The organism is Sphingomonas sp. EU05-FHT14C10 (assembly GCF_058790595.1).
Map to the genome: position 1 here is coordinate 53,707 of NZ_JBYTEN010000011.1, position 55,833 is coordinate 109,539.

The 55,833-nt window shown below is 63.1% G+C and carries 58 protein-coding genes (1 of these 58 only partly in view); 27 read left to right on the top strand and 31 right to left on the bottom strand.

Annotation, left to right across the window (positions count from 1 at the left end):
* Positions 1-24: 24 nt before the first annotated feature.
* The 3 genes from gnd to AC3WT0_RS12265 all read right to left on the bottom strand — a co-directional run bounded on the left by gnd (position 25) and on the right by AC3WT0_RS12265 (position 2,047).
* Positions 25-1,005, bottom strand: coding sequence for a phosphogluconate dehydrogenase (NAD(+)-dependent, decarboxylating) (gene gnd / locus AC3WT0_RS12255; RefSeq protein ID WP_126001415.1), 981 nt, complete (start codon positions 1,003-1,005; stop codon positions 25-27).
* Positions 1,006-1,081: 76 nt separating this feature from the next.
* Positions 1,082-1,570: a DM13 domain-containing protein gene (locus tag AC3WT0_RS12260; protein WP_126001416.1), complete on the bottom strand. Its 489-nt coding sequence runs from the start codon at positions 1,568-1,570 to the stop codon at positions 1,082-1,084.
* 3 nt (positions 1,571-1,573) lie between these two features.
* Positions 1,574-2,047 carry a peroxiredoxin family protein gene (locus tag AC3WT0_RS12265; RefSeq protein ID WP_126001417.1) on the bottom strand — a complete coding sequence of 158 codons (474 nt, stop codon included), beginning with the start codon at positions 2,045-2,047 and terminating at the stop codon, positions 1,574-1,576.
* Positions 2,048-2,366: 319 nt separating this feature from the next.
* On the opposite strand from AC3WT0_RS12265, the gene AC3WT0_RS12270 reads away from it, so the two are divergent.
* The 18 genes from AC3WT0_RS12270 to AC3WT0_RS12355 all read left to right on the top strand — a co-directional run bounded on the left by AC3WT0_RS12270 (position 2,367) and on the right by AC3WT0_RS12355 (position 19,114).
* On the top strand, positions 2,367-3,311 hold the full coding sequence (locus tag AC3WT0_RS12270; protein WP_126001418.1) for a VPGUxxT family thioredoxin-like (seleno)protein, type 2: 945 nt from the start codon (positions 2,367-2,369) through the stop codon (positions 3,309-3,311).
* Positions 3,312-3,700: 389 nt separating this feature from the next.
* Entirely contained in the window at positions 3,701-4,306 is a 606-nt protein-coding gene (locus AC3WT0_RS12275; RefSeq protein ID WP_126001419.1) for a sulfite oxidase-like oxidoreductase, read from the top strand.
* A complete protein-coding gene (locus AC3WT0_RS12280; RefSeq protein WP_126001420.1) occupies positions 4,299-5,045 on the top strand; it encodes a ferredoxin reductase in 747 nt (248 codons plus the stop codon). Before AC3WT0_RS12275 ends, AC3WT0_RS12280 begins: the two co-directional genes overlap by 8 nt.
* A 72-nt stretch (positions 5,046-5,117) precedes the next feature.
* Positions 5,118-6,137 (top strand): NADP-dependent oxidoreductase, encoded by a 1,020-nt coding sequence (locus tag AC3WT0_RS12285; protein ID WP_126001421.1) that lies wholly within the window; start codon positions 5,118-5,120, stop codon positions 6,135-6,137.
* 79 nt (positions 6,138-6,216) lie between these two features.
* On the top strand, positions 6,217-7,482 hold the full coding sequence (locus tag AC3WT0_RS12290; RefSeq protein ID WP_126001422.1) for a thiolase family protein: 1,266 nt from the start codon (positions 6,217-6,219) through the stop codon (positions 7,480-7,482).
* A gap of 14 nt (positions 7,483-7,496) precedes the next feature.
* Positions 7,497-8,567: an NADP-dependent oxidoreductase gene (locus AC3WT0_RS12295; protein ID WP_126001423.1), complete on the top strand. Its 1,071-nt coding sequence runs from the start codon at positions 7,497-7,499 to the stop codon at positions 8,565-8,567.
* Positions 8,568-8,741: 174 nt separating this feature from the next.
* Complete coding sequence (locus AC3WT0_RS12300) at positions 8,742-10,346, top strand: sensor histidine kinase (protein ID WP_164521753.1); 1,605 nt, start codon at positions 8,742-8,744, stop codon at positions 10,344-10,346.
* 19 nt (positions 10,347-10,365) lie between these two features.
* Complete coding sequence (locus AC3WT0_RS12305; RefSeq protein ID WP_277600213.1) at positions 10,366-10,722, top strand: response regulator; 357 nt, start codon at positions 10,366-10,368, stop codon at positions 10,720-10,722.
* Positions 10,723-10,840: 118 nt separating this feature from the next.
* Positions 10,841-12,574, top strand: a complete 1,734-nt coding sequence (locus tag AC3WT0_RS12310) for a cytochrome c biogenesis protein DipZ (protein WP_126001426.1) — start codon at positions 10,841-10,843, stop codon at positions 12,572-12,574.
* Positions 12,575-12,633: 59 nt separating this feature from the next.
* Positions 12,634-12,906: a glutaredoxin 3 gene (grxC, locus tag AC3WT0_RS12315; protein WP_126001427.1), complete on the top strand. Its 273-nt coding sequence runs from the start codon at positions 12,634-12,636 to the stop codon at positions 12,904-12,906.
* 50 nt (positions 12,907-12,956) lie between these two features.
* Positions 12,957-13,238: a DUF427 domain-containing protein gene (locus AC3WT0_RS12320; protein ID WP_126001428.1), complete on the top strand. Its 282-nt coding sequence runs from the start codon at positions 12,957-12,959 to the stop codon at positions 13,236-13,238.
* A gap of 27 nt (positions 13,239-13,265) precedes the next feature.
* Positions 13,266-15,011 (top strand): arginine--tRNA ligase, encoded by a 1,746-nt coding sequence (gene argS / locus AC3WT0_RS12325; RefSeq protein ID WP_126001429.1) that lies wholly within the window; start codon positions 13,266-13,268, stop codon positions 15,009-15,011.
* Between the two features lie 90 nt (positions 15,012-15,101).
* Positions 15,102-15,857 carry an SDR family NAD(P)-dependent oxidoreductase gene (locus tag AC3WT0_RS12330; RefSeq protein WP_126001430.1) on the top strand — a complete coding sequence of 252 codons (756 nt, stop codon included), beginning with the start codon at positions 15,102-15,104 and terminating at the stop codon, positions 15,855-15,857.
* Between the two features lie 141 nt (positions 15,858-15,998).
* Complete coding sequence (locus tag AC3WT0_RS12335; protein WP_126001431.1) at positions 15,999-16,265, top strand: hypothetical protein; 267 nt, start codon at positions 15,999-16,001, stop codon at positions 16,263-16,265.
* A 189-nt stretch (positions 16,266-16,454) separates the two neighbouring features.
* Positions 16,455-16,955 carry a Dps family protein gene (locus AC3WT0_RS12340; RefSeq protein WP_126001432.1) on the top strand — a complete coding sequence of 167 codons (501 nt, stop codon included), beginning with the start codon at positions 16,455-16,457 and terminating at the stop codon, positions 16,953-16,955.
* Positions 16,956-17,096: 141 nt separating this feature from the next.
* Positions 17,097-17,957, top strand: a complete 861-nt coding sequence (locus AC3WT0_RS12345) for an alpha/beta fold hydrolase (protein ID WP_126001433.1) — start codon at positions 17,097-17,099, stop codon at positions 17,955-17,957.
* A gap of 6 nt (positions 17,958-17,963) precedes the next feature.
* Entirely contained in the window at positions 17,964-18,449 is a 486-nt protein-coding gene (locus tag AC3WT0_RS12350; protein ID WP_126001434.1) for a peptide-methionine (S)-S-oxide reductase, read from the top strand.
* Positions 18,450-18,457: 8 nt separating this feature from the next.
* Positions 18,458-19,114, top strand: coding sequence for a 2-dehydro-3-deoxy-6-phosphogalactonate aldolase (locus tag AC3WT0_RS12355; protein ID WP_126001435.1), 657 nt, complete (start codon positions 18,458-18,460; stop codon positions 19,112-19,114).
* Positions 19,115-19,748: 634 nt separating this feature from the next.
* Here AC3WT0_RS12355 and AC3WT0_RS12360 read toward each other — a convergent pair.
* Both AC3WT0_RS12360 and AC3WT0_RS12365 read right to left on the bottom strand, forming a co-directional pair.
* A complete protein-coding gene (locus tag AC3WT0_RS12360; RefSeq protein WP_206431146.1) occupies positions 19,749-20,474 on the bottom strand; it encodes a hypothetical protein in 726 nt (241 codons plus the stop codon).
* Positions 20,464-23,415: an SEC-C metal-binding domain-containing protein gene (locus tag AC3WT0_RS12365; protein ID WP_126001437.1), complete on the bottom strand. Its 2,952-nt coding sequence runs from the start codon at positions 23,413-23,415 to the stop codon at positions 20,464-20,466. The genes AC3WT0_RS12360 and AC3WT0_RS12365 overlap by 11 nt, the downstream gene beginning before the upstream one ends.
* 317 nt (positions 23,416-23,732) lie before the next feature.
* On the opposite strand from AC3WT0_RS12365, the gene AC3WT0_RS12370 reads away from it, so the two are divergent.
* The 3 genes from AC3WT0_RS12370 (at position 23,733) to AC3WT0_RS12380 (ending at position 27,562) form a co-directional block, all read left to right on the top strand.
* Entirely contained in the window at positions 23,733-23,924 is a 192-nt protein-coding gene (locus tag AC3WT0_RS12370; RefSeq protein WP_126001438.1) for a hypothetical protein, read from the top strand.
* 49 nt (positions 23,925-23,973) lie between these two features.
* Positions 23,974-26,844 carry an HsdM family class I SAM-dependent methyltransferase gene (locus tag AC3WT0_RS12375; RefSeq protein ID WP_126001439.1) on the top strand — a complete coding sequence of 957 codons (2,871 nt, stop codon included), beginning with the start codon at positions 23,974-23,976 and terminating at the stop codon, positions 26,842-26,844.
* Between the two features lie 88 nt (positions 26,845-26,932).
* On the top strand, positions 26,933-27,562 hold the full coding sequence (locus AC3WT0_RS12380) for a hypothetical protein (protein ID WP_206431147.1): 630 nt from the start codon (positions 26,933-26,935) through the stop codon (positions 27,560-27,562).
* Positions 27,563-27,596: 34 nt separating this feature from the next.
* On the opposite strand, the gene AC3WT0_RS12385 is transcribed toward AC3WT0_RS12380, so the two are convergent.
* The gene (locus AC3WT0_RS12385) at positions 27,597-28,217 is read right to left on the bottom strand and encodes a GIY-YIG nuclease family protein (RefSeq protein WP_126001440.1); all 621 of its coding nucleotides are present in this window, start codon (positions 28,215-28,217) and stop codon (positions 27,597-27,599) included.
* Between the two features lie 325 nt (positions 28,218-28,542).
* On the opposite strand from AC3WT0_RS12385, the gene AC3WT0_RS12390 reads away from it, so the two are divergent.
* Positions 28,543-29,592 carry a site-specific integrase gene (locus AC3WT0_RS12390; protein ID WP_492753739.1) on the top strand — a complete coding sequence of 350 codons (1,050 nt, stop codon included), beginning with the start codon at positions 28,543-28,545 and terminating at the stop codon, positions 29,590-29,592.
* Between the two features lie 9 nt (positions 29,593-29,601).
* Here the strand turns inward: AC3WT0_RS12390 and AC3WT0_RS12395 are convergent, their stop codons facing one another.
* Genes AC3WT0_RS12395 through AC3WT0_RS12405 form a run of 3 tightly spaced genes read right to left on the bottom strand, consistent with a single transcriptional unit; the run spans position 29,602 to position 31,111 of the window.
* Positions 29,602-30,060: a hypothetical protein gene (locus tag AC3WT0_RS12395; RefSeq protein WP_126001441.1), complete on the bottom strand. Its 459-nt coding sequence runs from the start codon at positions 30,058-30,060 to the stop codon at positions 29,602-29,604.
* A 1-nt stretch (position 30,061) separates the two neighbouring features.
* Complete coding sequence (locus AC3WT0_RS12400) at positions 30,062-30,919, bottom strand: hypothetical protein (RefSeq protein ID WP_126001442.1); 858 nt, start codon at positions 30,917-30,919, stop codon at positions 30,062-30,064.
* A gap of 9 nt (positions 30,920-30,928) precedes the next feature.
* The gene (locus AC3WT0_RS12405; protein ID WP_126001443.1) at positions 30,929-31,111 is read right to left on the bottom strand and encodes a hypothetical protein; all 183 of its coding nucleotides are present in this window, start codon (positions 31,109-31,111) and stop codon (positions 30,929-30,931) included.
* A gap of 231 nt (positions 31,112-31,342) precedes the next feature.
* Here AC3WT0_RS12405 and AC3WT0_RS12410 point away from each other — a divergent pair, with 231 nt between their 5' ends.
* Positions 31,343-31,555 (top strand): hypothetical protein, encoded by a 213-nt coding sequence (locus AC3WT0_RS12410; protein ID WP_492753740.1) that lies wholly within the window; start codon positions 31,343-31,345, stop codon positions 31,553-31,555.
* Between the two features lie 6 nt (positions 31,556-31,561).
* On the opposite strand, the gene AC3WT0_RS12415 is transcribed toward AC3WT0_RS12410, so the two are convergent.
* From AC3WT0_RS12415 to AC3WT0_RS12510, 20 genes are all read right to left on the bottom strand, one after another.
* On the bottom strand, positions 31,562-34,378 hold the full coding sequence (locus AC3WT0_RS12415) for a conjugal transfer protein TraG N-terminal domain-containing protein (RefSeq protein ID WP_492753741.1): 2,817 nt from the start codon (positions 34,376-34,378) through the stop codon (positions 31,562-31,564).
* 22 nt (positions 34,379-34,400) lie between these two features.
* Positions 34,401-35,801 carry a conjugal transfer protein TraH gene (locus tag AC3WT0_RS12420; RefSeq protein WP_126001492.1) on the bottom strand — a complete coding sequence of 467 codons (1,401 nt, stop codon included), beginning with the start codon at positions 35,799-35,801 and terminating at the stop codon, positions 34,401-34,403.
* Between the two features lie 65 nt (positions 35,802-35,866).
* Complete coding sequence (locus tag AC3WT0_RS12425; protein WP_492753742.1) at positions 35,867-36,670, bottom strand: conjugal transfer protein TraF; 804 nt, start codon at positions 36,668-36,670, stop codon at positions 35,867-35,869.
* Between the two features lie 230 nt (positions 36,671-36,900).
* Positions 36,901-37,233, bottom strand: a complete 333-nt coding sequence (locus AC3WT0_RS12430; RefSeq protein ID WP_126001447.1) for a hypothetical protein — start codon at positions 37,231-37,233, stop codon at positions 36,901-36,903.
* A gap of 40 nt (positions 37,234-37,273) precedes the next feature.
* Positions 37,274-39,073, bottom strand: coding sequence for a conjugal transfer protein TraN (locus AC3WT0_RS12435; RefSeq protein ID WP_419153334.1), 1,800 nt, complete (start codon positions 39,071-39,073; stop codon positions 37,274-37,276).
* A 71-nt stretch (positions 39,074-39,144) separates the two neighbouring features.
* Positions 39,145-39,885, bottom strand: a complete 741-nt coding sequence (gene trbC, locus AC3WT0_RS12440; RefSeq protein ID WP_126001449.1) for a type-F conjugative transfer system pilin assembly protein TrbC — start codon at positions 39,883-39,885, stop codon at positions 39,145-39,147.
* 10 nt (positions 39,886-39,895) lie between these two features.
* Positions 39,896-40,876 (bottom strand): conjugal transfer pilus assembly protein TraU, encoded by a 981-nt coding sequence (gene traU, locus AC3WT0_RS12445; protein WP_126001450.1) that lies wholly within the window; start codon positions 40,874-40,876, stop codon positions 39,896-39,898.
* Positions 40,877-40,914: 38 nt separating this feature from the next.
* Entirely contained in the window at positions 40,915-41,184 is a 270-nt protein-coding gene (locus tag AC3WT0_RS12450) for a hypothetical protein (protein WP_126001451.1), read from the bottom strand.
* Positions 41,184-41,771: a type-F conjugative transfer system protein TraW gene (gene traW, locus AC3WT0_RS12455; RefSeq protein WP_126001493.1), complete on the bottom strand. Its 588-nt coding sequence runs from the start codon at positions 41,769-41,771 to the stop codon at positions 41,184-41,186. The genes AC3WT0_RS12450 and traW overlap by 1 nt, the downstream gene beginning before the upstream one ends.
* Before the next feature lie 65 nt (positions 41,772-41,836).
* On the bottom strand, positions 41,837-42,373 hold the full coding sequence (locus tag AC3WT0_RS12460) for a S26 family signal peptidase (protein WP_126001452.1): 537 nt from the start codon (positions 42,371-42,373) through the stop codon (positions 41,837-41,839).
* Positions 42,354-43,019: a TrbI F-type domain-containing protein gene (locus AC3WT0_RS12465; RefSeq protein WP_126001453.1), complete on the bottom strand. Its 666-nt coding sequence runs from the start codon at positions 43,017-43,019 to the stop codon at positions 42,354-42,356. Before AC3WT0_RS12465 ends, AC3WT0_RS12460 begins: the two co-directional genes overlap by 20 nt.
* A complete protein-coding gene (locus AC3WT0_RS12470; protein WP_126001454.1) occupies positions 43,012-43,374 on the bottom strand; it encodes a hypothetical protein in 363 nt (120 codons plus the stop codon). The genes AC3WT0_RS12465 and AC3WT0_RS12470 overlap by 8 nt, the downstream gene beginning before the upstream one ends.
* Positions 43,375-43,378: 4 nt before the next feature.
* Complete coding sequence (gene traC / locus AC3WT0_RS12475) at positions 43,379-45,970, bottom strand: type IV secretion system protein TraC (RefSeq protein WP_492753743.1); 2,592 nt, start codon at positions 45,968-45,970, stop codon at positions 43,379-43,381.
* A gap of 1 nt (position 45,971) precedes the next feature.
* Positions 45,972-46,838, bottom strand: a complete 867-nt coding sequence (locus AC3WT0_RS12480; protein ID WP_126001456.1) for a TraV family lipoprotein — start codon at positions 46,836-46,838, stop codon at positions 45,972-45,974.
* 38 nt (positions 46,839-46,876) lie between these two features.
* Complete coding sequence (locus tag AC3WT0_RS12485) at positions 46,877-47,758, bottom strand: DsbC family protein (protein WP_126001457.1); 882 nt, start codon at positions 47,756-47,758, stop codon at positions 46,877-46,879.
* Complete coding sequence (locus AC3WT0_RS12490; protein WP_126001458.1) at positions 47,745-49,073, bottom strand: TraB/VirB10 family protein; 1,329 nt, start codon at positions 49,071-49,073, stop codon at positions 47,745-47,747. The genes AC3WT0_RS12485 and AC3WT0_RS12490 overlap by 14 nt, the downstream gene beginning before the upstream one ends.
* Before the next feature lies 1 nt (position 49,074).
* A complete protein-coding gene (locus AC3WT0_RS12495; protein ID WP_126001459.1) occupies positions 49,075-49,878 on the bottom strand; it encodes a type-F conjugative transfer system secretin TraK in 804 nt (267 codons plus the stop codon).
* Positions 49,878-50,444, bottom strand: coding sequence for a type IV conjugative transfer system protein TraE (locus tag AC3WT0_RS12500; RefSeq protein ID WP_126001460.1), 567 nt, complete (start codon positions 50,442-50,444; stop codon positions 49,878-49,880). The genes AC3WT0_RS12495 and AC3WT0_RS12500 overlap by 1 nt, the downstream gene beginning before the upstream one ends.
* Before the next feature lies 1 nt (position 50,445).
* Positions 50,446-50,736: a type IV conjugative transfer system protein TraL gene (traL, locus tag AC3WT0_RS12505; RefSeq protein WP_069207811.1), complete on the bottom strand. Its 291-nt coding sequence runs from the start codon at positions 50,734-50,736 to the stop codon at positions 50,446-50,448.
* Between the two features lie 58 nt (positions 50,737-50,794).
* A complete protein-coding gene (locus tag AC3WT0_RS12510) occupies positions 50,795-51,115 on the bottom strand; it encodes a TrbC/VirB2 family protein (RefSeq protein ID WP_126001461.1) in 321 nt (106 codons plus the stop codon).
* Between the two features lie 348 nt (positions 51,116-51,463).
* On the opposite strand from AC3WT0_RS12510, the gene AC3WT0_RS12515 reads away from it, so the two are divergent.
* Both AC3WT0_RS12515 and AC3WT0_RS12520 read left to right on the top strand, forming a co-directional pair.
* A complete protein-coding gene (locus AC3WT0_RS12515; RefSeq protein WP_492753745.1) occupies positions 51,464-51,979 on the top strand; it encodes a hypothetical protein in 516 nt (171 codons plus the stop codon).
* A gap of 68 nt (positions 51,980-52,047) precedes the next feature.
* Positions 52,048-52,575: an XRE family transcriptional regulator gene (locus tag AC3WT0_RS12520; RefSeq protein WP_126001463.1), complete on the top strand. Its 528-nt coding sequence runs from the start codon at positions 52,048-52,050 to the stop codon at positions 52,573-52,575.
* A 41-nt stretch (positions 52,576-52,616) separates the two neighbouring features.
* Here the strand turns inward: AC3WT0_RS12520 and AC3WT0_RS12525 are convergent, their stop codons facing one another.
* Complete coding sequence (locus AC3WT0_RS12525) at positions 52,617-53,576, bottom strand: lytic transglycosylase domain-containing protein (protein ID WP_126001464.1); 960 nt, start codon at positions 53,574-53,576, stop codon at positions 52,617-52,619.
* 109 nt (positions 53,577-53,685) lie between these two features.
* Between AC3WT0_RS12525 and AC3WT0_RS12530 the strand changes: the two genes are divergently transcribed.
* Positions 53,686-54,975 carry a DUF8535 domain-containing protein gene (locus tag AC3WT0_RS12530; RefSeq protein WP_126001465.1) on the top strand — a complete coding sequence of 430 codons (1,290 nt, stop codon included), beginning with the start codon at positions 53,686-53,688 and terminating at the stop codon, positions 54,973-54,975.
* A 12-nt stretch (positions 54,976-54,987) separates the two neighbouring features.
* Here the strand turns inward: AC3WT0_RS12530 and AC3WT0_RS12535 are convergent, their stop codons facing one another.
* Positions 54,988-55,257 carry a hypothetical protein gene (locus AC3WT0_RS12535; RefSeq protein WP_126001466.1) on the bottom strand — a complete coding sequence of 90 codons (270 nt, stop codon included), beginning with the start codon at positions 55,255-55,257 and terminating at the stop codon, positions 54,988-54,990.
* A gap of 283 nt (positions 55,258-55,540) precedes the next feature.
* Between AC3WT0_RS12535 and AC3WT0_RS12540 the strand changes: the two genes are divergently transcribed.
* Positions 55,541-55,833, top strand: the beginning of a protein-coding gene (locus AC3WT0_RS12540; RefSeq protein ID WP_126001467.1) for a hypothetical protein. Its footprint extends 748 nt past the window's final position; the window shows 293 of its 1,041 coding nt (coding positions 1-293); the start codon lies at positions 55,541-55,543; its stop codon lies beyond the right edge, outside the window.

Sequence of the window (55,833 nt, forward strand, 5' to 3'; positions counted from 1 at the left end):
CCTTGTCGCGGAAGGGAGGCGCGATCACTGCGGCATCTCGACATGTCCGCCGAAACCGAAGCGCATCGCCGAAAGCAGCTTGTCACCGAAGGTATGTTCGACACGGCTCCTGAAACGCGCATACAGCGCGGCCGAGAGGACGTTGACCGGGACCGCCTCTTCCATCGCCGCCTCGATCGTCCATCGGCCCTCGCCTGAGTCCGAGACATGGCCCGAGAACTGCTCGAGCATCTGGTCCCGCGCGAACGCCGCGGCCGACAGGTCGAGCAACCAAGATGAGATCACGCTGCCGCGACGCCACACCTCGGCAACATCGGTGAGGTTGATGTCGAAGCGCTCGTGCTCAGGCAGTTTTGCCGACGACCGGCCCTTGAGTATGTCGAAGCCTTCGGCATAGGCTTGCATGAGCCCATACTCGATTCCGTTATGGACCATCTTGACGAAATGGCCTGCCCCAGCAGCCCCGGCGTGGATGTAGCCCTTCTCCGCGCGCGGGTCGTGACCGTCGCGGCGGTCGACGGTGCGCGGTATCGTCCCCAGCCCCGGCGCAAGAGCGGCGAAGATGGGATCGAGATGATCGATCACCGGCTTCTCGCCGCCGATCATCATGCAATAGCCGCGATCGAGGCCCCACACGCCGCCCGACGTCCCGACATCGACGAAGTGGATGCCGCGCTCTGCAAGGCCCTTGGCGCGATGGATATCGTCCTTGTAGAAGCCGTTGCCGCCATCGATGATGATATCGCCCGGCGCAGCCAGGTCGGCGATCGCGGCGATCATTGCCTCGGTCGGCTTGCCGGCCGGCAGCATCACCCAGTAGATCGCCGGCTTGTCGAGCTTGCTGCGCATGTCGGCCAGCCCTGAGGCACCAATTGCTCCTTCTCGCACGAGATCGGCAACGGGCTCGGGCGAGCGGTTATAGACTACGGTGTCATGGCCGTGCCGGATCAGCCGCCGGGCTATGTTTGCACCCATGCGGCCGAGCCCGATGATGCCGATCTTCATATTCTTCTCCGCCTTGCAACATACGGTGTCGACGGCGGCCACATCGGACTTGCGGTATCGGGGCGCCCTTCAGGTTTCATGATGCTCGGGCAGGGCGCCGATACTCGGCCGCGCTGATGAAGCGGTCGAACGCTTCGCACCAGATCACCACCGTGTTGAAGGCGGCGACGTCGACGTCGGCCGGGACGGTTATGAGGAAACCATCGAAGGTCTTCACATCGCCGATGCGGCGTGACTTGTTCTTGACTGCGATGAACGCGTCTTTCGTGTCTACGAAGCGCGGGGTGAGATAGAGCTTGTAATCCGGACCGGGGGAGAGGCGGCCGATGTGCGCTATCCGTTCGCGCGACACCTTCACATCTCCCTCGCCCCAGTGAACGAAATCGCTGCCCTCAAGACGGCGCTCAAATCGCCCGGTGTAGAGCGCTTCCGCTTCGGTCGACGCGATCGCCGCCGCATCCGGCGGAGGCGGCGCCGTCAGGATCGGCAAAGCGTAGATGCCGGCGGCAAACCCTAGTGACAGTGTCGCGACATGGGTCGTGGCAAGGATGAGCCAACGGCGCATCGATCAAGCCCGGTCCAGATGCGCCACCAGCTTGTCCGCGTCGAGTTGGAAGTCCGAGTATACGACCGCGCCCTCGGCATCGATTACGCTAAACCAGGGCGTGCCGCGCGTCCGGTAATCCTCCATGAACGTGGGGAGACGCGCGCCATGCGGAATAGGGTCGTGGCCAAATGCGACCGGCAGCTCGTACTTCGACTGGTTTTCCCGTAGTTTCTCGAAGGTGTTTTCGTGCTCTCCCTCGAAAACCGTCTGAATCACCGCAAAGCCGACGCCCTTCGGCGCCAGGCCGGCATGAAGCCGCTGTAACGTAGGGAAGCCGTGCAGGTGGCAGCCGCGGCACCAGTGCTGAAACGCAAAGAGGATCTTCGGTCCTTGCCCCAGTTGAGAGAGTGTGACTGGGGTGTCCAGCTTCGTGCCGTCTCCCCCGATCCATTGGCTAACCCGGAGTTCAGGCGCTGATTGCTCGGGAGCGGCCACTGCGTCTCTCCTCCTCAGAGATGCCGTTCGACATCCAAATCAATGTCTGCAGACCACAGCGCCCAGCCAGTTGGATGGCCCTGGTGCTTACGATCTGCCGTGTCCGCGAGATCATGACCGCACCTTCCACAGGCTTCGATGTCGATCCGGGCGTCGACACTATGAAGTTCGCGCCATCTGTTTTCCAATAGCCGTAGGCTATAGTTTCGATAGCCAAGCTGTAAGCTCAGAGGCTTGGAGCGCTTCCTGCGAGCCAAGATATTCGATGTCGCAGATATCGATCAGGTGAATTGCCGCCTCGCTTCACTAAATAGATGGCATGACAAAGACACGAGTTTCATATCGCGAGCATCGTGAGCTCGGCGATGTCGCATGGCTGCGCGACTATGATCATGCCACGTCGCTCGCGGCCGCTCAGGGCAAGCCTGTGTTGCTGCTGTTTCAGGAAGTTCCGGGGTGCGCGACCTGCGTGAACTTCGGGCAGGACGTTCTGACGCATCCTCTGATGGTGGAGCTGATCGCCGAGCGGTTTGTGCCGGTGGCGGTCTTCAACAATCATCCCGGCGCTGATGCCAGGATAATGCGCCTCTATGGCGAGCGATCCTGGAACCACCCGGTCACGCGCTTCCTTCGCCCAGATGGAACGGAGCTTTTGCCCCGTCTGGCGGATCGGTACGATCCGCTCGCCCTTCACGAGAGGCTCAGCGCAGCTCTGGAAGCGCTCGGCGGCGACGTGCCGGCCTATTTCCAACTGCTGGGGCGTGACCTGCTCATCGAAAATGGCCTGAGCGAGAGGGGCATCTATACGACGCCGTGCTTTTGGTCGGGGGAAACGAGTTTCGCTCAGCATCCCGCCGTGATCACGACCGATGCGGGTTGGGTGGACGGCGAAGAAGCGGTGCAGGTGCAATTCGACCCGCGCGCCATCACCCGCGACGACTTGGACGCCTATGCCCGTGCAGAGGGCTTCGCACCGGTGGCGCGTGGTAGCTTTCGTCTAGACCGCGAGCCGCAATTCTACCTGCGCAAGAACGCCGTCCGCCATCTGCCGCTGTCGGCGGCGCAGCGAACTCGACTCAACCTGGCCGTGCCGTATCGCAACCCGATCCCTGACTATCTCAGCCCGCAGCAGTCCGCTTGGCTTGCCCATCCGCTTTTGCAGCGCGTGAGCGACGGAGAGACCTACCGCCAAGACATTCGCGATAGCTGGCCGGTGCTCAAGGCGAAGCTCGATTCCGCTTCCGAAGCCATTGACGCGAGATAGCTCGACCGAACCTCGAATTCATATCGGGGTTTGACTGGATCGCGTCGCGGTCGATCGCGGTGCAGCCGCTCGCGTTTGCGGACCACTCCCCAGGCTTTGCGAGTGCGCGAGGTGCCTGGGTCTTGGCGATCACGCGGCATCCAATGCTCTCACGGCTATTGAAACTATAGTCACAGGCTATTGGGAAACGGCAATGCTCCGAAGTTATAGTCAACACGTCGTCGTCACGAATCATGACGAACGAAATCATGTCTATACTGGCAGAGCATCAGGCACCTAGGTTTCACAAAGTTTATCTTCGTTTCGATCCGCGTGCGTAAGACTTGTGACGCAGGAAAGTGAGCTGAAAACTAGGCCGGGGCTGTCGCGACGAACAAGGGGAGTCCGGCATGGTCACGAGAGGTTTTACCGGTCGCGGATCGGGTAGCGACCAGTCCGGCCGGATTCCGCCTGGCCAGCATCTCGTCGAGAATTTTCCGGTCCTGACCGCGGGACCGACGCCGGACCTCGATACCGCGAAATGGAATTTCACGGTCAAGATCGGGCCGAAGCCGGTCAAGGTCTGGAACTGGAGCCAGTTCAACGCTCTGCCTCAGACCAGGGTGAAGAAGGACATTCACTGCGTCACGTCCTGGTCCAAGCTGGATACGGCATGGGAAGGCGTACTCATCGAGGACATCCTCGCGGACGCAGGGCTCGAGCAACCAACCGATTTCGTCCTCGTACATTCGTACGACGGCTACTCGACCAACGTGCCACTGGCGGATCTGCTTTCCGACAAGGCGATGGTCGCGCTCAAATATGCCGGGCAACCGCTTCCGCGCGATCATGGCGGCCCAGCGCGCCTGCTCGTGCCGCACCTGTATTTCTGGAAGTCGGCCAAGTGGGTGAAAGCGCTGCAGTTCACAACGCGCGACGAAGCCGGCTTCTGGGAACTTCGCGGCTATCACATCTATGGCGATCCGTGGCGCGAGCAGCGGTACACCCATGACTGATGGCGCCGTGCAGGCAGCGCCGTGGCAGAAAGCCGTGATTGACCGGGTCGCCCAACAGACCCCGGCGATCAAAAGCTTCTTCTTCCGGCTGCGCACGCCTTTCACCCATGTGGCGGGTCAGCACGTCGACGTGCGCCTGACGGCGCCTGACGGCTACACGGCGATGCGCAGCTATTCGATTGCCTCGCCAACCAACGATACAGGGGTCCTCGAGCTCGCCATCGAACGCTTGTCCGACGGGGAAGTATCCCCCTTCTTCCACGACGTGGCGGCGGTCGGTGACGAGATCGAACTTCGCGGCCCACTCGGCGGGCACTTCCTCTGGCCGGGGCAGGCAGCCGAGCCGATCCTCCTGATCGGAGCAGGCTCTGGCCTCGTCCCGCTGATGGCGATGATCCGACAGCGCCGCGAGATGGCACAGACTGTTCCGACAGCCCTGCTCCTGTCGGCCCGCTCGGCTCGCGACGTCCTGTTCTCGGACGAGCTGCAGGCCATCGAATTGGATGATCCCGCCTTCGTGCTGACGCTGGCGATCACGCGTGAAGCTCCGAGGCGTGCGACAGATTTCGCGCGGCGGATCGATAGCGCAGTCGTCCGGGAGGTGATCGGTCGGCTTCCCCGCACGCCGGCGCACGTCTTCGTCTGCGGGTCGAACGGCTTCGTGAACATTGCGACCGATGGCGCACTGCGCGCCGGTCTGGACGCCGCGGCAATCAAGACCGAGCGCTACGGTGGATAACGGCGCAAGTCTCGCCGCGTCCTCTCGGGCAGGGACGCTAAACCTCGGCGATCAGCGGGGAGGGCTGATGCGATGACGGTCGTGGCGCGACAATTTCATCTCAAGGCGCGTCCGGAAGGGCTGCCCGCATCTGACAACTTCGAACTCGTCAAACGATCGCTCGCGTCTCCGCACACCGGGCAGGTTCTTGTCCGCAATCGTTGGCTCTCGGTCGACCCCTACATGCGCGGAAGGATGACCGGGCGCGAAAGCTACATGCCGCCGTTTGAGTTAGGCGAGCCCCTGGATGGGGCCGCGATCGGCGTCGTCATCGAAAGCGAAGACACCGACCTCAGGCCGGGCGATGTCGTCAGCCACTTCGCCGGGTGGCGTGACTATGCGGTCATCGACGCCACTTCTGCCACCAAGATCGATCCTGCGATCCCGGAGCAAGCCTATCTCGGGCCGCTCGGGTTCCCCGGCTTCGCGGCTTACATCGGCGTTCTGCGGATCGGAAAGCCGCAGTCGGGCGAAACCGTCTTCGTCTCCGCCGCAGCCGGCTCGGTCGGTTCGCTCGCCGTCCAGATCGCAAAGATCAAGGGATGCCGGGTCGTGGCCTCCGCCGGCTCAGAGGAAAAGCTTCGCTGGCTACGCGATGAGGCGGGCGTCGATGCCGCGATCAACTACAAGGAGGCGGAGGACATGGCGGCAGCGCTCGACGCGGCAGCACCAGAAGGCATCGACGTCTATTTCGACAATGTCGGCGGGACGCATCTAGAGGCAGCGCTGAACGCCGCGAACGACTTCGCCCGCTTCGCCCTTTGCGGAATGATCGACCAGTATAACAGCGAGCCGTCCGGCCCCCGCAACATCTATGCCGCGATCGAGAAGAGCATCCTGCTGCAGGGCTTCATCACGATCCACAACATGTCCGTGTGGGAAGACTTCCAGCGCGACGTCACGCGATGGATTTTGGAGGGCGAGGTCAAATGGCAGGATACCGTGCTTCACGGCCTCGAGAACACGCCGGCTGCCTTCCTCGACCTCTTCGCGGGGAAGAACAGCGGCAAGATGGTGATCGACCTGCGCGACGATCCACAGGGAGGATCGTGATGCGACGACCGCAACGCGCGACCGCGACAGCATCCCGCTGCCTCATTCCAGCGCAATTCCAGACTCTCGGGAGACCAGCATGAGCCGCTTCGCCGAACCCGTCTTCGTGGCCGCCGGCCTTCGGACTCCGTTTGGCCGCGGCGGCGGAGCGCTAGCGGCATACGACACGGTTTCGCTGTCCGTCCCGGTGGCGCAGGCGATGGCGAAGCAGGCGGAGCCGGACCTAGTCGTGTGGGGAACCGTGATCCCGAACCTGGGCTGGAGCAACATCGCCCGCGAGGTCTGGCTCGATGCCGGGCTCAATCCGAGCGTGCCGGCATTCTCCGTAGTTCTCGCGTGCTCGACCAGCATGACGGCGACCTTCGCAGCTGCGGGCATGCTCGGCGGCGGAACCGACCTGACGCTTGTTGGCGGCGGCGAGGTCATGAGCAGGCCGTCGCTGGCTGTGACCCCAGAGGCATCGAAGCGGCTCACTGATCTCTTCGCGAAGGATCCCGCCGCCGCGCTGGCTGCGCTGCAGGCCCTCACGCCGCGCGACTATGTCCTGCCGACCAAGGGGTGGGCAAACCGCATCACCGGCAGGACCATGGGCGATCACATGGAGGAGACGGCCAAGGCCTGGTCCATCCCGCGCGAAGCCCAGGACGATTGGGCGCTGAAAAGCCACCAGCGTTCGGTCGCCGGCTGGGACGCCGGTTTCTTCGATGACCTCGTTGTCTCGCTGCCCGAATTGACGCGCGACGCTAACCCTCGTTCAGACACGTCGGCCGAGCGACTTGCCGCCCTAAAGCCAGCCTTCGACCGGGAGAGCGGTTCCGGAACTCTGACGGCCGGCAACAGCTCGCCGATCACCGACGGCGCGGCCGGCTGCTGGGTCGCCAACGCGGCCGGAGTGGCAAAGCTACCGTCCAATACGCCATATGCCCGGCTGGTCGACTACGAGGTGTCAGCGGTCGACCTTCACGCCGAAGGTCTGCTGATGGCGCCGTCCTATGGCATTCCGCGCCTGCTGGCTCGGCATCGGCTGAGCTATTCCGACATCGCGCTCTGGGAAATCCACGAGGCGTTCGCGGCCCAGGTGCTGGCGAACGTCGCGGCCATTTCCGACAGGGACTGGGTCCGCGCGAAGGCGGGTGTCGACGAAGACATGGGCCAGTTCGACTGGGACCGCGTCAACCCGAATGGCGGTTCAGTGGCGATCGGGCATCCGTTCGGCGCCACCGGCGCCCGCGACCTCAGCCAGGCGGTGAAGGAGCTGTGGGCGCTGCCGGCGGGATCACGGGCGATCGTCAGCATCTGCGCCGACGGCGGACAGGGCACCGTCGCGCTCCTCGAGCGCGTCTGAAGGGGGCCAGCAATATGAAAGCCATCCGATTCCATGAATTCGGCGCTCCAGACGTGCTTCGATACGAAGACGCTCCGAAGCCGGGCATCAAACCGGGAGAAGTGCTCGTCCGCGTGCTCGCCGCGGGCATCAACCCCCCCGACTGGTATCTGCGGGAAGGGTACAAGGCCCTGCCGCCGGAATGGCGGCCGGAGGTCGCGTTCCCGGTCATTCCCGGGTCGGACGTGTCCGGTGTCGTCGTTGCCGTCGCCGACGATGTGCAGGGTTTCGCGCCCGGCGACGAAGCATTCGGCATGATCCGTTTCCCGAGCTACGGCGACAGCCTGGGATATGCCGAATATGTATCCGCGCCGGCATCAGACCTCGCCATCAAGCCGCGGGCGATCGATCACGTGCATGCCGCGGCCGTCCCGATGTCGGGCCTCACAGCTTGGCAATTCCTAATCGACCTGGGTCACGACGAGCCTAATCCGCTGCAGCCGGATCGTCATCAACCGGTTCCGCTTGCCGGCAAATGGGTTCTCGTCAATGGCGCGGCTGGCGGGGTGGGCCATCTCGCCGTCCAGCTGGCGAAGCAACAGGGCGCGCGCGTCATCGCCGTTGCATCCGGCCGGCACGAGAATTTCCTGGACGACCTCGGTGCCGACGATTTCATCGACTATACGAAGACTGCGGCAGAGGATGTCGTGCGCGACGTCGATCTTGTGGTCGACGCTGTCGGGGGTCCGACGGTAGACCGCTTCCTGCGCACGATCCGACGCGGCGGCGCGCTCTTTCCGATCTTCCCGCTGGGCTTCGCCAGTCAGGACGAGGCGGCTCGGCTCGGTGTAACCGTCTCGGCGACGCAGGTCAGATCGAACGGCGCGCAACTCGCAGAGCTCGGGCAGCTGCTTCAAAGCGGAGCTGTCCGCGTTGCCGTCGACAGCACCTATCCGCTGTCGCAGGCGGCGGCAGCGCACGAGCGCGCTGCGGACGGGCACATTCAAGGGAAGATCGTTCTCACCGTCGGTGGCGCAGATCCGCGCCCTCAAGATGCATCTGCCGTGTCGTCGACGACATGGCCGCCGCGCACCGTCGGACACTGATGTGCGGCCGCCTGACCCGCCTTTCGCTCGCGCCCGTCGGCAGCTCGGGGCTGTTTCGATGCGCAACCGCCCGAGCGGGCACGCGCAAGCTATCTCACTCGCGCCGCAGAGATCCGCCGGAGCCTGTCGCGATTATGAATCCCGACCATGCGATCCCTCTACGGGAGGCGATCAGTGGCTCTGAATGCTGACACGGCGGACGTAGGTGCGATCCATCGCGCCAAGGCGCTTGCGGACCTGATGGTTCTCGACACGCCAGATGAGCAAGCCTTCGACGACCTCGTTTTCATCGCGGCAAAGGCCTGCGATGTCCCGATCGCGCTGATCACCCTCCTCGACGTCGACCGACAATGGTTCAAGGCAAAGTACGGCCTGGACGTTCGGGAAACGGAGATCGAGCACTCCGTGTGCCGGATCGAGATCGATCGCGGAGACATTCTCGAAATTACGGATCTGACCGCCGATCATCGCACCAATTGCAACCCGCTCGTCACCGGCGCCCGGCACTTCCGCGCTTACGCCGGCGCACCGCTGGTTCTGCGTTCCGGTGCCATTGTCGGCCGGCTCTGCGTCATCGACACCGAGCCACGCCCGGAAGGGTTGAGCGAGTTGGAAAGGGCGATGCTGCGCGCGCTCGCTCGCCTCGCCAGCGAGAACCTCGAGCTTCGTCGGACCGCAAGGGTCAGCAATCGCCTGACGGAGTTGCAGGCCGCCTTGGTCGAGATCGGCGAGGCCATTCGGGGTAGCGTAGACGCCGGGCAGATGGCATCAGCTACCGCCGCTATCGTCGGTCGCGTGCTGACCGCAGATCGCGCCGGTCTGGGGTCGGTCGACGACGCAGTCGAAACGATCGACATCAAGACCGACTGGACTGCGCCCGGCATTCTCAGCATCGCCGGCCGTCATCGCCTCGACGAGTATGTGAGTTTGCGGGAGCCGCTCATTTATGGCGACCCGCTGGTGGTCGCTGACGCTCTCACCGACGAACGCGCATTCTCTAACCTTTCGATCGCAATGCGCATCGGGGTTCGCGCGCTCGTCGATATGCCGGTCAGGGAACATGGCCGGACGATCGCCTTGTTCTTCGTCCATTCGGCGCAGCCCAGGCCTTGGCTCGCAGAAGAGATCGCGTTTGTCCGTAGCGCGACCGACCGTCTCGAAGCCGGCGTTGCGCGACATCGATCGGATGAGCAGCAGCGCATCGTGAACGGTGAGATCGCGCACCGGCTGAAGAACATGCTGACCATGGTTCAGGCGATCGCGAGCCAGACACTGCGATCGGCCAGCGATCGTGAATCGGTCTATGCGTTCGAACGCCGCCTGATGGCGCTGAGCGCCGCGCATGATGCACTGCTTCAGAATAGCTGGGCGCAGGCCGACCTCAAATCGATCGCGACGACCGTGGTCGAGGCGATCGGGTTCATGGATCGCGTGAAGATGGACGGCCCACCAGTGGCGTTGGGCGCACGGGCGGCGCTCTCTTTCTCGCTGATCGTGCACGAGCTTCTGACAAACGCCTGCAAATACGGGTCTCTGACGGGCGACGTCGGCGAAGTCTCGCTGACCTGGGAGATCGAGACTGACGATGGCGACGATCGCCTCATGATCAAGTGGCGCGAGCGGGGAGGACCTCCAGTCACTCCACCGACGCGACGCGGCTTCGGCTCGAAGCTCATCAGCATCGGCTTGGCCGGCACCGGCGGAGTGGATCTCCGCTACGATCCGGGCGGATTCGCGGCCGACTTGCAAGCCCCCATGCGCCACCTGGCCAAGGGCTGACGGAGGAATGCGTATAATGATGAGGCCCGTGGTTCTCGTCGTGGAAGACGAGCCACTTGTTCGGCTTTTCGCATCGGACATGATCGAGGAGGCCGGCTTCGAGGTGCTGCAAGCGGCCGATGCCACGGACGCGATCGTCACTCTGGAAGATCGGCTCGATGTCCGAGTCGTCTTCACCGATGTAGACATGCCCGGCGGGATCGACGGCATCATGCTGGCGATCTGCATTCGCGAGCGCTGGCCCTCCATTCAGATCATCATCACGTCGGGGAGACCCTGGCCGGAAGGGACCGCCCTTCCCGAGGACATGGTCTTTTTCTCGAAGCCATATCGTCAGGACCGGGTGCTGGAGACAGTCCGGCGGATGGCGGCATGATACCTCGCGCCCGCACGCCGCGGATCAATGCCGGCGCAAGCTCCAGCCCCCAGCCGGGACGAGCCGCTGATGCCCGGAGACCCCGGCTACTCCTCTTCTCGCTGAAAGAGTGCTCGTGATGCTGCTGCTGATGCTCTCCTACCTCGCCGGCGTGCTGACGATCATCAGCCCATGCATCCTGCCGGTGCTGCCCTTCGTGTTCGCGCGAGCAGGTCAGCCGTTCATGCGCAGTGGCCTGCCGCTTCTGCTGGGTATGGCGGTAACCTTCGCCGGGGTAGCGACGCTGGCGGCGGTCGGCGGCGGCTGGGCCGTGCAGGCGAACAGCCTCGGGAGGGCTGTGGCGCTGCTGATACTGGGGCTGTTCGGCCTTCTGCTGCTTTTTCCCGCGCTCGCGGATCGGGCCACCAGACCGCTCGTCAAGCTGGGCGCCCGTCTCACGGAGGCGACCGGCCCGGAACGCTCCGGCGGCAGCTTCTGGGCATCCCTGCTGCTTGGGTTCGCCACCGGTCTTCTATGGGCGCCGTGCGCGGGACCGATCCTCGGATTGATCCTGACCGGAGCCGCCCTGCAGGGCGCCAATGTCGGCACGTCGCTGCTGCTGCTCGCCTACGCCGCCGGCGCGGCAACGTCGCTCGCGCTGGCGCTACTCGTCGGCGGGCGCGTGTTCGCCGCGATGAAGCGATCGATCCGTGTCGGAGACGGATTGCGTCGCTCGCTCGGCGCGCTGGTGCTCGTCGCCGTGGCCGCCATCGCGCTGGGGCTCGACACGGGCCTGCTGACCAGGCTCTCGCTCGCCGGCACGTCGACCGTCGAACAGAAACTCCTGGACAGGTTCCGGCTGGATGATCGCTCGACACAAACCAGCATTCTGGGAGACGGCCCGCTCGGCATCGAAGGGGAGTTGCCACCGCTCACCGGTGCAACGAGCTGGCTGAACTCTCCACCGCTCACGCGCGAGGCGTTGCGCGGCAAGGTCGTGCTGGTCGATTTCTGGACATACAGCTGCATCAATTGTCTGCGAACGCTGCCCTACGTCAAAGCCTGGGATCAGAAGTATCGGGCGGCCGGGCTCGTCGTGATCGGCGTTCACGCCCCCGAGTTCGCCTTCGAGAAAGATCCCGGCAACGTCGCGAAGGCGGTGCGTGACCTGAGCGTCACCTATCCCGTCGCGCTCGACAACAATCACGCGATCTGGCGCGCCTTCGACAACCGCTACTGGCCGGCCCACTATTTCATCGATGGCCGCGGCCGCATCCGATACCATCATTTCGGCGAAGGCAACTACGCCGAATCTGAAAAGGTTATCCAGCGGCTCCTTGCCGAGAATGGCCAAGCCGTCGGCGACATGCGGACCGTATCGGTACGCACTGCGGGAAGCTCTGCGGCAGCGAGCTGGAACGACGTACGCTCCCCCGAGACCTACCTGGGCTATGTGCGTGGCGAGCGTTTCACGTCACCGGGGGGCCTCGTGCGCGAAGCCGGGCATAACTATGTCGCGCCGCCTCGGCTGCCTCTGAATGCCTGGGCGCTGTCCGGACGCTGGATCGCAGGGTCGGAACATGCCTCGGCCCAATCCGCCGGCGCCCGCATCGTCTACCGCTTTCATGCCCGCGACCTCCACCTTGTGCTCGGCCCTTCCGCCACGGGCCAGCGGGTTCGGTTCCGCGTCACGATCGACGGCAAGCCACCCGCTGGCGATCACGGCACGGACATCGACGATGCTGGGAACGGCACGATCGACGGGCAGCGTCTCTACCAGCTCGTTCGGCAGCAGGGTGCCGTGCGGGAGCGCACCTTCTCGATCGAGTTCCTCGACGCCGGCGCTCAGGCTTTCGCCTTTACCTTCGGCTGAGACGAAATGCCCGAGCCATCGCAATCACCCTCAACAGCGAACGACCGGAGACAGTAGCCATGACGCCCGAAATTACTCTCTACACGACCAGCTGGTGTCCTTTTTGCCGCCGCGCGAGGGCGCTGCTCACGCAGAAGGGCGTGCAATGGACCGAACACGACATCGAGGAAGATCCTGCTCAGCGGCAGGCTATGGTCGAAGCGTCGGGACGGGCCACGGTTCCACAGATTTTCATCAACGGCACGCACATCGGAGGGTCTGACGACCTTCTGGAGCTCGATGCCAAAGGCGGCCTCGACAAGCTTCTCGCGGGTGAGGCGTCTGCCACCTGATGCGCCTGGTTAAGGCGCGCCCAGCCAGCGATGGAAAGAGGGAATAGGAAATGGTTTCGGCAGTTTGGAACGGCGCCACTATCGCCGTGAGCGAAAAGACCGTGATTGTCGACGGCAATCACTATTTTCCGCCGGAGACGGTCGATCGTAGCCGGCTCGAGGCGAGCGATCATTCGTCCGTCTGTCCGATCAAGGGCTCGGCACGCTACTTCCATGTTCGGGTGGCCGGCGAGCGAAATCCGAATGCGGCCTGGACCTACCCCGACCCGACCGCGGATGCCGAAGCGATCAGGAATCATTTCGCATTCTGGAAAGGGGTGGAGGTTGCGTAACAAGCTCCTCGCCGGGCGCGGCCGCTGATGCCGGCAGCGCTTCATGCTCGCGTCGCCGCTCACCTCGACCGGGCGCTCGATGCGCTGGAGGCGTCTGGCGACCTGCCGGCCGGTCTAGCACGGAGCGGCGTGACCGTGGAGACGCCGAATGACGCTGCGCACGGCGACCTGTCGACCAACGCTGCGATGGTTATGGGGAGACTTGCCGGAGTCCCGCCGCGGCAGCTCGCCGAGGCACTCGCTCACCAGTTGGCGGCGCTCGCCGAAGTGACAAGGGTCGACGTCGCCGGGCCGGGCTTCATCAATCTGCGCCTTTCCGACGGCGCGTGGCGGAATGAGCTGGCGACGATCGCACATGCGGGCGAGCGATATGGCAAATCGGACTCTGGTGCCGGCACGACGGTGAACGTCGAATATGTCTCGGCCAATCCGACCGGCCCAATGCACATGGGGCATTGCCGCGGAGCGGTCGTGGGGGACGCGCTGGCGAACCTGCTGGCGTTCACCGGGCACCGCGTGATCCGCGAATACTATGTCAACGACGCCGGGGGACAGGTGGACGTCCTCGCCAGATCCGCCCACCTCCGCTACCTCGAGGCGCTGGGCGACAGCGTCGGCGATATTCCGGAAGGCCTCTATCCGGGCGACTATCTCAAGCCCGTCGGCCAGGCCTTGGCGGCGGACTTCGGCGACCGTTACCGACATGCCCCGCAGGCCGCGTGGCTTCCGATCTTCCGCTCGCGCGCCGTCGCAGCGATGATGGAAACGATCCGCGCGGACCTCGCGCTGCTGGGCGTTCGTCATGACCGCTTCGCATCGGAAGCCGAACTTCTCGAAGCGGGCAGGCCCGCCGCCGCCGAGGCGTGGCTGCGCGAGCGCGATCTCATCTATGATGGTGTGCTTGACCGTCCGAAGGGATCGGAACCGGAGGACTGGCAACCGATCGAGCTGCCGCTGTTCCGCTCAACTCTCTTTGGCGATGATCAGGACCGGCCGATCCGCAAGGCAGATGGAAGCTGGACCTATTTCGGCGTCGACCTGGCCTACCATTTCGAGAAGGCACGCGACGCCGATCAGATGATCGACGTCTGGGGCGCGGATCACGCCGGCACGGTGAGGCGCATCGTCGCGGCTACCGATGCCCTCACCGAAGGGCGCAAGCGTTTCGACGTCAAGCTGGTGCAGATCGTTCGCCTGCTTCGCGCGGGCGAGCCGGTGAAGATGTCGAAGCGCGCCGGCAACTTCGTGACGCTCTCCGATGTGGTTCGGGAAGTCGGCAAGGACGTCGTCCGCTTCACCATGCTGACCCGCAAAGCCGAAGCACCGATGGACTTCGACTTCGCGAAGGTTGTCGAGGCGTCCAGGGACAACCCGGTCTTCTACGTGCATTATGCCCATGCGCGTATCTACTCGCTGTCCAATCGCGCGGCCGAAGCCGGCATCGAGCAGGGGGGCACACCCGACCTGACCCGACTGGACGACCGCGACCTCGCTCTCGTGAAACATGCGGCACAATTTCCGCGCATAGTGGAGGCGTCTGCAGCAGCGCGCGAACCGCATCGGATCGCCTTCTTCCTTTTTCAACTTGCGGGCGCATTCCACGCCATGTGGAACGCCGGCATCGATGATCCGCAGCGCCGCTTCATCCTGGAAGACGACGCCCCGCTCAGTCACGCCCGGCTCTCGCTGGCGAACGCCGTTGGACAGGTCATCCGCAACGGCATGGCGCTGATGGGTGTCGAACCGATGCAGCAGATGCCTCGAGCGCCGTAAGCTCTCGAGCCGCGCCCATACTACCCACCTGTCGGCGCCCCTGCTTTCGATCGGCGCGCGGACATCCAAGCCTCAACAGGAGAAGCTCAAATGTCGAAGGTTCTACAAGGCAAGGTCGCGCTGATCACCGGCGGCTCTCGGGGTCTCGGGGCCGTGCTGGCCGAGACGCTCGCCGAACAGGGCGCTGATATCGCGATCACCTATGCCGCCTCGGCCGCCAAGGCGGAAGCCGTGGTCGAGAAGGTGAGAGCCAAAGGAGTGCGCGCGATCGCCATTCAGTGCGATCAGGCAGATAGCTCCGCTGCGCAGCCGATGGTCGAGCAGGTGGTCTCGGAGCTCGGCAAGCTCGACATCCTCATCAACAACGCAGCGATCGCGGTTCAGGGCAAGCTGGTCGACGATCCCACGCTTGATGGGCCGGCCTTCGACAAGCAATGGATCGTCAACGTGCTCGGGACCGTTGCGGTGACGCGGGCGGCAGCGCAGAAGATTTCGGACGGCGGCCGGATCGTCTTCATCGGGTCCGGACTAGGTACGCGCGCGATCGTGCCGGGGGTTGCCGATTACGCAGGCACGAAGGCAGCGATCGCCGGATACGCCCGCGGCGTGCAGCGCGACCTTGGGCCGCGCAATATCACCGTGAACGTGGTGCAGCCTGGCATCATGCCGACCGATATGGCGGCAGGTGCTGCGGAAAACTTCCCTGAAGCCGTCCTGGACCTGCATCCGATACGTCGCATCGCGACCATCGAGGAAGTCGCGTCCGCGGTGAGCTATCTCGTTGGTCCTACCGCCAACTACACCGCCGGGGCCGTCATCGACGTTTCCGGCGGTGTCCTGGTCTAAGGCGCGCTCGTGATTGTTGTCGCATCCTCGCCGGGTCGCCGCATCGCGGCGCCCCGGGCAGCAGGCAGGCGGGTCGGCTGGCGCGCCGCGCAAAGGTGCCTGCCGACCACGTCCCGTCCTGATAGCGCACCGGCTGCCTGAATGGAGAACGCCGACTTCGAAGCAGCGCTCGAAGGTCTGCCGCGCGGCTATAGTGAAGGGACCTTCGACGGCCGCCGTTACGGCGTGACGGTGCAGCGGTCTGACGATGGCCGGCGGAACAGCCTGTTTGCGAGAGATCTCGCCGGCACCGATATCGTAAGTTTCAATTTGTACCGAGTGGCGAACGGCAAGACGTTGCTCAGGCCTTGCGAGATGTCCTCGGAGAAAGTGGTGAGCTTTGTGCTTGGGTTCACGCCCGAGAAATAAACTCCATCTCGCGCGCGGTGTAAGACTTGCGACTTAAGTGCAGCTCTCGCCTTCGTCGCCGAAGGCTATCGAAACTATAGCCGCTGGTTATTGGACATCGATCTGAGGCAAACTCATTCTGTCGGCCTCAGCGGCCGAAGGGGAATCGATGCCGGCTCCTGTGAAAGCCACCATTCAGGGAGCTTCTCGATGATTAACGCCAGTCCTGCGCCAGTTGCAACTCCCACTGACCTCGACGAGTCCGCAACGATGACCGTAGCCGATGCGCTCAAGATCATCCTCGCGAACAGCTACGCGGTCTATCTGAAGACCAAGAATTTTCACTGGCACGTCTCTGGTCCCTATTTCAGGGACTATCATCTCCTACTCGACGAACAGGCGGCCGAGATTCTCGCCGTCACTGATGCGATCGCCGAGCGTGCCAGGAAGACGGGCAATCGTACGCTCACATCGATCGGTGACATCGCACGCCACCAGACCATCAAGGACAACGATGCCGAGTTCGTGACGCCGCAGGACATGCTGGCCGAGCTGAGGGCCGATAATCTGCACATGGTGGAGGCGTTCCGGCGCGCGAAGGAGGTGGCGGACGACGCGAAGGATAACGCCACCTCTGGCCTCATCGACACATGGACCGATGAAGCGGAACGGCGCGCATGGTTCCTCTTCGAAGCCAGCCGGCCCAGCTGACCACCGCAATCTAGACATCGCTGCTCGGGCAAACCGATCGCGCCTTCCAGACAATAGCAAGCCGCCGGGGCGCCGAACGCCATGACGCTAGCCGAAGGCCGATCCGCGCGGCTTGTCGATCTGATATTGTGAGGGATCAATATGAACGCTGGCCAATTGCGCACGCAATTCGTGCAACATGAGGGCGGTGCCGTGGCGTTCGACGACACGGGAGGCGCAGGTCCGATCGTTCTCGGCATTCCCGGGATGGGCGATCTGCGATCAGAGTATCGGCACCTGAAGCCGATCCTGCAGCAGGCGGGGATGCGGGTCGTTACGATGGACGTCCGCGGCTTTGGCGAAACGTCGTCTCAATGGGATGACTATTCAGCCCGCGCCGTCGGCCGTGACGCGGTGGCCATCATCCGACACCTAGATGCTGGGCCGGCATTCATCTTGGGCAACTCTTTTGCCGCAGGGGCCGCGCTATGGGCGGCGAAGGAAGCGCCAAACCTGGTCAACGGAGTCGTCTTGCTGGGGCCGATCGTACGCGATCTTCCACTCTCCACGGTACAGAAGCTCGCTCTTACGATCGGCTTCGCCGGACCATGGCGCATATGGTTCTGGACGACTTACTGGGCTAGCCTTTTTACGAAGCTACGAGCGCCCGACCATACCGAAGTCAAGCGGGCAATCGCCCGCAACCTGAAAGAGCCGGGTCGAATGGACGCGCTCCTCAAGATGCTCTCGCTGTCAAAAGCGGACACTGCGGCCATCCTGGACGACAGTGCCGTTCCGGCGCTTGTAGTGATGGGCACCAACGACCCGGACTTCTCCGATCCCGGCGCCGAGGCTGAAATGCTCGCTGCGCAGCTCAACGCAGAAGCGATGATGGTAGAGGGCGCCGGCCACTATCCTCACGTCGAGGCGGCGGACGCAGTTGGGCGTCGTATCGCGGCGTTCATCAACGCCGGTCGCTCCCTCCATCGAACGAGCGGCGCTGCACCCGCTTACCCGAGGTAGAAAATGATGAAGATTGGCTTCGGCGGCGGCTGCCATTGGTGCACCGAAGGCGTTTTTCAGGCGCTCAGAGGGGTCACCCAAGTAGACCAGGGCTTCCTGCAGTCCGAGCCTCCCGCGGACACCTGGGCCGAAGGCGTCATCGTAACGTTTGACCCGTCCGTTATCAGCCTGGAGACGCTGGCCGAAGTGCATCTTAGAACACACTCTTCAGGCAGAGCACGTTCACCCCGCGGGAAGTACCGCAGCGCGGTCTACACCTTCGAACCTAACCAACTTGCGGAAGCTGAGCGGGCAGTGCGCCGGTTCGCGGAAGAAGCTGCGAAGGAAATTCACACGCAGGTAATCCCCTTCATCGGCTTCTTACCGTCGGACGAGCGCTACCAGAACTACTATCGCACCGACCCTAGCCGGCCGTTCTGCCGTCGGTACATCGATCCGAAGCTCGATTTCATCCGCCGAGAGTACGCAGATATCGCGCTGCCCTCGAAATGAGCAGTCCCATGACGCATCAGCCTTCGCATATCGGTTCGTTCAACGACGCTTTCGAACGCTGCCCGCTCATAGCGATCCTGCGCGGCGTCCGTCCTGTGGAAGTAGAGGCGATCGGCGAAGCGCTCGTAGAAGTGGGCATCGGCCTAATCGAGATACCGCTGAACTCGCCGGAGCCGCTGCTCAGTATCGAGCTTCTGGCAAAGCACCTTGCGGGACGCGCGATCGTGGGGGCAGGGACCGTCGTTCACGTCGAGGATGTCCCAAGGGTCGAGGATGCCGGCGGTACGCTGGTCATCGCGCCAAACACGGATGTTCGCATCGTCGCCGCCGCGTCCGAGCGAGGCATGGCGGCGCTGCCGGGCTTCGCGACACCCACAGAAGCATACGCGGCGATAGCGGCAGGTGCGGCGGCACTTAAGCTGTTTCCGGCCGAGGGTTTCACCCCGGTGTTCGTAAAGGCTTCGCTGGCGGTCCTGCCGCAACGAACTCGCATACTCCCGACCGGCGGTATCCTTCCAGAAACGATGGGGCGCTGGCGATCGGCAGGCGCTGCCGGCTTTGGGTTAGGATCAGCGCTCTACTCGGCTGGCATGACGCATCTCGAGGTACGGGCACGAGGTGAGGCGTTTGTGGCTGCTCTCAGTGCACTTACGCCAAATGGATAGGCAGGATTGCTCGTGGGATATGGCATTGCGTGGGCCCGACTCGAATGTTCGGCGGTGATGCAGTGCAAGAACAGTAGAATGCCCATGCGCATAACGTGCTAGCTGATGGAACAGTGGACGGGCGGAAGTTACAGCATTTCGAGCAGATCGGTCTTGGCTGCAAACACTGGCCTAGTTGATATTAAATCAGACCGCAGGTCACGACCAGAGTCGGTCGTTCAGATCGATCACCGGGAACATCTGCTCTTACCAAGAGCTGCCGATGGAATGCTCCGAAGCGGACTCCCAGCGAGGCGCCCAGATATTGGCCATTCTTCAATTAGTTCGCCGATCCTAGAAGCGGACCTCGGCCAAGACGACAGGGATGAGGATGTGCTCGCTTTTCGCGATCGCGGCTTCCCGGACGACCTGATTGAGGTGCCCGCACGCCGGAGAACGAAGACGCTCCCTGGGCCGTCGAGGCACAACCCGGCAGCTATGTGGCGTTCTTCGCGCCGTGGGACAGCGGCCAGTATGACAGCTAGACGCCCGCCACGTCTCCAGCTTTCCCTGATATCGATGTTCCCTCTGACCCGCTGCGTCCGGATCATCAAATTGTGGATCGGAACGCATTTCCGCCCGTCAGTCCTGATCCTTATTCTGCGGACCCCAGTCGGGTGAAAGTCCCGACCTCCGCGGTTCGTGCCGGCTGACTGGTCATTTGCTCCCAGGCCTTGCCCAGGTAGTTACCGAAATCTTCGTGCAGGGGACGGCCCGATATCGACCAGACCGATGAGAAGCTGTTGGCGTTGATCCCCTCCGGATCACCGAGGCCGAGCGCGGTCTCCATGACGAGCAATCCATCGAGCTTGCACCGATCCGCGGACTGGCGGACGATATCGTTGACCAACCACGCGATCGACTGATGCCCGATCCTGTCCGGAGGGCTGACGAACACGAGCAAACCATAGGCCTCAGGCATGTCGAGGATCGTCCGGGTCGCCTCGATTTGCTTTCCGGCCGACGACACCTCCTTTCGGACCCGGTCGCCCACCTCGCGGAGCGCGCTCTCCGCCAAATGACCGGGCAGGTCATGAAGGCCGATGGTGACCTCACCGAAAATCACCGGGCCTGCTGGATCGCGCGCGAGCATTTCGCCCAGTTTCTCGCCGACCTTGGGATCATTTCGCCGATCGCTGGTCAGCGACTTGATCTCGGCGATGATGCCGTCGCTCCGGAACAGGATATCCGCGCGCTTACCCGTGTAGCCCGCCGGCACAAGCGCATCGACCGGCTCCCCGCCAGCGGCCTCGAAGATGCTGGCGATGAAGTCATGCTGATCCATCGCGTCGCTGCCGGGGCGTTTCCGATCAGCGACCATGGCACTGCTTGTATTTCTTGCCGGACCCGCAGGGGCAGCGCTCATTGCGGCCGACCTTCCGGCGCGGCTCGACAGCGCGCGGGGCGCCACGTCGCTGGTCGAACAGGGCTTGGAGCGGCGCCGGGATTTCCACACGGCGCTGGGGCGGTCCGCCACGACGGCGCAGGTCCTCGATCAGCCTTTTCTGGTTTTGAAACGCTTCCCGATGTCCCGGCACCATTGCCTCTTCATACGGGCCCAGCCGCGCGACCTCGGCTGCAGCAGCGTCGTGGTCACCGCAATAGGCCAGCACCACGGCATAGAGCGTCCGGACCGGCAGGACCCAGGAGACGAGCCCGATCGCCTGGACGAACGGAAAGACGTTCTTCTCGAGCACCTCCCGCGCACCGATGAAATCATGCGCATCGACGAACTCGTCGACCAGGTCCTGCCCGACGCGCACCAGCGAATTATAGGCCTGCGCCAGCTCGTAGAACTTCATCGCATGGATACGCGTCAGCGCCGATCGCGGGCTGAACTGACCCATCGACTGCGCCAGAAGATCGAGAGAGTCGGCCAGATGCTTGACCGTGTCGGTGACGTCCTTGCCCGCCGGGAGCAGCGGTCGAAGCTCGGGCGCATTACGCCCGAACACGTCTGCCGGCTTAAGCCCGAGTGCATCATAATATTCGCCGACGAGGGCATTTGCCTCTTCGGCTGCGGCCTCCCGCTGACCAAGCTTGAACAGCGCCCAGGCGCGATTGTAGCGGAAGATGCGGCGATGTTCGGATTTGTCCGGGAGGCGTTTCTCCACCTCGTCGGACGTAGATTTGACGCCATCCGCATCGCCTAGTCTCGCGCACGCGAGCATGCGCTTCATGCCACAGGCGAGCCATTCATCGTCGCCCAGGTCATGGGCCTCGAGTAGCGCGCGCATCGCATTGGTTCGTTCGAGCGCAGGCTCGGCTTCCCCATCACGCAGATCGTTGAAGGCAAGGCCGTCGAGCGCCCATAGCCGCGTTTCGGGGTCGGCCTCCTCATTGGCCGCGATCGCCAGCAGATAGGGCTCGATCTCCGGCCAAACGCCCATCTCGTGAAACAGCTCGTCGGTCGCGAACTCCACGAGGATCCGGGCATCACCCACCTGTCCGAACAGCCTGATCAGGAGACCAAGCTTCGCGATGGACCAATCCTCGCGGATCGACGTGATCATCACCTGGAGAAGCGCGCTCTTGGCCTTTTCCTCCACCTCCTTGCCGCGGGCACCGAGGTCCGCCGTCGCAAGGACGCGGATTGCGTCGTGGATCTTCAAGCCGCTATTGCCGAACATCTCCATCGCGCCCGTCGCGGGAAGCGCCTTGAGCCTGAGTGCGGCCGCTTTCTTCTCGAGGCCGGCGGCACCCATCAGCAGGTTCATCGCCTCGTCCCGCGACAGCGCCACATCTGCCACGCTCAGCACTGCAATGGTCTCGCGATCCTCCGTCGAAAGGGACTCGAATGCGCGCTTGAGAATGATCTCCTGCGCGGTCTCGACGATATGGGATTGCGCTTCGACATCGGCACAGAAATCTCGGATGGCCCCGCCATATTCGCGCGCCGCCACGACCGCCGCGTTGATGACATAGAATGGCAAGCCACCCGTCAGCCGTGACAGCCGCTCGCAATCGGCGAAGTCGGCCTGGCATCCGGCATCATGCGCCGCCGCCGCAATCGTGTCCTCATCCCAGCCGTTCAGCGTTTCCGCCTTGATGCCTAGCTTTGCCTCCAATTCGGTCACCGCCGCGCCCGGCTGGCACAGCAGCAGGATGCGCAGATTGGGTGCGCGCGCTGCAATTGCCTCAAGATCGCTTGGCGGGACGCGGTGCGCATTGTCGATCACCAAATGCGCCGCAATCGCCTCTTCGCCGAGCTTGACGCTGAGCGCCCCCAGCATGTCGAGGCCGATGGCGCCGGGCAGGAATATCTCGCCAAGCTTCCCGCTCGACCGCCCGAACATCTTGCCCGCGACCTCGCGCGCGACCGCCGTCGCCAGCGCCGCACCGGGCATGTCCACCACGTCGAGATAGGTGACCGGCAGCGGCGCGTGGACAACCGCCTCGGCGACCCAGGCGGTCTTGCCCGCACCGGACAGACCCGAGACGATCCGGACCTTCTCATCGCCCAGCAGCGCAGGCTCGTTGATCTGTGCCCGATAAGGCGCCGGCGGGGTGGGAAGCTCCTGCATCTGGACGGCGAGCTGCTCGAACAGGTCGGGTAGTTCCTCCCGCGCGAAGCTGTGATCCGTTCGCGGCGGTGCGCCTGCGGACGCAAACATGACCATGCTCGCGAGTTTCCAGGTCAAGGTGTCCGGACGCAGCAATCCAAGCGGGAGGTCCGCTGCAAAGGCCGAGGAGGCCTCGATTGCGTCAGGGACGCTTGCTGGCGGCACCGGGAGGCAAGCATCCTCGGGCTTCGGACCCTCTGGCCAGTGCAAGGCCACATCCTTCGGCCAATCGGCAGCCGCCAGCTTCTCCTTCAGCGGCCCATTGGGCGCCGCGTTCGACGCAATGACGAAGGAGGCTTCCCCGGCTCGGTTGCCATCTGCGTGCGCCTTGCGGATCTCGTCGAACCGGTCGAGCGCCCCGCTGATGTCTCCGCTCGCCAGATCACCCTGGCGCGTCTTGATCTGAACATAGACATGCCGATCGGGCAGGACGATCTCCACGTCCTCGTCGTGCTCGACGATGATCCGCTCGACCCCAGCGCTGCCTGCCATCAGCAGGCATATCGACGCATAGATGTGCTGATACAGGAAACCGCGATGTACAGCCTCGATGCGAACCAGCTGCCGCGCGTCGATGACCTTGGCCTCTTCCTCCTCCATTGGCCACTGCTCCCCCGAATCTGCTGTCCAGCCCCCTGGATCGATCTCCTCTGATATCCATCCTGGCGAGCCTCTCAAGGAGATGATGATCCAGATCATGATTTCGGGCGTGGTGCGGCCGACGAGGTTGGCGGCTGACCGCTTCGCGCGGGCACCGTGGCTCTATCTCCGCTGCGCCGCGGCGTGGGATGCACGCGCGATGACGCAAGCTAGCGTCAATTGTTCATGGTCTCTATATGTTCCGATGCTAAGCTCTGCCCTTCGCTGCAACGGAAGCGAGCATGACTCAGATTTCATTATTTCTGGCTTTCCAATATTCTGACCCTCTGGCTTTCGGTCTTGCCAGAGAGTCGGAAATCTGTATGTCTTTCTTGACTTTGCGACCTTGGGGCGGTCGCTGTTTGAGGATCCTCGACATGGCTAGCCGGCAGACCGATGCAACCGAGCAGGAATCCGTGTCCGACAGCGACAAGGGAAAGACGCTTAACTTCAAGGTCACCGAGGAATTCAAGCGCGAGTTCAAAGGCTTTGCCGCATCGCAAGGGCTAAGCATGACCGACCTTCTCAAGGAGGGCTACGCGCTCTCGAAAAAGAAGCGGCAGAAGTGATCCGACGTCAGCCTTGTCGGCCGGTCGCATCCTCGCTGAGGAGGCGGCGATGACGCTCCACAGCCCCGGCTCCAGTTTCGTCGGCGCGGAATGGCTATTCGCCATCGGTGGCGGTGGCGATCTTCCCGTCGTCGACGGGCTAGTCGCCATTGCAGACTACACACCTGAAGGGCGCCCGCCCGAAGAGGTCGCCGTGGTCGAGAAGGCGGCGGCCTATGGCGCGCGCGCGGTCTTCTTCGAAGCCGGACGCCATGGTCGCGCACCGGTAGCGCAGGCGCTGATCTTCGACATAACCGATCATGGCGATGATGGGCAGTTCGCGGAACTCCACAAGCGCTTGTGGAGCTGGGGTGGCGTTCCCATCGTCTATCGGGCCGGGCCCGGCCGCATTCAGCTATTCCGGTGTGCGCACGAGCCCGACTTTCTCGGGCCGGACGGCACGCCTGTCTGCCGGCCGATCCGAACTTTGACGATTGGCGCTGAGATCGCCGCCCAGGACGTGTGGTGGGATGCGAGCCGCATCCGCAACGGGGCGATCTGGGACGATCCCGATGCCTGCCGGCTGATGTTGTCAGCGAAGAAGTCCGCCCATCGCAAGCTCGTCGAGGAAGTGCGTGGGCTCGCGAAGCAGATGAGCGAGCGCAAGCTGCTAGACGCAGGCTTGCAACGGCGGCTTCTCATCCTGTCGCTGCTGATCGCCTATCTGGAAGAACGCTCGGTGCTGTTGCCCGACGACTTCGATCGCGCCCTGCCCGGCGCGACGCAGTTCTTCCAGGTGCTAGGAAATGGTCCGGCGCTAGTGACCTTGCTAGAAGCGCTCGAGGAACGCTTCAATGGCCATGTCTTCCGGTTGAAGGATTCCGAGCGGGCGGCTCTGACCGTCAGCGAGGGACTCGCCAGCTATGCACGGCTTGTCGAGGGATATGAAGATTCGTCGGGGCAGCTTAGCTTGTGGCGGCTCTACTCGTTCCGCGATCTGCCGGTCGAGCTGATCAGCAATATCTACCAGCTGTTCGTCAAGGACGCTGCGAGTTCGATCTACACGCCGCCGGCTTTGGTCCGGCTGATCCTCGAGGAGGCGCTCAGCTGGAAGCGGATCGACGCGCTCATGGACGGGGACGGAGTCATCCTCGATCCGGCATGCGGGTCGGGGGTGTTTCTCGTCGAAGCCTATAAGCGGCTGGTGCTCCACTGGCGCTGGCGCAATGGCTGGGCGCGTCCCGGCGTTGACGAGCTTCGTCCGCTACTGCAGCGCGTGCATGGAATCGATCTTGAGGAAGGCGCGGTCGAGCTCGCTGCGTTCAGCCTTTGCCTCAGCTTGTGCGATGCGCTCGAACCGGAGGATATCCGGTCCAGCGTCAAGCTCTTCCCGCCGCTGGGTGACCATACGCTTCACGGAAGCTGCTTCTTCGAGGCGAAGGCGCGTGGATTGGTCACGGCACCGGTCGCGGTGGTGGTGGGCAATCCGCCATTCGAGTCCAAGCTGACGACCGATGGCGCGAAGCGGTGCTATGCTGCATACAAAAAGGCCCATGGCAGCTTGGCCGACAACCAGCTTGCCTATCTGTTCCTGCACGAAGCGATGGAGTTGCTTGCCCCCGGCGGGGTGCTTGCCATGATCGAGCCGTCCGGCTTCCTGTACAACCAGCACGCCCTCACATTCCGGCAAGCCTTTTTCAGCCGGTGGACGGTGCGAGAGGTGCTCGACTTCGTGTCCGTACGCGGACTTTTCAAAAAGGGCGACGCGGATCCCAAGGTCGTCGTCATCCTTGCGGAAGCCGCCCAGCCCAGCCCGGACAGCCGTCTGCTCCATGCCGTGTTTCGGCGCAATGGCCGGGCCAGCGCCGAGCAGGGCTTCGACATCGACTATTATGACATGCATTGGTTCGCCAACGCGGTCGCTGTCGCATCACGCGATATCTGGCGCGCCAATCTGCTCGGCGGAAGCAGGGTTCTGGATTTCATCGAGCGACTTCGGCAGTTTCCGACACTCGAGCAATATGCATTGCAGCATGGGTGGGATGCCGGTGAAGGCTATTTCGGCGGCCAGAAGAATGCGTCGAATAACGTCGACCACCTGATCGGCCGACCCCTTCTTCCGACCGATGCACTTGGCCCAGATGGTATCGAGGCCGATCGGATCACCGTGGTACCGGATGCGCCGATCAAGGATCCGAAGACCAGCCGTCGCTTCCAGGCGCCGCTTTTGCTGATCAAGGAGCATCAGGATCTTCACAGCGACGTCTGGCAGGACGGATATCTCGCCTTCAAGAATGAAATTGTTGGTTTTTCCGCACCTGGCGACGTCGCGCGGCTCACATCGGTCGCCGAGTGGCTCGACCGAGAGCATGTCGCGCTCAAGGCTTATGTTGCCGGCATCAGTACGCGGCTCTTCACACAGCGGGCAACCGCCGTCTTCAATGCCGATATTTTTGCGCTCCCCTTCCCCGAGGACGGCAACCTCGACCTGAGCGCCAACGAACGGATACTGACCGACGACATCGTCGCCTTTCAGCGTGATTTCATTCGACTGGGAACGCGCGCCAAGCTCATGCATAGAGCGCCGGCCGATGCGCTCGAGCAATTCGACAGCACCCTCCTCGAGCAGATCAATGCTGTTTACGGCCGCAACCCCGTGCGGGCGTTGCCATCCTATCACTGGTCCGGCGCGATTTGCCGGGCTTACGTCTTCGGTGATGGACAGGTCGACTGGGCAGATGCCGAAGCGCTACGGCATAAGCTTGACGGCCTTTTGTACGAGCGCCGCGGGTCCGGCCTCACGATCACCCGGATCACCCGTCTCTACGATCAGGGCTTCGTCTTCCTGCTGAAACCTGATCGACATCGTTTCTGGACACGCTCGGTCGCTTTGCGCGATGCCGACGACATCCTCGCCGATTTGCGCGCGCAGGGCTTCTGAGATGTTGGCGGATGGAGGGGAAAGCATTGCTCGGGCAGGATCACTCGGAACCGGCGTCCATCTTCCCGGCGAGTGGCTTGGCGCACTGGTGACGTTCATCGGCGGCATCCTTCCGAACTGGCGTGACGATCCGGTGCGCGAGGCTGCAACAGGTGAGACGAAACTTACGGCGCAGCTATGCGCGCGCCTCAACAGCGTTTCGCGGCACACACCGGGCTGGGACTTTCTGCAATTCCGACGGGAAGAGCCGGACGAGGCGGACGGGCGGCGCGCAATCGATCTCGCCGTTGCGCCGAGCGGTCAGTTGATCTGGATAAAGGGGCGCGAATACACCGAGTACCGCACTTTGCTTCCGATCGAATGCAAGCGACTGCCCACGCCATCGGGCAGCGATCGTGACGAGCGCGAATATCTGATCAGCCGGTTCAGCTCCACCGGCGGCGTGCAGCGCTTCAAGGCCGGACATCACGGTGCGGGTCATGAACAAGCCGCGATGATAGGCTATGTCCAGGCCCAGGACATCGGCCATTGGCAAGCGGAAATCGCCAGCTGGATCGACGGTATCGTCAAGGATGCGACCGAGAATTGGTCGGCCGCGGACAAGCTTGCAATGATCGCCCATGACGGCCTGCGGCGCACGGCAGCATTGCGATCGCGCCATATCCGGAGCGCCGGCCTCGAACCGATCCAGATCGATCATCTCTGGATCGAGATGTAGACGCGATCACGGATCTCAGCCCGGCGCTGACGGACTAACGCAGACGGCCATTGCGGCGAAGATGCTCGGGATAATCCGGTGCGCCGCCCAGAATCGCGAACCGATCCATTCCTCGGGGGAGAGGCGGAGGATTGTCCGCCAGCCAGGCGCGATATTCCTCTTCAGTGTCGAAGTCCGGCGTCTGATCGAAGAAATCGCTCAGACGCCCGCAGCTGATGCAGTGATAGGCTTGGGACGCCTCCTGGAAATGCATACCGCACATGGCGCCGCAAAATGGACAGCATTCTTCGAGTTCGAGGTCGCCCCATTCCCAGACGCCGAGATATTCGGGGACTGCGTCACGATCATGGCCGATAATTTCGAATGCGTCGGCATGTCGCGCGACGAAGCCATCGCTGCCGGCGCACATGAGATCCTCCAGAATTTCGGCGGGCTGGAGACGGAACCACTCGCCTGCGACGCGGCGCGCATGATGCTTGCGGTGCAACTCTGCCTCAAGGAGGCTTTCTGCATCGGACTCTATCCACCCGACCAGCACCAGCGTATGCGGATTTCCAGTCTGCAGAGCGTCGCGGCGCTGATAAATGTCCTTGGCGCGTCCAATCTTCAGCAATGGCTCGCCAGCGCTCAATTGGAAGATGAAGTAAACAGCCATAGCTCTAACACTTTCAGTCTGCGCGCTGACGGGATCAACCGCCCCGGCGCCAACCCGGACGGTCGCTTACCGGCCCAGCTTAAGTCGCAACGTCACGCCGTGCGGACAAGCGCTGAACGTCGGCATCTGACAAGAGCTGACGCTCGATATGCCGCATGGGAACGACGGGTTTGTCCTCAAGAGACGCCATTCGCTGTATAAGCGCGACGAGGCAATATAGCTTAGAGCCAAGTCTCTTCATATGTCCGATAAGATGCCTTATCGGACATATGTGACAAGGCGCGGAAGGGATGCCAAACCCGTCCGATATGAGGCGGTAGCGATCGTGGTGGACGAAGCAACGGACGATGAAGCTGGTTCGGACGGAGGTGTCGTGCCGGCGCTGGCGTCGCAAGACGGCATGCTCGCTAACCTGCGCGAGGACCTCGAGCAGGCCGCGGCATTCAAGGAGGCCGCGCGTGCCGCCGCTACTCACCGCGCCTACGGGTCAGACTGGGCCATCTACTGCGAATGGTGCGGATCGCGCGGGCTTGCGTCCATGCCGGCGCATCCGGAGCAGATCGCCGCGTTTGTGGCCAACCAAGCCACGGCGGGGTTCAAAGCATCGACGATCGAGCGGCGCGTCGCCGCGATCGGACACCACCACCGGGCGAGCAACTACCCTGCGCCGACCGCGCACCCGGCCGCCGGCGGCCTCCGCGAGGCGCTCGCCGGCATCCGCCACACCAAGACGATCCGGAAATCTCGCAAGAGTGCGGCCGACGCTGCAGCGCTGCTGAGCATGCTTGCCGAGATCAAAGGTACGGGGTTGCGGGCAAAACGCGACCGGGCGGTCCTTGCGATCGGCATGGCCGCGGCATTGCGCCGATCCGAGCTTGTGAGTCTGACGATGGGAAGCGTCGGCTTACATGAAAAAGGGCTCGAGTTGTACCTCGGGTCGACCAAGACCGACCAGGCAGGAGAAGGCGCAACGATCGCCATCCCGGAAGGCGCTCAGATCATGCCGAAGGCGCTGCTGCTCGAATGGATCGACGCGGTGCGGATCCTCGAAGCCGGCCTGGAACGGACTGAGGCTGAAGCAAAGCGAGTGCCGCTGTTCCGCCGCTTGACCCGCGGAGACGAGCTCACCGCCTCGCCGATGTCCGACAGAGCGGTAGCGCGGCTCGTCAAGCGTTGCGCCTCAGACGCCGGCTTCGACGCGAGCACGTTTTCAGGACACTCGTTACGCTCCGGGTTTTTGACCGAAGCGGCAAGCCGAGGCGCAACGATCTTCAAAATGCAGGAGGTCAGTCGGCACAAAACCGTGCAGATCTTGTCGGATTATGTCCGCTCGGCCGAAAGGTTCAAGAACCATGCCGGAGAGAGCTTCCTGTGAGGTGGCTGCTTAGCCTGCGCCCGGAGGCTGATACTCCGCCTGTCGCTCGGCTCGGGCTCGATCGAGCACATATTGGTTCCAGCACTCCGTGCCGTCGAGTTTGGACTGGCGCGCAGCGAGCCGGACCCGGTTGCGGACCGCGAGCGCTGCTGTCCTCTGCTCTTCGGTGTCGGCATTCCACGCCGCCTTGGTCGCGCGGGGGACGATCACCGCTGGCGCAAGGATGAACCAAAGCAGCGTGGCCACCGCCAGCCCCGCCCCACCGAGAAAGGTGTAGCCAAGCACCGCAACCGCCGCAAATGTCCCGATTAGCCAAGGAGCATAGGCTCGCGGTCGTTGCCCGGTCTGAAAGACGACTGACGGCCACCATGGTCGTTGAAGCAGCAAGACCAGACCGCCGAGAATCGCCGCTACCGCGACGAGCATACTCACGACGATCACCGCACGGATAAACATTGCGCTGAGCATCTCAGCGATCCTCCGAGGACGGCTCTTCCGGCGTCGCCGGTATGCCACCTGCGTCTAGAAGCGACTTGAGCTCCTGCAGCCGCTTCGCCTGCGGATTGGAAATCACGATGTTCTGAATGACCTTGCCGTCGAGCGACACGACATCGCCGACGCCTTCATCCTTATGCCGCACGAAGCTTGGCTCGCTGGCCTCACCGCCATATCCACCCCCATCCTTTCCGGCATTCAGCTCGAACAGGAAACGCTCCGGCTCGCTGAGGCTCAGCGCCAATGTCTCACCGCGTTCGCTTTGCCGAATATCAGCGACGACACCGCGGAATCCGATACCGAGATTGTCCTTTTGGAGCGTGGTGAGCACATATGCTAGCGGGCGGTAGTCGTTCTGTGCGGGCCGGATGATATACGTGTAGACCCACCCCTGATTGTTGAGGTCCATGCCCTCGAGCATCAGGTCGAAGCCATCGTCCGCGACCACGGCTGCTACAAAGGCGATCTCCAACAGAATGGTGACCGCGACCAATGCCACCTCGCCTGGGCTCGTCGCCGTGCCGTGGGTAAGCTGCACGATGGTCTCTATGGGGTTGGCCAGCGGCGGGGGCAGCGCTAGTTCAGGTGCCAAGTAGGTCAATCCGTCACCGACCCGCACCGCGAACAACCGGCCCGCGAAGAATACGTACCACATCGTCAGATGGGCCATCATCGACACGCAGATAGAGATGGCGAGCACGCTCACGGCCGTGATCGGGAGGTCTGGGCGAGAGGCGGAATGGCGCCGCGCTCGCACATTCCAGAACAGGACCGCGAACAGTCCGGGAAGGAGCAGAGCAATGCCGGCGATGACCGAAAGCGTCAGCGCCATAGCAGCGAACTACGCGACTGCGACGACGCGGAGCTGCTTGGTCTTCGGATCGCGCTCGATCTTGCCGGTCTTGCCAGCATCCTGGATCCTCTTGAGCTCTCTTTCGAGCCGGATCATCACGTCATAGCCGCCCACACGGCGCGCCAGAGCACCGGTCTCAGCCTGTTCGCGTGAAGAGAGGATCGTGGCCATGGCGATAATCTATGTCCTATCCGCCTCGGAGTAAAGGTCTGGTTCCCGATTGGTTCCGCCGCATAGCGGCGGACGTTCGCACCGCCCTTCGCACGCTCGCCCCCTCCGTGCGTCGGCTCCTCGCAATCGATCGCCAGTCCGCGCTTATATTCGTCACGCAGGCCGGATCGGTTACGGCGCGGTCATTGGCTTGCACTTAAGGCCATGATATCATCACCTAGGATAACGATGATGCTTGATACGACGACCTATCTCTCGACGCAGGATAATCCGGGCGGCCCCATTCTCAGGCTCATCGATCGAGAGCCTCATGAGCTGTGCGAGGATTATAGCGAGCATTCCGAGGGGGAAGCTGAGCCCACGAGCCTCGGACGCTCAATCGGCGGAGCAGTCTCGATAGCGTTACTTGGCGCTACCGTGATCTATTTCTATTTAGCTGTATGAGGGGCTCTATTTTCGTAAGTCTGGATCGTTGAAGAATCCTCGATTGTGATCTTCCGATACTGAAGACTGCAAATCCACGGCCGCGTGACCGCGATTCGTGCGTGCAGCCTGTGCAGCCGCTCGGTCAGAATCAAGGCGAGCCCGGCCGTCCGCGATTATACTTGCAGCTGCGTCTCGATCGCCGCCCAACGGCGCGCCGCCAATGCGACCAACTCCGTGAGGGCGATACGAAGCGCGGACGTCACTATTTCCACCGATGCCAATGCGATTCACGTCGACTAGTGCCGGCTCCCTAATATCTCCGCTGATCTCATTCCAAAGGTCATCGCGCTTTTCCTGAGACCATTGCTGTATCATCTGGTCCCGGACGGCCCTCTGCTGTGAAGTGAGGTCGGTAGCCCAAAGCTCTGGCGCGTCCATGTTTGGATGAAGAGCCTGCTGTTGGCGATACCACTGGGCCAAGTCCTGGCTCATATTCTCGCTTAGCTGCATGCCATGAGACTCGGCAAAGCTCGCATCGCGTGAAAGCGATTGAGAAAGTTCCTCCAGTCGACGCGCTGCCTCTGAGTAGGACTTTGCTCGCGCTAGCGCGTCCTCAGTGCTTTGAGAGGACGAAGACGTGGAAGAAGCTCGGCTAAAGACGCCTGAGCGATCGTAGGTGCCGTCCGACGTCGAGGCGCCACTGCCACTGGAATGTTCGTCACGCACACCACTCGAAGACGAGCTTGAGCTATCTGTCGAACGCGTCTCGTCAGTGCCATACCGTAATGTGTCTTGTTGGCTTCCCGTCCTGCCTACACCGAGCGATCCGCCCACGCTCGGCAGGAGGCCACCTGCCCTGCCGTTGCTGCCCGAACGCTGCCCGCCGCTGCTCCGACCTATCCCACCGGTCAGGCTGCCTTGCACCTGGTCGAGCGTCCCGGCCGTCCGATCATGCCCTTCCGAGATGCGTTGGCTTTGCCCGGTGGACGATCGCTCCTCGAGGCCCTGCGAGCTCGACCCCGATGTGCGATCGAATTGCTCGACGTTCGTGTTGAAGGAGCGCCCGGTTCCAGCCTCGAAACCGGTCGTGCGTTCGGTTGATGTACCGAAAGCGCTCCGGTCGGTGTGCGTACTGGTCAGAATCTCTTGAGCCGCGTTCTCGTACGCCTGTGCCTGTCGATGCGCTTGGCTCGCCATCTGACGCCACTCGGAGACGGTGCCGCTGTTCATGGTCGGAGTGAAACCAAGACGCGAGATCGCGCCGCCCATGTCAATGACGTGCTGGCCGTTACCGAACCCGGATACGACGGCGCCGTTATCCTGTCGCCAGCCAACGCTGGTCGACCCGCCCATGAAGCTGGGGGCGATCGACCACTGGTCGCTTTGCCGCATGTTGGAAGTCGCGTTCGCCCAGCTCATGTTTCCGTAGGAGTAGTTCCCGGTGGTCGCCTCGACCGCGGCCGCCTCGGCCGCGTTCTGCGCGGGAGCCAGCATCGATGTCGCCTGGCCTGCGATCGACATGGCGCCCCGCGCAAGCCCGGCCGCGAGGAACGGTATGCTCATCAGCATGAAGCCGGCGATCGTCGCCGTCTCGCCATTCACCGCCGCGATCCCGGCATATGAACCGAGCGTCACGCCGCCGCCGGCCACGCCGGTCGCTGCCGCCTCTGCCCGCGTCATGCAGATCATGTGAAGGATGACGTACAGCGGTCCCCATGCCGCGAGATAGAAGAATCCTACAGCATAGCCTTTCAGGGTGCTGACCCCCGTTTGTGGCATCAGAAACAGGGGGAAGATCACCGGGAACATCGCGAAGAACACAACTGTCAGCACGATGTTCAGGATGGGCACCCATGCCATCGCCTGCTGCGCAATCGAGTTGTACGTGTTGCGTGCCTGGATATCGGCGCGCGTCTGCGCGAAGGTGTCGATGGTCGCGGCGCCGGTGCCACCCGACATGCTGTTGCGCGCCTGCATGAAAGCATTGATCGCCGTGTTCTGGCGCATCGCTTCGGTGTAGCTGCTGCCTGCCCCCGTGAAGGCGGCATTCGCGATTGGCAAGTCGTGCCTGAGCTTATCGCCCGCCAGTGAGTTGCTCAGCTTCGGATAGAGCTCCTTCCCCCAGAGCGGCGTGTTGGCCTCAATCATCGGCGCCCACTGCGCATCGAGCATCTGGTACGCTTGACGGCAGGTAACGATAAAGTTGTTGACCGTGCCATCGCCCTGCCGCTCCAGCCACTCCTGCGAGCGAGCCTCCGATCCCGGGCCGATGTCGACCCAGAGGTTCCTCGACTGCGCGAGGTTGGTCAGCGACTTCTGGTAGAGCATGACGTCTCCGAAGAGGCACTTCTTGAAGTGCTCCTCGAGATTGGTCGAAAACTCGGCGTCCCTGATGATGAAGTTGCGCGTCGCATCGAACAAGCGCGCACCGTAGACCATGCCATTGGTGGTGTAGTTGAGCTCTCCTGGCATCACGAAGACCGTCTCCGCGGTGCGGGTCAGCCAGTCGCCGATCTGCGTTGTGAAGCTGGCTAATACCCCGAGACCCAGCGGCACGTTCGACACGGTGGCGGGAGCGAGGGAAGGATTGATCCGGTCGGTCACCTTGATGTCGACGGTCGGGACCATCAGGCAAAGATAGATCAGCGTCGACTGCAGAAACCAGTTGAACCAGGCGCGGAAGTTGAGGGTGAATGCGACAACGAACAGCGAGTAGATGAAGCCCATGACCAGCACGACGCGGATGAGCGAGCGATAGCCCCCTCCCCCCGACCAGGCCGCGACGGCGTTGAAGGTGTTGACGAGATACTCGCCACCCCCGACTGTGAAGACCTCCAACATCGTCCCACCCCCTGCCGCTGCCCTACATCAGGCCCTGTGCGTTGAGCCCGCGAGAGAAATTGAGCGCCGACGACATTCCGGGCGTCATCGAATTCTGCAGGGTGGACTCGAGCATGATGCTGCGGTTGATGATCTGCATCGTCACCTGAAGCTTGTTGTTGAGCTTGACGTCGCGCTGCGAGAATTTCAGGCGCGTCGCAGCGATCTGCTGTTTCCACTGCGCCGCCGTCGCCTGATCGAAAGTCTGGTAATGCGTTTGGGCCTGCTCGACACGGTCGAGCATGTTGTCCAGCATCGCCGCCAGGAGATCGACCGCCACGATCTCGGACAGCGTCTCGATCTCGCCATCGGTCAGGGCGTAATGCGCGTAGGCTTGAACGGCCAGTATCTTGTAGATCGGAACAGTTGCGATATTCAGGAGCTGCTTTTCGGCAGCGTCCAAAGCCGTATCGGAGCGGATTTTGCCGCTCATCGACTTGATCATCGAGGCGATCCGGGGGCGAAGTGCGGCAGAGGCCGGGACGGTCAGCGTTTGCTCGCCGACGTCATAGCAGTCGGTATCGTTGCACTTCAGGATTTTCACAGCCGGCGCATTCGTCGTCCCGTCGAGGAGTGCGGTGACCACCGCCTCCTCCGCGGGGCCGAACATGACAACTTTGCCGCCGACGGCCGGATCGGTCGAAGGCGTTGTGACGACCGTCCCGACCAGGGTCATCACATATTCCGAGAACGACTGATCGAACGCGCCGAACTTGGCCGACTTCTTCAGTGCTTCCCAAGTATAGTTGTGCGGCTCACCGACGAGCTGATCCTTCATGCTGCCATCGGTGTTACCGGCGATCGTCGCGTCACGTCTGTTGCCGTTGTTGCACCCTTGCCGCGACGCCGCCCAGTCGGAAAACACTCCCTGACTGTTGCCCACCGCCTCGCAAATCGTCGAGCGGGTCGAATCCATCTGCGGCCAGATACCGCCGACGAGCGCCTGAGCCGTTTCACAGCTCGAAATGTTCATCTGGTTCAGCAGTTGAGCCTTCTGGCTGAATTCGTCCATTACTTTGCCGATCTCCGGCGACACGGAATCGATCGCCAGCTTGAAGGCAAAGCCCAAGGCGTTGTTCGCGGTGGCCTTCAGCATCGCCACGATTTCGGAGGCGTTGATGAAGGAGAAGCTGCCGCTGAACAGGTCGATCCCGCCGCAGCCTGCCCGGGCGCTTGGAAGTTGCAGATTGAACGGCGACACGCTCTTCTGGGGGAAGCGGGTCCACACGTTCCCGAGCGAATAATAGCCGGCCGACTGCCCCTGAAACGCCGTCGGCCCGGTTACGTTCGCGGCGCCGCCGGCCTCGTTGAAGAAGCCGTTCATCTCCGATGCGACGTCCGCGCGCGCAACGCCGATCAGGGCGAAGTGCGACACCGCCATCAGGCCCAGCCAAGTCGATGCCCGCTTGCGGAATCCAGGGCGCCTACCCTTCCCTCTTGCTTGAGCCATCAGTAGTCGCTCCCCACCTTTGTGTTGGTCAGCATAAAGATGCGATCCATGATCTCGTCGGCGCTGAGCACGCCGTAGCCGACCGGGATCGTTCGCCGGGTCTGGGTGTCGAAGAGCACGAGTGCCGGCGTCTCGTTTCCGGCCAGACCCATTCGAGCGCGCTGGCCGGAGTCGACGACGTAGTTCGGGAAATCCTTGCTCGGTCCGCCGTCCATCGAGACGGCCATCACCGACATCCTGTGACTGTCGGTCACGGATCGTAGGATGGGAGCAAACACCTCGCACGCACCGCAGCTCTGCGCGTAGAAGTAGAACAGCCCATAGCGCTGGCCCAGCCTGGTGAGCACGGCGTCGCGATCGGCCTTGCGGTTATCGAGCCACAGCCTTTTCCCTATGGTCGAAACGGGACGTTGCAGGGTGTAGTCGAGATCGGGGTTCTGCCACAGCGCGCGTTGCCAAGCGTCGGAGAAGGTCGATGCCCGATCGAGCTGCTCTCGCTGGAAGCGCACATAGGCGATGACATTGGCCTCAGTCGGCTCGAGAATGGCGCGCGCCTTCAACTCGTCGAGCTGCTTCGTGATCGCCGCCATTTGCTCTGCGGCGCTGGCAACGGGAGGCGGCTGGCGTGCCTCCCTGTTCTCGGCCGGCTTCGGCTTGGCACAATAAAACCATTGGCCGAGCTTCCGCTCGCCGCAGTAAAAGGCGTCAGGCGCATCGCGATCGAGCTCGTCTTCGGCGACGGCTCCGTTCTGCGCCAATGCCGGCGTTCCAGGCCCGAGCGGCGACAAGACGAGCAGAAGCATCGCTACCTTAGCGTGTCGCAACATCCGTTGGCGTCCTTTCACCGTCAGTTTGATTTGTCGCGGAGGGTGGGGGCTGGTTGGGTAGTGGGTCGGGTACGACCGGCGTGCTCCAAGCCGGGAGATCGAGGCAGCAGTCGAAACCGCGGGTGCTTCTCCATCCGCATGGGTGGCCGGGTTTGGGAGGCGTGAGCGGCGATTGAACGAGGAGCAACGCCACGATGGCGGGCAATTCAAAGACGGCCATCGTCCAGCTCCCCTGTCGTTAAGCGCAGCACGGCCATCATCAGGGCCACGTCGATCAGGCGCGTCCCCTGATCGAGCATTCGGATGAGGCCGTTTGCGAGCACGCGGGAGACCCGTCGTCCCTCCTCGGTCGCCATCAGGCTGCCGCCAATCATTGCCAGCCAACCGCGACCGACCATTCCAGCTGCTGCGGTGGTAATGTCGTCGCCGGTGATCGCCGTCTCGAACCAGCCGCTCAACGTCTCCGCGAGCGCGTCCGAACCAATCGGGCTCATGGCACGATAGACGGCCAGGAAGATGGCGAGCTCGAAGACCGTCATGGCCCAAGGGCACGGGCTGCCAACCCCGCCGGGCCGCGGATCAGTTGCCATGTAGGTCATAATAGGCCTGGATCTTGTCCTGGATGTCGGACAGCGTCTGCACTTCATCGGGCAGCTTCGCGGCCTCCATGAAGTCGGAATAGACCTCGGTGAAATCCATCAGCGATAGGTCGAGCTGGGCGAACTCTTCGACCGCAAAGCCTTGGCATTGCTCCCGCTTCGGAGGACCCCAAGGCTTTCCAAGCTGGACCCGTCCCTGTTCCTGAAGAATGCGGGAGAGCTTGCTTTCGAAGCAGCAATAGGCGGTGCGCCTCGTCTTGCAGATGCCGAGGAAGCTCGAAGAGCAGTAGCTGCCGAGATTGTGGCAGAAGCCCATTCGATCCTTGATATCGAGCTTCATCTCATCCTGTGAGCAGGCGAACAGGGTGAGGAACGGCGTGGCGAAAGCGGCGATGGCAGCCGGTCCGCCGGCGAGCGCCGCAGCCCCTGCCGCAACCGGCACGACACCGGATACCTTGCCAGCGCAGCAGTTGATCAATCCGAAGACCGGTTTGTGGCAGGTTTCCCGCTTCCCACTGAAAACGCGGTAATCAGCCTCGTTGAATTCCTTTCCCGCCTGATCGAGCGAGTGCAGTCCGACGAGCGCGTCCCTGAACTCGGTCGATGCTTCCCGGACGATCGGCTCGCAATCGCCGTTGATGCAATAGACGTCGCTTCCACAGATATACTGCTTGTCGCCCGGCACGGTGCTGCCCGGCGTCGGACATTTATAGACCTTCTCGACGACCTTGCAGGGTCCGCTTTGGGGATCGTCCAGGCACGTATCTCGGAGATGAGTGCACTGGCGGTTGTTCTCGAGGTCTGTGCAGTCGTTTCCTCTGCTCAGCGTGTGGCACATGTGGTTGCGCTGCCATGCCCAGCACGCTTGGGTGATCGGAACGCCTTCGAAAGTCCGCGTTTCGGCGCCCTCGACGCAGACGTCGTCGTCGGACGATCTCCGGCACAACTCGTCCGATGCAAGACCGGCGCAACTGCTGTCGTCACGCGAGACGGTGACGCTTACCTCGCCTTCCTTCTTGAGGAAGACCGTCCCGGTCGCATGGTTATAATGATAAGGGAGCTCCCCTTGCGGCAGCTCGGCGGCGCACGAGAACTGGGTTGCGGTCCCGGAAAGCCGCCGCTTGCAGAAGCGCAGGTAGGCGGCGGGATCATCGCCGCCCGCGCCTAGATCCATCTGTGCATCGCAGATGTGCTTGCTGACTCCGGTCGACCGGCAGACGCCCGCCACCGACTTGGCGTTGAGATAATTGAGGTCCGCGAACCCGTAGCCGGCCAGGTTGGCCTTGACGCCATAGTAAAACCAGCGCTCGCTGTTCGTAATCTGCGGGACCATCCTGATCGTACAGGTGCGCGGCTCTTCCGTGAGCTTGGTGCCCGTATTGCAGGTCGCCTCGTAATAACCCTCCGTTCCAATTCCCGGCGGCAACGGCGTGCATGTCCCCGACCCCGCCGATATGTCTTCGCCATCGAGAAACGCGGTGGGATCGTTCTCGACCTGCGTGGCGCGACTGGTCGTCGCGAGAATCTCCGCATTGCTGAAAGTCGGGCGCACGCGGTCGGCGTCGGTGACGATCCGGTAGCTCTCGTTGCCCGCCTTCGACGCCTGGGCATCCGCCACAAGCCTGTCCGGATCGTCGAAATATATGCTCTGAGGCAGGCTGGTGCCGGTGAACCCCGGCACCGCCTGCGCCTGTTCGTCGCTGGACGGCACCAATGAAGGATCATTGCGCTTCTGCTGGGCCATCGCCTTGCCCTCTTCGCGGGCCTGCTCAACGGTCATCTCCTGCGCGCCGGCGGGATGCGCCGTCAGAATGAGCGCCAATAATCCGCTCGACAGGATACGCCTGACCTTCACCGGCTGCGCTTCATGTTCGACAGGGCAACCGCGGCGATCCGCGCTCCCGGCCCATTGCCTTCGGCGAAGGTCGTAAGCGCGTATTCGACCGTCACGTTGCCGATCATGCGGTCGTAAGGGGGCAGCTTCGTCTGGCAGGAGAAGCCGGCGCAAAGGTCGAAGTCGGACGAGACCGTCACATAGGTGGGTACCGCTTGGACCTCGAATGCTCGGAAGAGGCGTGGGTCGATGCCGATGCTGGCGAGCTGGCCTTGATCGACGACCTTGCTGAGGCGCGCGACGAAGTCCTTCGCCGAGTTGTTGGGAAAGCCTCGAAACACGACCACCCCACCGGCATCGGCGGTATCGCGGACCAATTGCCGGAGTGAGTTTTCGGGCATCGAGAGGCTGGCAAATACGATGAACCGGGGGGCCTCGCCGCCGTTGGCGCCGATATTGCCAGCCGCGCCTTGCACGATCTCATCGAAATCGACCGCACCCGCCGGCCCCTTCGGCAGATCGGTTGATGCGACCCGCCGCATGTTCTCGAGGCCATCGGTCTGAACGGTCGCGGCATCTTCCCGGAAGCGATCGCCGCGATCCTTCACCTGCTCGACAAACGCTTGGGCCTCCGTTGCGAGATCGGCGGCCCGCTTCTTCACGGCCTGGACATCGACCCCATCGACCGACTGCGCGAGCAGCGTCGACAGGCCTGCGGTACAGAGGAGGGCGAGACCACCAAGGGTGAGAAGGCGCATCGTAATCCCCCTAGAGGACGCAGCAGTTGCGCTTGCGCCAGACGAGATAGCCCATGTCCTCACCACCGGCGGGATAGGCGCGTCCAGCATCGGGCGGCATCGTGGATGCCCCGATCGCCGAGCAGGCAAAACGTCCGCTGACGGTCGGGATCGGGTTGACCATCTGGAAGCGATATTGCTGCTTCCTCATCACCGGCATCAGATACTTTTTGCAGAGCCCGGCCGATCCCATCGTGCCCCATGCCAGCGCTTGGCGATGCATCTTGTAGGCAAATCGCGACAGGGCGAGCCGGGACGACTGCACGTGGCCGATCGACGCCGGGATGTTCCCGTTGAGCGGGTACATCGGGCCTTGGCAGCCTGCACACCAGAAGAGCGGATCCAGCGGGAGGTTCACCGTTCCGGCGATGCAATCGCCAGCACACGCGGCCTGGGCGACCGGGTTTGCGAACACGATCGCTTCCGGGTTGATCAGGGCCGCGAGCGAGTCATCCTGCCACAGCGGATCGACCTCCGTCATGTAGGCGATATCGAACGAAGCCTGTTCGAAGCAGACGAAGTCGGTAAGGATCTCCATCCAGTATAGAAGCGGATAGACGTACCAGTGGACGTGCCACTTAGCCGTACTCTGCGAGCGGCCGCCGACCATCGAAGGGCCGGCAAGATAGCCTTGCCCGATGTCGAAACCTGGCGCGATCCGGACGCCGCCGAGGTTCGGAAAGCACCACGGCTTCATCGTCACGTCCGCGAGCCGGGCAGGTTCCCAGAAGCCGACCGCAATGCCGATACGCGGGAGCGGATCGGAACACGCACAGATCGGCGAGGAAGGATTTTTCGGATCGGGTCGGCCGCTCGGCCAGATCTTCAAGCCGCCCACGGAAAGCGGAAACAGACATGACCAACAGACGTCGGTGACCGGATTGACGAACTTGCCGTGGCAGGTCGGTGCCGCTTCGGCTTTCGGCGAGAAAACCAGGCCGATCAGGACCATTCCGACGAGGAGCACAAGATTGTGGAGCCGGCGCGACGTCATTCGGCTTCCCCGATCTGCTCGATGAATGTCCGATCGGCCCGTTGCTTCTTCGCGATGTAGACCGCGGTGCAGACCAGGAGCGCTGCCAGCAGTGACGCGGCCGCGATTGCGGCGGGGCGTCCGACGGCGCGGTGCAAGGGACCGAAGAGGCCGATAACGAGCGCGCTCGAAAAGCAGAGCGTCTGCCAAGCCAGCCTGAGACGACGCAGTCCGCGGGTTTCGGGGGCGGCCATTGGCGTCCGGAGAAGATCGAACCAGAGCGGCATCAGCTCGTCCCCCCGGGCTTAACCACATGTTCGGTCACGCGCATGATGCGCCCGTCCTGGCGGACGACCGCCGGCGTATGTTCGATGCCGAAGCGCGACGTGAGCCTGCCCTCCTGATCGAAGTAGAATCGCCGCTTCCTGCGGGTCATCTCTTCGATCGGTGAGCCGCCGACAAAAATGATCTTGGCGGCCCGATCATCGTAGCGACCCGTCGCCCAGGCAACCTGGCCGGCATCGTCCCCGTCGACAAACACGAGCGCCTGCTTGACCGCCACGAAGTCCAGCGGGTTGAGCGTTTGACCGGCCGCGGCGATGAGATTGCCCTTCTGATCACGGATGTCGCGCTCGAGCCGGACCGACGGATCATACTCCCAGGCTCGCGCAACCGACGCCGGCGAGAGACCGGCGACGGGGGTCGGCCGGCGCACCTTGGCCTCGACGCGTTTGGCGAACATCGCGTTCGTGCGTGCAAGCTCGCCTGTCGCTTCAGCTCGCTTGAGCCGCGCTTCGATCGTCGCGAGCAGGTCCGGCTCGATGACCGGGAAGCTTTGGGCCGCCTGGCCATAGTCCCGCGCCTCGGTGCGCATCGCGCCCGTTACGGCGATCGTCACGCCGAACAGCGCGACGCCTGCAGCGCTGGCGACAAGGCGGATCACAGCACCGGCTCCCCGACGCCCACAATCTGCCGGCCGCACACGAGACCGATTTCGGCATATCGGCTGTCGAAGCCGTCACGGTGCGGAGACCCAGCAAAGAAGCAGCCCGGCGGAATCTGACCGACCGCCCCCGGTGTCAGGGGATCGCCCGCCTTGGTCCTCGCCTTCATGCGCGCGACCGGCTCGCCGTTGATCGTCACGAGCTGCCCGGAGTGGCCGACGATGTCTCCCGGCACACCATACACAATCTTGCCGAACATCTGCGGCTTCGGTCCGAAATGACGCTTGAGAAGCTCGGAGCGCGGGGGATCGAAGAACACATGCTCTCCCCTCTCCGGCAAAGCGTGGCGGCGGATCAGGAAAGCCCAATTGGGCAACGAGTCGGTCGTGTTGATGAGCAGCACATGGCTGTCGCGCCAGCTGCCGATCGCACTCAGTCCGATCGAGCACGCGACCGCGACGCCGAGCAGTGCCCACAACCGCTTCCGCGGCCGCCACCGAAGCGGTGGGATCTCACGGACGGGGGCTGCCATCGGGCCCTCCGAACGTCGATACGGTTGCGCCCTGCCCGGCCTGCCCTCTCGGCTCTAGCATCGCGGAAGGCACGGGCGCTGCCGGAGGCACAAGCTGCTGAGCCGCGCCGATCGGATCGATCGAACCGGGCTGGGCGGGGCGTGCCGCCAGCGCGGCCTGCACGGCTGCCAGTTCCTGCATGCGCTGCAGTTCCTCGACGGAGGCGCGCTTCGGTACCGGCACACCGGACGCAAACACCGCGGCCTTCAAGCTGTCTGTGATATCCGGCACGTTCTTGGTCAGGACCGCCTCGCCGACGAGCACCACCTGCCCGCGCGCACTTCGCCGCTGCAATTCCTTGTCGAGCGATGCCATGAAGGCCCGCATCTCGGCCTGGACGCGGTCCGGCGGCGACCCGGAGAATCGCTGAGCCTCGACATAGTCGCCGACAAGGGCGGACAGGCGCGCTGCCACGAGGGGCTCCTCCTCTGCCGAGGTAAGCGCGCGCGTGACCCACATGCCCCATATGATCGCGACGAAGAGCGCCGCTCCCGCGAGGATCTGGCGTCGGCTGAACCCTGCGAAGGCCGCTTTTCGAGCCGTGGGGGCAACTACGCCGGCGCTCGCCGGCGCCGCCGGAAGGTCGAGTTCGGTCTGTTCAGCCACGGCGACCGGCTCCCTCTTCTCGACGACGGGGCAGAAGCTTGTCCCGGCGCAGCAGGATGATCGCGCTCGAGAGGATCAGATGCGCGATGGCGAACGTGTGCTGGAAAGCAGCCGTTCGGGCCACGTCCGCAGCCACGTAGCGGCTCGTAAAATTGTGGAGCTGATGAACGAGACCATCGAACGACAGGTCGCCCAGGAGCAGGAAGAACAGGAAGAAAAGGCCCCACGTGATCAGCAGCGTCGAACCCACGACGCCCGAGCCGTGAAGCATGAAGTGGAGGACAGCACGCCAGGGAAAGGCGCGAGCGCTCCGCTCGTCGTCAGCCATCCGCACCTTGTCGATGATCGTCGCCATGATCCTACTCCGCGGCCATCGCGATCTCGCTCGATGGATCGAGATTGCTGGTCCATTTCTCTGGGTTGTCGGGGAACGCGATGCGCTCGATCGCTTCGTCCATGCTCAGACCCTCGGCGATCAGGCCGTCGATTGCGGCGAAGGTCTTGGGGCTGGAGGAGAAGAGCGTCGCCGAATAGGGATCAAGGACGAGCCGCCCGACCGCGAGCGTGTCGGGACCCTTGATCATGATATCGGAGTATTCGAACCCGTTCCGCTTGAGCGATCGGAGCAGCGCGTCGGTGTAGTCGTCCATCTCGAAGCGATCGTGCTTCTTGAAGTCGGCGATCGTTTCCGGCTTCTGCTGCAGGATCACGAACCAGTCCGAGTTCTCGAGCGCAGCGATCGACCCGGCCGACTTGTAATAGTCGTTGAGCGATTGGGTGGCCGTCACGAGCGACGCGCCATATTTGCGGCACGTTCGGGCATAGGTTTCGATGAAGTCGGCCATCGCCCCGCCGCGGAGCATCTGCCAGGCTTCGTCGAGAAGAAGCGCCTTGGGGATCGACCGATCGAGCTTGCGCATCATCTGCTGCGACATGAACATGATGGCGGTCAGGACGACGCTGCGGAGTTCCTCGCGCGCCGACAGGTCGGAGAGCTCGAACACGGTCAGCTGCGCCTTCAGTTCGAACGACACCTGGCCCTGGAAAAACCGACCATAGGTCCCGGCCGACGAGAAAGGCCGCATCGCAATCGCGAGATTGGCGGCGAGCGGGTTGCCGGTCGCCTCGAGCGCTTCGGTCACTAAGTCGATCGAACCTTCGCTGCCGTGAGCCTCCCAGACTTGGTTGACGGCGCCGTCGATCAGCCCGCGTTCGGTGTCGTCGAGCAGATTGATGTGACGCGACATCTGGTTGATGATCGCCTTCAGCATCGCCATGCAGTCGAGGAGATAGTCCTCATCCTCCGCGGCCTGCGCCTGATCGATCATGGAAAAGGGGTTGAGGCAGAAACCCGAGCTCATCGTGAACTCGACGAACGCCCCTCCCTGGAGCTTCGCGGAATGCTCGAACGACCGTCCGTCGTCGATGACGACCACCCTGGCGCCGGCGCCGCAGAGCGACCCGCAGAGCTCTTGGAGCGCAACGGACTTGCCCGAGCCGGACTTGCCGAACACCGCCACATTGTGGTTGCCGGCTGCATTCTCGAATGGGCTCCAGAAAAACGGCTGCCCGCGCCGACCGATCAGAAGCAGATGGGGCACCGCGCCGCCCAGATACTCCCCCTGCAGGGGCGCCAGGTTGGCCGCGGTCGTCGTGAGCAGCGTGCGCATACGCTTCATGCGCTCCAGATCCTTCGACAGGCCGTTGGCCATCGTCATCGGCATGGCGCAGAGCAGGCCCATCACCTGGAGGTAGCGATCGTCGAGGAGGTCCCAGCCCGCGGCGCGATAGATGGACTTTAGCACTCGCTCATGGCTGTCGCCCTTGCCCTTTGGTGAGAAGGACGTGACGCTGAAGAACACCCGGACGAGCTTGCGACCCTGCCGGATCTCCTCATTGACGTGCCGCCACTCCTGCGACTGCTCGCGAAGTTGCGGCAGGAACTTCGATGACTTGGAGTCCGCCAGGCTCGTCGTCCGCATGAATTTGTAGCTGGCTTTGTTGGTGGTGGCCTGTGCATCGGGAAAGTCGATGCACAGGTTCGTCGCGACCGGGCACGGCATGCGCAGCTTGTCGGTGAACATGTCGCCGATCAGCCGCGCGACATCCCAAGGGGCCCAGCGGTTCGGGAGGTTGCGAACCGAGAAGGATCGGACGTCGAAGACGTCGGGATAGATTTCGCCAATCTCGGGCGCGCCCTCGAGCGTCTTACCCGTGGGCCGGAAGCGCTCGGTGCGCAGCAGCATGCGGTCGGGCTCGACGTGCAGCTCGATGTCCCGCCGGATCGCCTGATCGGCGATGGGATCAAGGGGATTATAGCTGACCGCATCCTCGCCCGCCGCGGTGGTCGGCGAGGTGATGTCATCGATCCAGCCGATCAGCGCGACGGGGTCCATCTTACGGGCCAAGACGTTGATCGACTGAAGCGCCGAGATGATGCCTTCCATCACCGAGACGATCTGTTCGACCGAGACGCTCGAGGATTCTGGCGTGGAGTAGGAGATCGCCACGCGGTGGTTGCGGAGGCAAAAAGGGGCATCGGCCGACAGCGACGCCCACACGCCGTTCGTCAGGAAATCGACGCGGTGCTTCGCCATGCGCTCGTAGACGCCGCGTGCCGAGTATCGCGGCAGATACCATCTCGACAGGCGTTCTCCGACCCGCGGCGACATCCACTGATGAAACTGCAGGCATCCTGGCGCCGGAATTCCTTCCGAAAGGAACTGCGCGAGGATTTCCCCTGTGCGCTCGTCAGCGCCGACCAGCGGTGCCGCCTCAATCACGAACCCGCGTGACGCGCTGTTGTAGAAGATGCCGGTTTTCGGATCGTAGCTCCGGTAGGGCAGCCAGTGCGCCAACATCGGTACTCCCAGATCCGGTCGCTGCGTGTCCGGCCGTTTGCTGTCGCCGAAGACGCCGGCGAGAAGATCATCGAAGAAGCCTTGACCCATGTTAATTGTCCTCCGGCCCGGCGCTAGGAAAGCCGGGGGCTCTCACGGTGGGCTTCGGCACGGGCGGCGAGCCGGCGGGGGCAAGCGGCTCATCTGCGGCGGCGATCGCGGTGGCTGCATTAGCCGGAGGTGCCTGTTTCTCCGGGCGCCCCGCTGCGCCAACCTTGCCCTTGCCGACGTCACTGCTCGCCTTGGGCGCGAGGGCCGCTGGCTGCGGAGTTGCCACGCCCTCGGCGCCAGGCGCGGCTCGCGGCGTGCGGCCCGCCTTGGGGGCTAGGCGAGCCGCAACCTCGGATTTGATGGCTGCCACCGGATCCACCGCGCGAGCGCGCGCGGCCGCCACGGCAGCGGGATCGGGAAGGTCCGGATCGACGGCAAACGCGACGCTTCCTTGGTCGGCGCGGTTGACGGCATCGGCGAGCGATTCCGCAGGCGCCGGTGCTCGCATGGCATTTCGATCGGGCAAGCTTGTCGAGTTGGCCACCACCTCTTGGTGCCATTCGCCCCGCTGGACCACTGCGTGCACGGCGCTTGCTTCATGTAGCCGCCCCCTATCATCTATGTATGGCTGGAAGACGATGCGGAGGACGCGCTCCTGGGTTCGCCGAGCATCGGCTTGGCCGAGCGGCAGCGGCTGAACGGCGGAAGCCTTCCGGGGAACCCTGGCGGTCGGTTCCTGAGCCTGGGAACCGCCTGCTGGCGACAATTCCGAGCTGCCGGCGCTGTCCGCGATCATCGCGAGAGCGCGGTCATCGATGGATGACGAAGGTGCGCAGATGCCGTCGGGAGCCGAGCAAGAGAAGTTTCCCTTCACGTTGCCGCCGAAGGTCGTGCACCCGCTGAGCGCAGCCAGCCCGACGACGCCCATGAGAGCTCGTTTGCGAGCGCACCGTGGATCGCGCGCGCTCACGACGTCGCACCCTTCAGCCAAGCCTCGAGGAACTCTTTGGGCCGGTAACCCTCAATCACCTCTCCGTCGCTGCGGACGATGATCGGCGTACCGTTCAGGCCGTGCTTTCGTGCGAACTTCTCATTGGCATCGAGGCCCGCGGTATTGCACGGACTCGGCGCCTTGAAGGGCTCGCCGGCGTATGCCGCGTGCAAGGCCTCTTCCTGGTTCTTGGAGCAATAGACCCGGTCGGCGATGTCGCGGCTGCCGAGCACCGATATCGGCCGCTCGACAACCTTGACCTCCATGCTGCGCAGCACGTTGGTCAACGCCCGACAATAGCTGCAGCGGAAGTCAGTGAAGACGGTAACCGTGTGCTTGGCGGACCGGTTACCCCACACGATAGCGCCGTCGGCCGGCAAGCTCGTGAGGTTCAGCGCGGCGGGCTTGGCCGGGACGGTGACCTTTTTCGCACCGCTCGCCACACCGGCAATGCCCGCATCGGGGCTGCCTGCTTCATCGGCGGCGGCATTGGCTCTCGCCGCGCCGCCGACCAGCATGTCCGGGTTGATCTCCAACAGACGCGCGGCAGTCAGATCCTGGCGCGTTTCCATGTCGTAGACCCGGCCGATGATCAGATAACGCGAGCCGTGGTTGACGTAGAATAGGTTGGATCCTGCGGTGACCTCGCACAGACCGTCGATCTTCTTGCAGTCGACCTTTGTCAGCTCGGTCTTGGGCAGCCGAGTTTTCAACAAGCTCACGACCTGCGTTTCATCGACCCTCGCCGCATCCGCCGCGAGTGCGATACCGGCGATGCCGAGCGCCCCGACCGCCAGGATCGCAGGAGCGGAACGGGCGACGGCACCGAGCCGTCGCATCCGATCAGTTGCGGACATAGACACCCTCCAGGAAAACGATCTCGACGTCGACGCCCGTCGGCATCTCGATGACCGGTTGATATTGTTCGGCGCGCTCGATCAGGTATTTCGAGACGTCCTTCCCGGCCTCGGCAGCGCCGCCGCCGAGCGCGCGCAAGCCGACGCTGCCGAGATTGGGGGTACGATTTAGACCGCCCTCTCCATTGTCGGTGATGGTTGCCAGCGGCTGATTGAACGCCGAGTTCAGCGCATTGCCGCCGCCACTGACCAACCCGGCCAGGAACGCTTGCATCGCGAGAGATCCCTCGCGGCTGACGACCCGGCCGCGAACGCCGGTCTTGCCGCCGAAAGCGATGAAGCCCTTGACCTCGGACACTGCGTAGCGGCCACCCGGCTGTGGGCACGTCATCTTCTGAAGTTTGACGTAGACCTTCTCGCTCGAGAGATCGCCGCGCGCCGCACCGTTGATCAGGCACCCTTCGATCTTCGTCGTGAGCAGACGCCCGTTTTGATAGACCGAGCGCGCAGGCCCCGTGACACGGAGGACGACCGGCAAAGGGTCCGTCTGGCTGTTCACGCCGGCGCTCGCATCGACGCCGACGATGACCTTCGCGCTGGCGAAGCTGTTCGGCGGGAGGTAGTTGATGCTGTCGGTGAAGGTCGTGCTTCCCTTGGCGATCCTCGTCGCCGTACCGCCATCGGCAGTCTGGAAGCTCACCAGCTTGACCTCCGCCCCGCTACCGGCGGCAGGCAATGCCCGCGTCGCGGAAGGGCTGTCGGGTCGCTGATAACTCTGCGTCCCACCCGGTCCATACATGGCGCCGGGACCAGGTGCCGGCGGTGGCGCTGCCCTGGCCGATGCCATGTCCCGTCGAAGCTGATCGTTCTCCTGCTGATAGGCCGACAGGACACGGGCGCCGTCGGCCTGCATCGCCTGATTCTGACCCTTGAGCAGCTCGACCTGCTGCGCGAGCTGGTCCATGCGCTGCTGCTGCCCGTTGACAGATTTCAGCTGGTTCTCGACCGACTGCATCTGATTTTCGGAGAGCGCCATCCACTCCTGCTGATTAAGGTTCTTGTTGACCATGTCCTTGGTCGACACTTCGACCTTGGTCGCATCGTCCAGCGCCGCGCCCGATCGGTCGCCATCGTCACCGAATATCCAGAAGGATGACGCCACGAGCCCGACGCCGGCGACCCCTGCCAGCAGCATCCGCTGCCGCTTCCGCACGCTTTCGTTCGTAGTCAGGTCGCTCGAGACGGGGGACACACCCTCATCCGTGGTGCTGTCGAGGGGCGCGCGCTGGCGCCTCAGGAGATCGCTCAAAGCCATGTCATTGCCTCCCGTTCGAAGAGACGAGGTAGGCCGTCGTGACCTTCCCGGGATCGAGTCTTGGTTCCGCGATAGACACGGCGAGCGCGCTGGCGGGCGCCACGGTCGCTTCGGTCAGCGTGACCGCATCGCTGCCGCTGTTCTCGATGCGAAGGACACGACCGGTGAGCTCCGCTCCGCGGTATTCGGCGATCATCTGCACCTTGAGGTTGCCAACGTAGACCGGACGCAGCGCGCGCTGCCGCATCTCGTAGCCTTCGACGACCTGGTTGGCGTACATCGCCTGCACCAGTTCAACGGCGTTGTCCTGCGGACTGGCCGCGGCGACCTGCGGCGAAGCTTCCTCCGCCTTGTCCTTTGCGATGGCAGGGTTGGAGATGAACACCTGCACCGCTTGATCGCCCGCGATGCGGCAGACGAACTTATAGACATAACCGCGCTTGCTGGTGCCGAAGAAGGAGAGCGCCTGGCGACCGAAGCCATCCGGCACCGACAGATAAATGTCACCCCGCACGGGCTCGTTCACGACCGAGAAGTCGTCCTGTGGGTTGCCGGTCGAGATCTTCGAGACCGAGGCGAACTCATCCTCGACCAGGCTGATCCGCGTCAGGTCCTTCGCCGAGGCAGCACAGTCGACCTGGCTTCCATCGGAGGCCAGGACGGTCTGGTCGGCCCAGGCCGGCGCGGCGATGAGCAGCGCGGCGATGGCAACCAACGACGCGCCGAAGAAGCGACTGACGAAGCAATAGTAGCGGTTCAGGAGGGCAACGCCTGTCGCGGCGCTGCCGATGGCAAAGACCGACATCACTGATCCCTCTCCTTGCCGGTCGTCACCATCCCGAAGCCCACAAGCTTCAGAGAGAGGCCGGAATATTGCCAATCGAAGCGAAAGGTCCGCCGATCCTTGGCGATCACCTTGTTGCCGACGATCGTGTGGAGATCGCCGGTGACCGTCGACCAGAGGTTCTTCGGGTCCATCTCCATCGTCTGGATGGTGAAGAACTGCGCGATCGAGGAGCCGCGCTGCTCGTTCACGATCTTCATCAGATCGGCGCGGACGCGACCTTGCGCACTCGGCGCTGTGATCTCGAGGACCGACTTCATCCAGTATTCGAGATTGGACGGGCTGCGGTCGAGCGTCAGCACGGCAACGTCCCGCGTGATAAGCTCGAGATACGCTCTCGACACGCCAGCGCTGCTCACGGAAAGCGGGGAATGGAGGACCGGCTGCAGGACGACTTCGCGATCACGGGTCGCGGTGACGAGCAGCAGGATCGCGGAGAGGATGCTCAGGCCGACCGTCGTCACTATGAGCAGGTTGCGCTGCTTCAGGACGCGCTGGCTCTGGGCGTGGGTGTAGGAGATTTCCATCTTACCCCGCCATCAGCCGGAGGTAAGAGGGTGGCGTGGCCTTCATGCCGGTGAACCCGGCAGGAAGATGCCAATAGGCCATGTGAAGCAGCCAGGATGCCGCCCGACCTGCCTTAGCCTTCTTCAATCCCCACCAGCCTGCGCCCGCAAGCAACATGCCAAGAAGGATATGCTGAGACAGGATTCCCCAAACGAATGGGATCACCATCGCCAGGAATTCATCTAGCGTCCACAGCCCGATTAGCTCCGGGTCGTCTAGATGAGACGGAATGACGTACTTGTCCGCAGCCATTGCACCACCCCCTCCAAGAGCCGGCCGGATCTGCTAGTCCGACCGACCGTCGGACTCTTCAGATCGTTGCCGTCACGGTCGAGGTGACGATCGGAATGCCGGTGCCGGCGCCCACGCCCACGCCAACCGGGATCGCGATCTGGCCCATCGAGAAACGGCCCGAAGCGAGCGCCACGATGCCGCCGGCGAGCGAAAGCACGGTGATGATCTTGCCACCGGAACCCTCGAGGAAATCGGTGAACTTCGTCAGCGCGGTGTCGAACGTGGTATCCGCTCCGGCAAAGGCCGGGCCGGCAAGGAGAAACAGCGCGAACGCCAACGCGATGAGGGCGAGAATCGCCAGCTCCGCACGGCCGCTGTATTTGAGGACAGACTGCATGAGAGTTTCCCTTCAAATCGAACGCGACTGTTTCCGCGCCCATTTGAAGGGTGACCCTCCCCAACGATGACCGACAACAAAGTTTCCGACGTCCGCCCGAGATCAGCTCGCTTTATACTTCGAGGACTACTGCCACCCCGGCCTCGCGGGGCACCCTGCCCCGTCGGACCGGGCGGACTGCCCCGGATTCAGGGGCGCTGCGCCCGCTGGCCAAGGGCGTAGCGCCCACAATTTGGGGCGCGGCTCGATTATTGCGACCACGCATAAATGAGAGTAGATTCGCAGCCGTCGATCTTCGGATCGAGATGGTCTGCGTGGCAGCACCGGGAAGCGAACGGGTTGGCAAACGTGATCGAGGAGCGTTCGACGATCGATACAATGAGCGCAGCTCCGCGCCGGATTCCGCTCGAGATCTCTGAACATTTCTTCCGCCTTACGACCGAGAGTCTGCGCCTGCATGCAAACGAGACGATGCAGTTTCAGACGCTCGATAGCCTCCTCGACCGGAGAATCTTTGGCGATGCCGCCGGGGTCGATCAGCAGGCCGAGACCATTCGCGAGCATCTCTCGACCGTTCCTACCGGGGGCGACATCCAGATCTCTGTGAACATCGCTCAGGCGAGCGCCGACAATCTGGCTGCCTTGAAGCGCCAACTTGATGAAATGCTTGGCAGAAGTCTCACGCTGGCGGACACGATCTCTGTCGCGCTGTTCAATTACGTCGTCGGACAGAAAGCTGCGGGAATTCTGCAGCGTCTCTGGTCGCGTGACGCGGCAACAGAGGCGGAATCGTCCGCCAGTGGCGGGAACGTGGTCCGGCTTCGCGCCACTTCCATCCAAAACGGTGCTGTTGCAGTGAGATAGTCGACCTTGCCAAGGCTGGGCACCTATGGTTTCGTCGGAGCCCTAACTTAGGAGAGGGGGCTCGGTGCATGTCTTCCCCTGCCCGGATCGAGGCGTCGGAGGACGTCGGAAATTCGGTCAACGGCAACCAGCGGGACTTCATCCCGCTGATCCTGGAAGCCATGTCCGAGAAAAACGTGGGGCAGCGGAAGCTCGCGCTGAAGGCTGGCATCAGCAAAAGTCGCCTCGGTCTGCTTCTGCACAGCGACCCCGGCAAACGGGCGACGATGTCTCTGCGGGAGTTTCAGCAAATCCTCGACGCGCTCGATATCAACATTGTCCAAGCGATCATCACCGTGGAGACGTACCGCGATCAGCGCCTCTTCCACGACGAGCGGTTTGCCACCTCGATCGCAATGTTGGCCGAGCTGTTCCAGGGCCTTCCTTCGATGCTTCTTGCCGCGCTGGATGAGATCGAGGGGATCGACGGCACCGAAGTCCGAAAGGCTTGGGCCGGGCCGCTGCGCAAAGCGCTGGTCGAGAAGCTAGTAAAGGAAGTTTCCGCGGTGATGGCCCGCCGGGACTTCCTTTCGGATGCCTCTAGATTCGAATTTTAGCCCGCATGATCGATCCCTTAATCTGCCTCTAAAGCCGTAGCTTAATAGGAAGATACCGAGGCGATGCGCCCAAATGTGAGGGGCGGCGGGAGGGGCGCTCCGACAGCCGCTTGCACCGTCGCTACGCGCGGCACGTCCGCCAACCGCCGCCAGTTGAGAAGGACGTTTTCGACGTAATCTTGCGTTTCGACAATCTCGGGAACTGCGCCGTTGCGGACCCGCCCTGGGCCAGCATTGTAGGCTGCCAGCGCGAGGTGAACCTGCCCGAAACTGTCCAGTTGCCGTCTCAGGTAGCGTGCGCCCCCGCGCAGGTTCTGCTCGACATCGTATCGATCTACACCGAGCCCCGCCGCAGTGCCCGGCATCAGCTGGGTCAGCCCGAAGGCGTTCTTTTTAGAGAACACGCCTGCTTGATAGCCGCTTTCCCGAATGATCATCGCATCGAAGAGACCCACCGGAATCCCATACTCACAGGCGATGCTGCTCATCATCGTATAGTAGCCGAACCGACGCCTTTCGACGTTCCTACTCAGGAAGCCTGCCGGTCGGTAACCTGTCGGAGTGCAGCCAGGTGTAAAGCGGGTCGTTGCGTCCGCGAAGGCGAGGCGTCCGCCCATCCATCCTGGAATTGCGATCGCAGGCGGCGGTCGTAGCGCCAATGGCGGCCGATCGGCACCAGCTATTGCCGTGCCGGCCGACATGGCAGCTGAGTCCGACGCTGCATCCACCGTGCCTGCTGAGGCGAAACTGCTCGCCATCTCGAAGGAAACCCAGCGCCGGCTTAGATCATGGGTGCGGAAGGCGTCGACCACTGCTGTGGCGTCCGACAGCGCGAAGTCGGCGGCCCCTGCCCCCTCATCTCGATCGATCGCCCGCGCTGCGGGCAGTGACGGCATCGTGAGTATCTCGACGGTTCTTCCTGGTCGAGACGGCTGCGCCTGAGCCTGCACGCCGGTGAGAACCGCAGCGACGGCGACGATGCAAAAGCAAGGAATGCGCATTCGGGTCTCCGATCCGGGTAAGACCAGAAGTGGAGATCATGCGAATTGCGGTTGTCAATCCTGCGGTTCGTGGCGAGCATCGATGCCAAGTCTTCGAACAGGCTGTGCCATGTGGTTGATCGATCGCCATACCGACGGGCTCTGTGGAACCCGCATTCCCCTGCCATCGCCGCTTCGGGAGGCGTTGGTGACGTGGTACCGCGGCGAGGGGACGCGCGACGACGAGGATGCCGGGATCACGCTCGTCCAACAGGCTCGCATTGGAGACAAATGGCTCGCCTGCGATTGTCTCGGGGCCGATCAGCCGCCGCCCATCCTCACGCCTGCCTTCCTGTCTGAAGCCGAGACCTATTACCTTCGCCGTCTGACCAGCTCCAAGCGGCCAGAGCATCTCCCGGACTGCCCGTTCTTCCGCGACCAGGTGACCAACCGCATAACGCAAACGCGCGACCCGCGAACTCCGGCCGATCCACCAGCCGGCTATTTCGAGGTGTTGAGACCGGCGCCCGAGAAGCTCGCGCAGCGACCGGACGATGACGGTGGCGATGATCGGACTCGAAGCGCATCGGTCCCGCGCCTCGCTCGTCTTTTGTGGCGCCTGCTCGCCGCCAGCCGCCTCAATATCAGCCCGCCGCTCGCCGACGAGCCCGCGGAGCGGACGATCGTCGAAGAGTTCCGCGCGTTGAGCCGGGCGGCCACCCACATCGATATCGCGCCGGGCATCGAGCTCGGCCGGGCACTCTGGACGCACGGTCGGGCCCTGCACAGCAGACGCGCCTACGCCGGCATCCGAGCCCTCGCTAGTCAATGGCCGCGCGGGCACGCTCCGCAAGGCTTCCTCACTGTCTTCGCTTCGGAGTTCAGAGGGTCGACGATCTATCCGGCGGGATGTGACCCCATAAGGGTTGCCAATCGCGTCCAATCGCCGGCGGTGCTGGGCAACCCTGTGAAGGGGCCATATCTGGTGATCGTCGTCGTCGGCGAGTACCCGGAAGCGAGGGGCTACGCGCCGCTGAGGGCGTACGCGCAGCCGATTTTCGCTGGTAATCGGTTCATTCCGGTCGAGACGGAGTTCGAGCGCCGCGTTCTGAGATCGCTGCTGGAAGCGAGGAAGGCGTTCGATCGCGACGGGATCGATTTCGCTATCGAGAAGCCGGTGTTCGATCGGCTCACCGCGCTGGGATCATGCCGGCCCGACTTTCTTTGCGAGGCGCGGTCCCGTTCGACGGGCGAAATCCGGCAGTTGATTGCGCAAGCCGGGCACATCGAGATCGACGAACATGCCGCGCTTCGGCGGAGCCTGGAGCAGATCGCTCCTACCATCACGATTGAACCGATCGATCTCGAGAACGGCCTAATCTATCATCGCCTCACCACCGGTTTCGAACAGCCATTTTGATCTACTGAAGCCTCAGCTCCATGTCAGGGTAGCAGCGAATGAACCGACGATTGCCAGCGTCACGGGAGTAGATAGCAGATACAGCTTCTGCCAACGCCACCAAGTCCGAGGAATGAACAGCACCGCGCCACGGACCGTGCGGAATTCGCTCCAGGCTTGTTCTCGGTAAAGCTGCACCGCCGTTGTCGTGATCGAGAGAACGACCGCGAACGCGCAGCACAATCCGACCGCGACGTACAGCGCCAACCAGTTTTCTATCTCGATCGGCGATAAGTGAGCCATACAGCCTCGCAAACCTTCCTTGCCCGTAACGGCCCTTGCTATCGTCCGTTCCGATCCACTCGCCTTTCATAAGTAGCGAAGCCTTCGAAGCGATGAAGGGCGTGATCCGCAAAGCCGCGAGGCGCCTTCTCCGCTTCTCGCCAGCTTCTCAGCGGTAGCGGTTTGACACTAAGAATTGGCTTAGCCCTTCAAGCGGGTTCCGCCGTGAGTGACAAGCTCGTCCTCGAAGTCTTGATCGCGCCGTCGCGCGACCCGCCTTATTGTTCTCGGCGAGGAGGACCGCGTGCATATTTTCATCGACGAGTCAGGGACGTTTTCCGGGGCGGGTGCCGACGCGCCGGCTGTTTCGACTCTGGGCGCGCTCATCATGCCGTCACACCGCCTGCCCAAGCTGTTCAAAAAGTATGGGAGGCTTCGCGCTAACCTGCCTACGCGCAAGGGGGAGGTGAAAGGTAGCCTACTCGACGAGCGCCAGGTTGCGGCGGTGGTCGAGCTCCTGCGCATCAACGGTGCCCTCTTCTGCGCCTCGATGATCGACCTCGCCGACCACAGCGCGGAGGACATCGCCAAGCACCG

Bases quoted from the DNA above. Each gene is read 5' to 3' on its own strand.
- AC3WT0_RS12290 (WP_126001422.1), top strand. From the start codon at position 6,217: ATGAGCCGCTTCGCCGAACCCGTCTTCGTGGCCGCCGGCCTTCGGACT.
- AC3WT0_RS12510 (WP_126001461.1), bottom strand. From the start codon at position 51,115: ATGCAGTCTGTCCTCAAATACAGCGGCCGTGCGGAGCTGGCGATTCTC.
- AC3WT0_RS12350 (WP_126001434.1), top strand. From the start codon at position 17,964: ATGAAGATTGGCTTCGGCGGCGGCTGCCATTGGTGCACCGAAGGCGTT.
- argS (WP_126001429.1), top strand. From the start codon at position 13,266: ATGCCGGCAGCGCTTCATGCTCGCGTCGCCGCTCACCTCGACCGGGCG.
- traU (WP_126001450.1), bottom strand. From the start codon at position 40,876: ATGGTCCTGATCGGCCTGGTTTTCTCGCCGAAAGCCGAAGCGGCACCG.
- AC3WT0_RS12355 (WP_126001435.1), top strand. From the start codon at position 18,458: ATGACGCATCAGCCTTCGCATATCGGTTCGTTCAACGACGCTTTCGAA.
- grxC (WP_126001427.1), top strand. From the start codon at position 12,634: ATGACGCCCGAAATTACTCTCTACACGACCAGCTGGTGTCCTTTTTGC.
- AC3WT0_RS12435 (WP_419153334.1), bottom strand. From the start codon at position 39,073: ATGACCGTTGAGCAGGCCCGCGAAGAGGGCAAGGCGATGGCCCAGCAG.
- AC3WT0_RS12430 (WP_126001447.1), bottom strand. From the start codon at position 37,233: ATGACGGTCTTCGAGCTCGCCATCTTCCTGGCCGTCTATCGTGCCATG.
- AC3WT0_RS12425 (WP_492753742.1), bottom strand. From the start codon at position 36,670: ATGCTTCTGCTCGTCTTGTCGCCGCTCGGGCCTGGAACGCCGGCATTG.
- AC3WT0_RS12470 (WP_126001454.1), bottom strand. From the start codon at position 43,374: ATGGCGACGATCATCGACAAGGTGCGGATGGCTGACGACGAGCGGAGC.
- AC3WT0_RS12405 (WP_126001443.1), bottom strand. From the start codon at position 31,111: ATGGCCACGATCCTCTCTTCACGCGAACAGGCTGAGACCGGTGCTCTG.
- AC3WT0_RS12280 (WP_126001420.1), top strand. From the start codon at position 4,299: ATGACTGATGGCGCCGTGCAGGCAGCGCCGTGGCAGAAAGCCGTGATT.
- trbC (WP_126001449.1), bottom strand. From the start codon at position 39,885: ATGCGCCTTCTCACCCTTGGTGGTCTCGCCCTCCTCTGTACCGCAGGC.
- gnd (WP_126001415.1), bottom strand. From the start codon at position 1,005: ATGAAGATCGGCATCATCGGGCTCGGCCGCATGGGTGCAAACATAGCC.
- AC3WT0_RS12495 (WP_126001459.1), bottom strand. From the start codon at position 49,878: ATGTCGGTCTTTGCCATCGGCAGCGCCGCGACAGGCGTTGCCCTCCTG.
- traC (WP_492753743.1), bottom strand. From the start codon at position 45,970: ATGGGTCAAGGCTTCTTCGATGATCTTCTCGCCGGCGTCTTCGGCGAC.
- AC3WT0_RS12370 (WP_126001438.1), top strand. From the start codon at position 23,733: ATGGCTAGCCGGCAGACCGATGCAACCGAGCAGGAATCCGTGTCCGAC.
- AC3WT0_RS12335 (WP_126001431.1), top strand. From the start codon at position 15,999: ATGGAGAACGCCGACTTCGAAGCAGCGCTCGAAGGTCTGCCGCGCGGC.
- AC3WT0_RS12275 (WP_126001419.1), top strand. From the start codon at position 3,701: ATGGTCACGAGAGGTTTTACCGGTCGCGGATCGGGTAGCGACCAGTCC.
- AC3WT0_RS12450 (WP_126001451.1), bottom strand. From the start codon at position 41,184: ATGCCGCTCTGGTTCGATCTTCTCCGGACGCCAATGGCCGCCCCCGAA.
- AC3WT0_RS12310 (WP_126001426.1), top strand. From the start codon at position 10,841: ATGCTGCTGCTGATGCTCTCCTACCTCGCCGGCGTGCTGACGATCATC.
- AC3WT0_RS12385 (WP_126001440.1), bottom strand. From the start codon at position 28,217: ATGGCTGTTTACTTCATCTTCCAATTGAGCGCTGGCGAGCCATTGCTG.
- AC3WT0_RS12480 (WP_126001456.1), bottom strand. From the start codon at position 46,838: ATGGGCGTCGTCGGGCTGGCTGCGCTCAGCGGGTGCACGACCTTCGGC.
- AC3WT0_RS12330 (WP_126001430.1), top strand. From the start codon at position 15,102: ATGTCGAAGGTTCTACAAGGCAAGGTCGCGCTGATCACCGGCGGCTCT.
- AC3WT0_RS12500 (WP_126001460.1), bottom strand. From the start codon at position 50,444: ATGGAAATCTCCTACACCCACGCCCAGAGCCAGCGCGTCCTGAAGCAG.
- AC3WT0_RS12395 (WP_126001441.1), bottom strand. From the start codon at position 30,060: ATGCTCAGCGCAATGTTTATCCGTGCGGTGATCGTCGTGAGTATGCTC.
- AC3WT0_RS12525 (WP_126001464.1), bottom strand. From the start codon at position 53,576: ATGCGCATTCCTTGCTTTTGCATCGTCGCCGTCGCTGCGGTTCTCACC.
- AC3WT0_RS12285 (WP_126001421.1), top strand. From the start codon at position 5,118: ATGACGGTCGTGGCGCGACAATTTCATCTCAAGGCGCGTCCGGAAGGG.
- AC3WT0_RS12340 (WP_126001432.1), top strand. From the start codon at position 16,455: ATGATTAACGCCAGTCCTGCGCCAGTTGCAACTCCCACTGACCTCGAC.
- traL (WP_069207811.1), bottom strand. From the start codon at position 50,736: ATGGCTGCGGACAAGTACGTCATTCCGTCTCATCTAGACGACCCGGAG.
- AC3WT0_RS12295 (WP_126001423.1), top strand. From the start codon at position 7,497: ATGAAAGCCATCCGATTCCATGAATTCGGCGCTCCAGACGTGCTTCGA.
- AC3WT0_RS12345 (WP_126001433.1), top strand. From the start codon at position 17,097: ATGAACGCTGGCCAATTGCGCACGCAATTCGTGCAACATGAGGGCGGT.
- AC3WT0_RS12520 (WP_126001463.1), top strand. From the start codon at position 52,048: ATGTCTTCCCCTGCCCGGATCGAGGCGTCGGAGGACGTCGGAAATTCG.
- AC3WT0_RS12490 (WP_126001458.1), bottom strand. From the start codon at position 49,073: ATGGCTTTGAGCGATCTCCTGAGGCGCCAGCGCGCGCCCCTCGACAGC.
- AC3WT0_RS12410 (WP_492753740.1), top strand. From the start codon at position 31,343: ATGCTTGATACGACGACCTATCTCTCGACGCAGGATAATCCGGGCGGC.
- AC3WT0_RS12375 (WP_126001439.1), top strand. From the start codon at position 23,974: ATGACGCTCCACAGCCCCGGCTCCAGTTTCGTCGGCGCGGAATGGCTA.
- AC3WT0_RS12400 (WP_126001442.1), bottom strand. From the start codon at position 30,919: ATGGCGCTGACGCTTTCGGTCATCGCCGGCATTGCTCTGCTCCTTCCC.
- AC3WT0_RS12485 (WP_126001457.1), bottom strand. From the start codon at position 47,758: ATGTCCGCAACTGATCGGATGCGACGGCTCGGTGCCGTCGCCCGTTCC.
- AC3WT0_RS12365 (WP_126001437.1), bottom strand. From the start codon at position 23,415: ATGATCTGGATCATCATCTCCTTGAGAGGCTCGCCAGGATGGATATCA.
- AC3WT0_RS12530 (WP_126001465.1), top strand. From the start codon at position 53,686: ATGTGGTTGATCGATCGCCATACCGACGGGCTCTGTGGAACCCGCATT.
- AC3WT0_RS12460 (WP_126001452.1), bottom strand. From the start codon at position 42,373: ATGGCAGCCCCCGTCCGTGAGATCCCACCGCTTCGGTGGCGGCCGCGG.
- AC3WT0_RS12320 (WP_126001428.1), top strand. From the start codon at position 12,957: ATGGTTTCGGCAGTTTGGAACGGCGCCACTATCGCCGTGAGCGAAAAG.
- traW (WP_126001493.1), bottom strand. From the start codon at position 41,771: ATGCGCACCGAGGCGCGGGACTATGGCCAGGCGGCCCAAAGCTTCCCG.
- AC3WT0_RS12305 (WP_277600213.1), top strand. From the start codon at position 10,366: ATGAGGCCCGTGGTTCTCGTCGTGGAAGACGAGCCACTTGTTCGGCTT.
- AC3WT0_RS12260 (WP_126001416.1), bottom strand. From the start codon at position 1,570: ATGCGCCGTTGGCTCATCCTTGCCACGACCCATGTCGCGACACTGTCA.
- AC3WT0_RS12535 (WP_126001466.1), bottom strand. From the start codon at position 55,257: ATGGCTCACTTATCGCCGATCGAGATAGAAAACTGGTTGGCGCTGTAC.
- AC3WT0_RS12360 (WP_206431146.1), bottom strand. From the start codon at position 20,474: ATGGTCGCTGATCGGAAACGCCCCGGCAGCGACGCGATGGATCAGCAT.
- AC3WT0_RS12415 (WP_492753741.1), bottom strand. From the start codon at position 34,378: ATGTTGGAGGTCTTCACAGTCGGGGGTGGCGAGTATCTCGTCAACACC.
- AC3WT0_RS12270 (WP_126001418.1), top strand. From the start codon at position 2,367: ATGACAAAGACACGAGTTTCATATCGCGAGCATCGTGAGCTCGGCGAT.